This window comes from Pseudomonas sp. zbq_18, from assembly GCF_043102245.1.
Lineage (GTDB): Bacteria > Pseudomonadota > Gammaproteobacteria > Pseudomonadales > Pseudomonadaceae > Aquipseudomonas.
On the sequence record NZ_JBICIT010000010.1, the window covers coordinates 51,777 to 109,447 of the forward strand.

40 protein-coding genes and 2 tRNA genes (2 of these 42 cut by a window edge) are annotated in these 57,671 nt (G+C 61.0%); 38 read left to right on the top strand and 4 right to left on the bottom strand.

All coding sequences use genetic code 11. The annotated features are described in order from the left end of the window. The 13 genes from ACF8C6_RS09025 to ACF8C6_RS09085 form a co-directional block, all read left to right on the top strand. Positions 1-1,003, top strand: partial view of a hypothetical protein gene (locus ACF8C6_RS09025; protein ID WP_392498980.1) — the 3' portion only. The gene continues 32 nt to the left of window position 1, outside the view; the window shows 1,003 of its 1,035 coding nt (coding positions 33-1,035); its start codon lies beyond the left edge, outside the window; it ends in the stop codon at positions 1,001-1,003. A gap of 29 nt (positions 1,004-1,032) precedes the next feature. Beyond that, positions 1,033-2,325 carry a DUF4043 family protein gene (locus ACF8C6_RS09030; protein WP_392498981.1) on the top strand — a complete coding sequence of 431 codons (1,293 nt, stop codon included), beginning with the start codon at positions 1,033-1,035 and terminating at the stop codon, positions 2,323-2,325. Positions 2,326-2,381: 56 nt separating this feature from the next. Further along, positions 2,382-2,858: a hypothetical protein gene (locus tag ACF8C6_RS09035; protein ID WP_392498982.1), complete on the top strand. Its 477-nt coding sequence runs from the start codon at positions 2,382-2,384 to the stop codon at positions 2,856-2,858. Between the two features lie 61 nt (positions 2,859-2,919). Then, positions 2,920-3,768: a RyR domain-containing protein gene (locus ACF8C6_RS09040; RefSeq protein ID WP_392498984.1), complete on the top strand. Its 849-nt coding sequence runs from the start codon at positions 2,920-2,922 to the stop codon at positions 3,766-3,768. Continuing rightward, positions 3,769-4,437 carry a hypothetical protein gene (locus ACF8C6_RS09045; protein ID WP_392498985.1) on the top strand — a complete coding sequence of 223 codons (669 nt, stop codon included), beginning with the start codon at positions 3,769-3,771 and terminating at the stop codon, positions 4,435-4,437. A gap of 77 nt (positions 4,438-4,514) precedes the next feature. Next, positions 4,515-4,769: a holin gene (locus tag ACF8C6_RS09050; protein ID WP_392498986.1), complete on the top strand. Its 255-nt coding sequence runs from the start codon at positions 4,515-4,517 to the stop codon at positions 4,767-4,769. Further along, complete coding sequence (locus ACF8C6_RS09055) at positions 4,766-5,287, top strand: glycoside hydrolase family protein (protein ID WP_392498987.1); 522 nt, start codon at positions 4,766-4,768, stop codon at positions 5,285-5,287. The genes ACF8C6_RS09050 and ACF8C6_RS09055 overlap by 4 nt, the downstream gene beginning before the upstream one ends. Then, positions 5,284-5,769: a lysis system i-spanin subunit Rz gene (locus ACF8C6_RS09060; RefSeq protein ID WP_392498988.1), complete on the top strand. Its 486-nt coding sequence runs from the start codon at positions 5,284-5,286 to the stop codon at positions 5,767-5,769. Before ACF8C6_RS09055 ends, ACF8C6_RS09060 begins: the two co-directional genes overlap by 4 nt. Beyond that, positions 5,766-6,269, top strand: a complete 504-nt coding sequence (locus ACF8C6_RS09065) for a Gp49 family protein (protein ID WP_392498989.1) — start codon at positions 5,766-5,768, stop codon at positions 6,267-6,269. Before ACF8C6_RS09060 ends, ACF8C6_RS09065 begins: the two co-directional genes overlap by 4 nt. A 13-nt stretch (positions 6,270-6,282) precedes the next feature. Continuing rightward, complete coding sequence (locus ACF8C6_RS09070) at positions 6,283-6,915, top strand: hypothetical protein (RefSeq protein WP_392498990.1); 633 nt, start codon at positions 6,283-6,285, stop codon at positions 6,913-6,915. After that, positions 6,912-8,654, top strand: coding sequence for a hypothetical protein (locus tag ACF8C6_RS09075; RefSeq protein ID WP_392498991.1), 1,743 nt, complete (start codon positions 6,912-6,914; stop codon positions 8,652-8,654). Before ACF8C6_RS09070 ends, ACF8C6_RS09075 begins: the two co-directional genes overlap by 4 nt. Continuing rightward, on the top strand, positions 8,654-9,595 hold the full coding sequence (locus ACF8C6_RS09080; protein WP_392498992.1) for a hypothetical protein: 942 nt from the start codon (positions 8,654-8,656) through the stop codon (positions 9,593-9,595). Before ACF8C6_RS09075 ends, ACF8C6_RS09080 begins: the two co-directional genes overlap by 1 nt. After that, positions 9,585-9,995 carry a hypothetical protein gene (locus tag ACF8C6_RS09085; RefSeq protein WP_392498993.1) on the top strand — a complete coding sequence of 137 codons (411 nt, stop codon included), beginning with the start codon at positions 9,585-9,587 and terminating at the stop codon, positions 9,993-9,995. Before ACF8C6_RS09080 ends, ACF8C6_RS09085 begins: the two co-directional genes overlap by 11 nt. Before the next feature lie 6 nt (positions 9,996-10,001). On the opposite strand, the gene ACF8C6_RS09090 is transcribed toward ACF8C6_RS09085, so the two are convergent. Next, positions 10,002-10,247 (bottom strand): hypothetical protein, encoded by a 246-nt coding sequence (locus ACF8C6_RS09090; protein WP_392498994.1) that lies wholly within the window; start codon positions 10,245-10,247, stop codon positions 10,002-10,004. A 164-nt stretch (positions 10,248-10,411) separates the two neighbouring features. Between ACF8C6_RS09090 and ACF8C6_RS09095 the strand changes: the two genes are divergently transcribed. The 22 genes from ACF8C6_RS09095 to ACF8C6_RS09200 all read left to right on the top strand — a co-directional run bounded on the left by ACF8C6_RS09095 (position 10,412) and on the right by ACF8C6_RS09200 (position 47,347). After that, positions 10,412-11,614: a hypothetical protein gene (locus ACF8C6_RS09095; protein ID WP_392498995.1), complete on the top strand. Its 1,203-nt coding sequence runs from the start codon at positions 10,412-10,414 to the stop codon at positions 11,612-11,614. Beyond that, a complete protein-coding gene (locus ACF8C6_RS09100; RefSeq protein WP_392498996.1) occupies positions 11,611-12,108 on the top strand; it encodes a hypothetical protein in 498 nt (165 codons plus the stop codon). The genes ACF8C6_RS09095 and ACF8C6_RS09100 overlap by 4 nt, the downstream gene beginning before the upstream one ends. 11 nt (positions 12,109-12,119) lie before the next feature. Beyond that, positions 12,120-12,563, top strand: coding sequence for a hypothetical protein (locus tag ACF8C6_RS09105; RefSeq protein WP_392498997.1), 444 nt, complete (start codon positions 12,120-12,122; stop codon positions 12,561-12,563). A gap of 12 nt (positions 12,564-12,575) precedes the next feature. After that, complete coding sequence (locus tag ACF8C6_RS09110) at positions 12,576-14,390, top strand: hypothetical protein (protein ID WP_392498998.1); 1,815 nt, start codon at positions 12,576-12,578, stop codon at positions 14,388-14,390. Between the two features lie 2 nt (positions 14,391-14,392). Next, positions 14,393-15,340, top strand: coding sequence for a hypothetical protein (locus tag ACF8C6_RS09115; RefSeq protein ID WP_392498999.1), 948 nt, complete (start codon positions 14,393-14,395; stop codon positions 15,338-15,340). Between the two features lie 2 nt (positions 15,341-15,342). Then, positions 15,343-16,011 carry a hypothetical protein gene (locus tag ACF8C6_RS09120; RefSeq protein WP_392499000.1) on the top strand — a complete coding sequence of 223 codons (669 nt, stop codon included), beginning with the start codon at positions 15,343-15,345 and terminating at the stop codon, positions 16,009-16,011. Next, entirely contained in the window at positions 16,008-17,798 is a 1,791-nt protein-coding gene (locus ACF8C6_RS09125) for a hypothetical protein (protein WP_392499001.1), read from the top strand. Before ACF8C6_RS09120 ends, ACF8C6_RS09125 begins: the two co-directional genes overlap by 4 nt. A 69-nt stretch (positions 17,799-17,867) precedes the next feature. Next, entirely contained in the window at positions 17,868-19,784 is a 1,917-nt protein-coding gene (locus ACF8C6_RS09130; protein ID WP_392499002.1) for a hypothetical protein, read from the top strand. 9 nt (positions 19,785-19,793) lie between these two features. Continuing rightward, complete coding sequence (locus ACF8C6_RS09135; protein ID WP_392499003.1) at positions 19,794-35,198, top strand: PLxRFG domain-containing protein; 15,405 nt, start codon at positions 19,794-19,796, stop codon at positions 35,196-35,198. A gap of 333 nt (positions 35,199-35,531) precedes the next feature. Next, positions 35,532-35,596: transfer RNA gene (locus ACF8C6_RS09140), tRNA-OTHER, on the top strand. Between the two features lie 227 nt (positions 35,597-35,823). Then, positions 35,824-37,746, top strand: a complete 1,923-nt coding sequence (gene thrS / locus ACF8C6_RS09145) for a threonine--tRNA ligase (protein WP_392499004.1) — start codon at positions 35,824-35,826, stop codon at positions 37,744-37,746. Next, a complete protein-coding gene (gene infC / locus ACF8C6_RS09150; RefSeq protein WP_277691801.1) occupies positions 37,746-38,297 on the top strand; it encodes a translation initiation factor IF-3 in 552 nt (183 codons plus the stop codon). Before thrS ends, infC begins: the two co-directional genes overlap by 1 nt. A gap of 60 nt (positions 38,298-38,357) precedes the next feature. Next, positions 38,358-38,552 carry a 50S ribosomal protein L35 gene (rpmI, locus tag ACF8C6_RS09155; protein WP_021701550.1) on the top strand — a complete coding sequence of 65 codons (195 nt, stop codon included), beginning with the start codon at positions 38,358-38,360 and terminating at the stop codon, positions 38,550-38,552. Between the two features lie 31 nt (positions 38,553-38,583). After that, positions 38,584-38,940, top strand: coding sequence for a 50S ribosomal protein L20 (rplT, locus tag ACF8C6_RS09160; RefSeq protein WP_017940196.1), 357 nt, complete (start codon positions 38,584-38,586; stop codon positions 38,938-38,940). 95 nt (positions 38,941-39,035) lie between these two features. After that, positions 39,036-40,052: a phenylalanine--tRNA ligase subunit alpha gene (pheS, locus tag ACF8C6_RS09165; RefSeq protein ID WP_392499005.1), complete on the top strand. Its 1,017-nt coding sequence runs from the start codon at positions 39,036-39,038 to the stop codon at positions 40,050-40,052. Positions 40,053-40,094: 42 nt separating this feature from the next. Further along, positions 40,095-42,473, top strand: a complete 2,379-nt coding sequence (pheT, locus tag ACF8C6_RS09170; RefSeq protein WP_392499006.1) for a phenylalanine--tRNA ligase subunit beta — start codon at positions 40,095-40,097, stop codon at positions 42,471-42,473. A gap of 3 nt (positions 42,474-42,476) precedes the next feature. Further along, on the top strand, positions 42,477-42,779 hold the full coding sequence (gene ihfA, locus ACF8C6_RS09175) for an integration host factor subunit alpha (protein ID WP_002553164.1): 303 nt from the start codon (positions 42,477-42,479) through the stop codon (positions 42,777-42,779). Beyond that, positions 42,760-43,116 carry a MerR family transcriptional regulator gene (locus ACF8C6_RS09180; RefSeq protein WP_277691760.1) on the top strand — a complete coding sequence of 119 codons (357 nt, stop codon included), beginning with the start codon at positions 42,760-42,762 and terminating at the stop codon, positions 43,114-43,116. Before ihfA ends, ACF8C6_RS09180 begins: the two co-directional genes overlap by 20 nt. An 81-nt stretch (positions 43,117-43,197) precedes the next feature. After that, positions 43,198-43,274, top strand: a tRNA-Pro gene (locus ACF8C6_RS09185). Positions 43,275-43,709: 435 nt separating this feature from the next. Continuing rightward, positions 43,710-44,684: an inovirus-type Gp2 protein gene (locus ACF8C6_RS09190; protein ID WP_392499009.1), complete on the top strand. Its 975-nt coding sequence runs from the start codon at positions 43,710-43,712 to the stop codon at positions 44,682-44,684. A 78-nt stretch (positions 44,685-44,762) separates the two neighbouring features. After that, entirely contained in the window at positions 44,763-46,913 is a 2,151-nt protein-coding gene (locus ACF8C6_RS09195) for an NERD domain-containing protein (RefSeq protein ID WP_392499010.1), read from the top strand. A gap of 248 nt (positions 46,914-47,161) precedes the next feature. Next, a complete protein-coding gene (locus ACF8C6_RS09200) occupies positions 47,162-47,347 on the top strand; it encodes an AlpA family transcriptional regulator (RefSeq protein WP_076583476.1) in 186 nt (61 codons plus the stop codon). Between the two features lie 35 nt (positions 47,348-47,382). On the opposite strand, the gene umuC is transcribed toward ACF8C6_RS09200, so the two are convergent. The 3 genes from umuC to ACF8C6_RS09215 form a co-directional block, all read right to left on the bottom strand. Beyond that, positions 47,383-48,657, bottom strand: a complete 1,275-nt coding sequence (gene umuC, locus ACF8C6_RS09205; RefSeq protein WP_392499011.1) for a translesion error-prone DNA polymerase V subunit UmuC — start codon at positions 48,655-48,657, stop codon at positions 47,383-47,385. Next, positions 48,650-49,087 carry a LexA family protein gene (locus tag ACF8C6_RS09210; RefSeq protein ID WP_392499013.1) on the bottom strand — a complete coding sequence of 146 codons (438 nt, stop codon included), beginning with the start codon at positions 49,085-49,087 and terminating at the stop codon, positions 48,650-48,652. The genes umuC and ACF8C6_RS09210 overlap by 8 nt, the downstream gene beginning before the upstream one ends. 332 nt (positions 49,088-49,419) lie before the next feature. Further along, entirely contained in the window at positions 49,420-50,295 is an 876-nt protein-coding gene (locus tag ACF8C6_RS09215) for a WYL domain-containing protein (protein WP_392499014.1), read from the bottom strand. 622 nt (positions 50,296-50,917) lie between these two features. Here ACF8C6_RS09215 and ACF8C6_RS09220 point away from each other — a divergent pair. The 3 genes in view from ACF8C6_RS09220 to ACF8C6_RS09230 are tightly spaced (at most 38 nt apart) and all read left to right on the top strand, a layout consistent with a single transcriptional unit that may run on beyond the window. Beyond that, on the top strand, positions 50,918-53,542 hold the full coding sequence (locus tag ACF8C6_RS09220; RefSeq protein WP_392499015.1) for a sigma-70 family RNA polymerase sigma factor: 2,625 nt from the start codon (positions 50,918-50,920) through the stop codon (positions 53,540-53,542). A gap of 38 nt (positions 53,543-53,580) precedes the next feature. Beyond that, positions 53,581-55,074, top strand: coding sequence for an ATP-binding protein (locus ACF8C6_RS09225; protein WP_392499016.1), 1,494 nt, complete (start codon positions 53,581-53,583; stop codon positions 55,072-55,074). Continuing rightward, positions 55,071-57,671, top strand: the 5' portion of a protein-coding gene (locus ACF8C6_RS09230; protein WP_392499017.1) for a Z1 domain-containing protein. It continues 297 nt past the right edge of the window; the window shows 2,601 of its 2,898 coding nt (coding positions 1-2,601); its start codon is at positions 55,071-55,073; its stop codon lies off the right edge, out of view. The genes ACF8C6_RS09225 and ACF8C6_RS09230 overlap by 4 nt, the downstream gene beginning before the upstream one ends.

Sequence of the window (57,671 nt, forward strand, 5' to 3'; positions counted from 1 at the left end):
AGGTATAGACGGCAGGCTTACCCCGGAGCAGGCCGCTCAGCTTATGGCGCTGAGCGCACAGGGCGATACCGACGTTTCGTCGTCGGAAAACGGTGGCGCGCCCGAAGCCACCCCCGAACCGGAAGCTAAGCAGGCCGAGGCACAGGACGCCACGAGCACCACCGACCCCGAATCGGCTGACGAGCCCGACGACGCCGTTGTCGTGGCCAAGGATGGGAAAACCATCATCCCCTACGCAACGCTGAAAGCCGAGCGCACGGAGAAGCAGCAGTGGAAGGGGCAGGCCACCGAGTACCAGGCCCAGCTAGAAGCTGCCCAACAGGAGATTGCCGAACTCAAGGCGCAGGCCCAGGCCCGCGCAGATGCCGGCATCGCCCCGACTGCGACTGACCAGCAACTTGCGACCGCCCAGGCCGCACTGGATGCAGGCGTAGACCCGGCCATCTTCGGTGACTTCTCCGAAGAAGGGTTGGCCAACGGTATCAACCAACTGGCCGAGCAGCGGGTCAAGCCCGTTCTGGCCAAGGTTGACCAGCTGGAGCAGCAGGTCGCCACGCTCCTGAAAGAGCGCGAGCAATCTGCTCAGGCAGCCAATACCAAGACCTTCGCGGAGGCGGTAGCGGCAAAGCATGCCGACTGGCAGGAGGTTGTCGAGAGCGATGCCTTCGACAACTGGGTCAACTCGCAGCCGTCATTCGTGCAGGAGCGGATCAATGCCGTTCTCGACGACGCGACGGTCGAGCAGGCCGTGGAATTGCTCGACGCCTTCAAGGCCACTCAGAAAGCGCCAGCGCCGCAGGCGGGCACCCGCACTGCCGCGCAACAAGTCATCGCCTCAACCAAGGCGCAAGCGCCGGTCAGTCTCTCGGACATTCCAGGGGCTGCCGGAGGTGCTGCGTCCGAGTTCGAGGTGCTGGCCTCCCTAAGTCCCAACGATCTTTCCGCGCGGCTCAATTCGATGCCGCAGGAAAAGGTCGAGGCATTTCTGAATTGGCGCATGTAAGCGCCGACCCGTCACATTAGGAGATAGCCATGAGCGCTAAAACCAATACCCCAGCAGGTGACGCTAACGCGATGCTGGTTCAGGCCGCTGGCCTGTTCGCCCTGTGTCAGGGCCGCAAGTCGGTGATCAACCGCCTGACCGCCCCGATGCCCGACGGCACCAAGGACGCCGAGCAGAAGATCAAGGCCGAGTCGGAAAACACCTACATGCCCATTGTGCAGGCCAAAGACCTGACCCGCGGCAAGGGCGACGAGGTGAAATTCCACTTCCTGCAGCCGGACAACGCTTTCCCGATCATGGGCAGCGAGTACGCCGAGGGTAAGGGCACCGGTTTCAAGATCGGCTCCGACACCCTGCGTGTGAACCAGGCTCGCTTCCCCATCGACATGGGCGCGCAGATGGATCAGATCCGCAGCCCGTATGACCTGCGCCGCCTTGGTCGCCCGAAAGCCAAGTTCTACATGGATCACTACATCGACCAGAGCCAGCTGATCCAGATGGCCGGTGCGCGTGGCTTCCATTACAACAAGGAGTGGATGGTGCCGCTGGCTGCTGATGACCGCTTTGCGGAAATCATGGTCAACCGCGTCAAGGCGCCGACCAAGAACCGCCACTATGTCGCCGACGGCGGCGCCCTGACTGGCGTGATCCCCAACGCGGGCGACCTGACCATCACCACCACCGACCTGCTCGACGTGGACGTGGTGGACTCCATCGCCACGCTGGTGGATCAGATGGAACTGCCGCCGCCGCCGGTCAAGTTCATGGGTGACGAGGCCGCCGAGGACAGCCCGCTGCGCGTGCTGCTGTGCTCGCCGGCTCAGTACAACGCCTTCGCCAAGCAGGAGAAATTCCGTAGCTGGCAGGCCGCTGCCCTGAACCGCGCTGCCAACGCCAAGAACCACCCGATCTTCCGTGTCGATGCTGGTATCTGGTCGAACATGCTGATCATCAAAATGCCGAAGCCGATCCGCTTCTACGCGGGTGACGCGATCCAGTATTGCGCCGCCTACGACAGCGAGGCCGAGTCTCAGGTGTTGGTGCCGGCTTCCTTCGGCACCACCCATGCCGTTGACCGCGCCCTGCTGCTCGGCGGCCAGGCGCTGGCGCAAGCCTGGGGCAGTGCTGGCCAGTCCGGCATGCCGTTCTTCTGGTCGGAGAAGGACATGGATCACGGCGACAAGCTGGAGCTGCTGATCGGCGCGATCCTCGGTGCCAGCAAGATCCGCTGGGGCGTGGAGGCTACCAACGGCCTGCAGTACACCGACCACGGCGTCATCGCCATCGACTCGGCAGTGCCGATCATCGGCGCTCGCATGTAACTCACACGGGGGCAGCTTCGGCCGCCCCCAACGCCTAATGCGATAGGAGAGACACTATGTCTACTGCAAAGATCCAACCGCGCGGCGGTCAGTTCGGCGGCGCTGCACGCTACGGCAACCTGACCACCCTGCGCTACACCCTGGAAACCAACGCCTCGGGCGTACCGGCCAACAGCCAGCAGGCAACTGCCCTGCAGATCAACGACGTGGTGCAGTTCGAGTACCCGCTGCCAGCCGGCTTCCTGATCGAGGACGTGCAAGTCATCGTCTCCGATCACTTCGGCGCCTCCGTGACCGGCGACCTGGGCTTTGCCTATGCCGACGGCGTGGACGACGCCAGCTTGCCGCAGAGCGCCACTGCGTTCGGTTCCGCCCTGGCCCTGTCGGCTGCTGCGCGCCTGCGCACCACGGCTGCCAGCAAGCTCAAGGCACTGCCGAAAGACGCCTACCTGATCCTGACCATCAAGGGCGCTGCTGTGGCCCAGGTTGGTGTGGCCCAGGTAGTCGTGCATGGCGAGCGCCAAGGCAAGTAAGCCCTCGGGATAGCCGGCCAAGCGCCGGCTTTCCTACCTCATTCCTACAAGGGATCGCCCGATGAAACCCATCTACATCGCGCAGCTTGCGCACGCTATCAACGCCGCGTATTGCCTGAGCCTGGGCGATACCAGTCAGCCGACTTGGGACGATGCGCCCGAGTGGCAGCAGCAGTCCGCCTTGGCCGGCGTGGAAATGCACCTGGCCAACCCCGACGCCACCCCTGAGCAGAGCCACGAAAGCTGGCTGGCGCAGAAAGTTGCCGACGGCTGGACGTATGGCGAGGTCAAGGACGAGGCCGCCAAGACGCACCCGTGCTGCCTGCCCTATGCTGAGCTGCCGGCTGAGCAGAAGGCCAAGGACTACTTGTTCCGCGCAGTGGTACATGCGACCAAGCACCTACCTGACCCGCAGGACGTTCAGGCGTTGCGTGAGCAGATCGCAGCCCTGCAGGTCGCCGCGGCGAACCAGGGCGAGCGTGGCGAGGTAGTGCTTGCCGGCGTGGCCGTCCAGTACATCGGCCACAAGCCGAGCTATACCGACCGCCTGTACAAGAGCGGCCTAGAGTTCGCGCAGGGCGAGGTCAAGGTGTTGCCGGCCGTGCTGGCGCGCCAGTTCCTGCGCCACGCCGACCTGTTCCAGAAAGCCAGCGCTGAGCAGGCTGCCGCCGCTGATCCGGCGCAGACCGCCACCATCGCCCAGGCACTGACCACCCAGGCCCGCGAGGACGTGGAGGCAGAGAAGCGCGAGCAAGACCTGGCTGACCTGCATCAACAGATCAGCACCATGGGCCTTGAAGCGCTCAACGAGCTGGGTAGTCGCTACGGCCTCAAGTTTGCCAAGAACAAGGGGCTGGACAAAGCGCGCGCCGAACTGAGCAACAAGGTCAATCTGCTCGGGGTGCTGTAAATGACCCTCGATGAGTTGGAAAAGGACTTCCGCACCCAGGCCCAGGATGAAGTCGCGCCGTATCTCTTCGACAAGGTGCGAGTGGCTGCCTGGCTCATCGAGGCTGAGCAGGAGGCGTGCATTCGTGGGCGCCTGCTGCATGAGTCTGATGATGCTACGGTCTGCGAGGTGCCAGTCTCGGCAGGGCAGAGCAGCTACAAGCTGCACCCGGCTTTGTACGAAATCGACCATCTGAGGCTGCTCCTGCCCGGTTGTACCGAGCGCCGCGCGGTAAAGCTGGTTTCGCAGGAGTGGCTTAACGAGCACCTGAATGGCTGGCGTGATCGTTCAGGCGCACCCGAGTATGCGATCCAGAACGACACTAGCCTGCGTCTGGTGCCCAAGCCTGACGCGGACGGGAGCTTGCTGCTTGAGGGCTATCGCCTGCCTCTGCGCGGGCTGAGCACTTCTGGCACTTCGAAGCCCGAAATCCATACCGCCCACCATCGGCACTTGGTTCACTGGGCTCTCTTTCGTGCGTTCAGCACCCCAGACCCGGAAATGTTTGACCAGAACCGCGCTGCACTGTCCGAACGCATCTTCACTGCCTACTTTGGCGAGCGCCCTGATGCCGACCTTCGCCGGCTCACTCAGGAAGACGGCCCGCATCACAACAAGGCTTGGGTGTAACCCCCTGTAGGGTTCGCTGGCTCTTCTGCTGGCTCATAGCATCCCGTTCAAGCATTTGGCCGGCACGGGAGAACGGCATGGCACAGCAGGTCAATGAGGGCGTCGTAGACGCTGTTGTCGTTTCGGTCACCAATAAGGGAATGATCGGCGGGGCGATTGCCGGCCTGTATGGCTGGTTCGTCCAGATCAACTGGCTCGGCCTGAGCGGTGTCCTGATTGCCCTTATCGGCCTTGCCGCCAATATCTATTTCCAGCATCGCCGCGATAAGCGTGAGGCTGACGAAAGCGCAGCACGAATCGCAGCCCTGCGCGATCAGTGCGAAATGCCATGAACCGCACGCGCACTCTGGTCGCAGCCATGGCGATGAGCCTTGCAGGCTTCACTGCCTGGCAGGCATCCGAAGGTTTTACCCCCGGCCCTGTGATTCCGACCAAGGGCGACGTACCCACCATTGGCTACGGCTCGACCCGCTACGAGGACGGCACACCCGTCACCCTGGCAGACCCACCGATCACCCGCGACCGCGCCGAGTACCTGGCGCGCGCACTGCACGACGAGGAAGAGCAGCGATTCCGCGCCTCTCTGCCTGGTGTGAAGCTGTTTCAAGAGGAATACGACCTCTACCTCGACTTCTCCGGCCAGTACGGCGGCGCCAACTGGCGCAAGTCATCCATGCGCCGGCACCTGCTGGCCGGCGAGTACACCAAGGCTTGTGACGCGCTGCTGCAGTGGCGCAAGGCCGCCGGCTACGACTGCTCAACGCTGGTGAATGGCCAGCCCAACAAGCGCTGCTGGGGTGTGTGGACGCGCCAGCTTGAGCGCCACGCCAAGTGCTGGAGCGTGCAATGACCCGCCTTCTACTGATTGCCGGCACCGCCCTGGGCCTGCTGCTGCTCGCCGCGCTCTGGCGCCTCGATCACGTCACCAGTGAGCGTGACGCAGCTGTGACGCAGCGTGACGAAGCGACCAGTAAGGCGGCGTCACTGCGCGTCACCTTGCGTCTCCAGCGCGAGCTGGCCGCCGACCAGGCCGCCATCGAAACCACCTACCTGCAGGAGAAACAACGTGCCGAAGACTATGCCGAGAGCCTGCGCCGCTGCCTTGCTGATGGCACTTGCGGGCTGCGAGTCGCTGCCACCTGCGCGCGAGTGGACGGAGCCGGGGCCGCTGCCGGCGAGCCTGATGCAGGAACCCCAGAACTTACTCCCGCTGCTCGACGAGCTTATCCAGCCCTCGTTGCCGGAATCAAAACCCAGCGAGCCCAAATCCTGAGCCTGCAGGAGCAGCTCATCACCCTGCACAGCAAGTGCATGATCGGAGCAACACCATGAACGACCAGGCTATTGAGCAAGAGATCCAGTCCAAGGGGCTGACCGCACCGCGCATCACTCCTGACGACTTGAAGGCGAACATCGCCAGCGAGCATTACTTCACCGGCGCCCAGGGGAGCGACGGCGCAAGCGATCCAATGCACCAGCCGAAGGTGCCAAGCAACAGCCCGCTGCACCTGCTGACCTTCTGCGTTTTGGTGCTGCGCAATGGCTTCACCGTCACTGGTGAGAGCGCCTGTGCTAGCCCGGAGAACTTCGACGCAGAGCTTGGCCGCAAGATCGCGCGGCAGAACGCCGAGGCCAAGGTCTGGCCGCTTATGGGCTACGAGCTGCGCAGCCGTCTGCATGAGCGCGAGCAATTTCTGGACGGGCCTCAGTGCTCGCCAGCGCCTGCCGATTGCCCGCATGCAGCCCCATTCCGCTACTGCCCGCAGTGCGTGGTAAGTCCTTGCCCGGTTGGCCTGGGCCAGGCTGGCGGTGACGGCGTAGTCGGGGACTGAGGGAGTAGGGCGTATGTCCGAGCAGATCGATATGGTCATCACCCGCGGCAAGACCTTCGAGTTTTGCTTCCTGTATGTGGATGAAGAGCCGCGCCAGGTGCTGATCACCGGTATGCCGAGCAAGGTGCCATTGCGCCTGACTGTTCCAGGGCATGGCCTGCCGGATGGCTGGCCATTCTGGGTGTCGTGCGTGAAGGCGCCTGCCGAGCTGAATACGGCCATTCAGTCGGACGATGCTTTCGAGGTGATGTCGGCCGACCCGCACTACGCGAAGTTGGTCGATACCGACACCATCGAAGTACCTGGGGTGGTGGCGCACTGCTGGAAGTCGCTCGCCGGTACCGGCCTGCTGCTGACCATGCCGCCCGTTGACCTGACCGGCTGGCAGTGCCGCGCCCAGGTGCGGGACAAGGTAGGCGGTAACGTGCTGTTCACCTGGCACAGCGACCCAGCCGAGAGCCCTGACGGGGAAATCGAAGTAGACGTGGCCGGGGGCGCCTTTGTGCTCAAGATGGACGCCGCTGTCGCTGCAGCCCTTGAGTGGAAGCGTGGCCTCTATGACGTTGAGGCAATCTCCCCAACCGGCGAGGTATATCCGGTAACGGCTATCAGCCAGGTGACTGTCGAGGATGAGGTGACTGCATGAGGCTGCTTGCCGCTGGTGCGCGTGGTGGCATGGTCACGCTTGGTGCCGTGAGGCGTCCAAGACCTGCAGTGATCGTTGCAGGGCTTCGCGGCCCGGCTGGTGCTGGCGGCGTCGCCAGCTTCAACGGTCGCCTTGGTAACGTCACGCTGACCGGTGCTGACGTGACCACCGCGCTCGGCTACACCCCGCAAGATGGCGGAAGCCTCTCGGCAGTCGCGTTCTCCGGCGCCTACGCGGATCTGCTCGGCGCCCCCCTGATTCCTTCGACGCCGGCTGACATTGGCGCCGCGACGGCTGCCCAGGGCGCTCTGGCAGCCAGTGCTGTGCAGCCCGATACCCTGGACACTGCGCTGGCGCTCAAAGTCGATAAGGTTGCCGGCTATGGGCTAAGCCAGGAGAACTACACCGCAGCCGAAAAGATCAAGCTGGCAGGCTTGGAGGGCAGCCATTTCAAGGGGCTTTTTGCCAGCCTGGCAGCACTTGAGCTGGCATTCCCCAGTGCGGTGGCCGGTGACTATGCCGACGTGGATGCGGGCATCGGAAGCGATACCGTGCGCCATCTGTGGGACGTGGACGATGCCCAGTGGATTGCTGGCGGCAGCGGTAGTCCGCTTACTGCGGCCGACATTAAGACCCTGTACGAGTCCAACCCAGATACCAACGCCTATACCGATGCTGAGCAGACCAAGCTGGGTGGTATCGAGGCTGGCGCCCAGGTCAATGCTGCAGCGGTAAGCCAGGCAGAGGCCGAGGCCGGCACAGGCACGGCGCTACGCAGTTGGACGGTGCAGCGCGTCTGGCAGGCGATTGCCGCCTGGTGGGCTGCCTCGGCGATGAAGACCAAGCTGGACGGTATTGCCACAAACGCCACGGCGAACAGTACCGACGTAGAGCTACGCGACCGCTCGACCCACACTGGCACACAGACGGCCAGCACTATCAGCGACTTCAACGCGGCAGCCTCGGCCGCAGCGCCTGTGCAGTCGGTCAACAGCCAGACTGGCACCGTAGTTCTCGACGCCGGTGACGTAGGCGCCGACGCCGCTGGCACCGCAGCGTCCGCAGTGGTAGCGCACGAAGCACTGGCTGATCCGCACCCGCAGTACCTGACCCAGACCGAAGGTGATGCTCGCTACGAACGCGGACTCACTGCCGGCACCAACATAACCATCGACCGCACTGATCCGGATAACCCGGTGATCAACGCCTCGGGTGGCGGTGGCGGTGCAGTCGACTCGGTGAATAGCCAGACAGGGGTAGTGGTTCTGGACGCCGGTGACGTAGGCGCGGAGTACCCGCTCACCGCAGGCGCCAACATCACCATCAACCGCACTGATCCCGGCAACCCAGTTATCAGCGCTACCGGCGGCACTGGCATCGAGCCGGAAAGCATCGAAGCCAGCGAAGCCCTGAGCGCTGGTCACTATGTCAACCTGTTCAACGATGGCGGCACCCTCAAAGCGCGCAAGGCTGGCGGCAGTGGCAAGTACCCTGCGCATGGATTCGTCAAAGCCGCAGTCTCGGCAGCAGCTACCGCAGAGGTCTACCCGCTCGCCGCCAACAATGACGCGCTCAGCGGCTTGTCGATCGGCGTTACCTGCTACCTGTCGACCAGCACTGCCGGCGCCGTGCAACTGACCGCCCCGAACAGCAGTGGCGTGCTGCGTCAGGAGCTAGGCGTGGCGATCAGCGCGACTGAAATCCTGCATACCAACAGCATTCCCGTGGAGCTTGTCTGATGGCCACACCAACGATCTACAAGTCTAGCGATGCCGGCGCTCCGTACCTAACTACGGAGCAAGCCTACACGGTGCTCAAAGAATGCTTAGTGACTGGGTACGGCGCAAAAGCAGGTGCTGGATGGACGCTGGCGTTCGATGATCCAGTAAACAAAAAAGCGGTGTTCAAGAACGTCCATGGTGATTGTGCGCTGCGGGTGGACGCTAGCACGAACGCCACTTACTCGACCATCCAAGTTGCTGACGACTTCAGCGATATAGACACGCCCATTGGAGCTTTGTGGCATGGGGCTGCGTTATTGTCGGTCGGCAACTATACAACGTCCACAGACCGCCCTTGGATATTGTTTGCTACGGACGAGTTTTTCATCTTCTACGCCAACAACACGGCCAGCCTTACAGCCACTACAGCCGCCGCAGCTTCCAGCACGATCTTTATTATGTTCGGTCGCGCTTCACCGCTAGGCGACAACACAGTTGAGAACGTAATTTTTGCGACGGCAGGTAACAACGCATTCGGTGGTGCCATTGGGTTCTTTGCGCTCGCAGCTACGGTGTTCACGCAAACCTTTACGCAAAAAGACTACCTTGGCGGTACGACCGGAGCACGCAGCGCTACGTTCTATACTGGCATGGTTCAGCGCTACGAGTCTTCGCCTGGGGTTTACTCGACTGGGTCATATCCAGGGACAGCAGGGCCGGCGGCCCCAAGCGTATCTAAAGTACCTGGAGAGAAATGGACAGCGTTTCGTGAGGACGGTTCTTGCGTCGGGTATACCCCCGTGTTCGTTCCCTACTTCCGCCTAGACCCTACTACGCAAGGCTTAACCATCGACGATACGATGGTTATCGACGGCGTGACGTATTCGATCCTGAATATGTACAATGCCAACACAACCTCCAGCTTCGCCCGATTCTTGGTGCCCCACGATGGCTGGTAGCATTTCAGCATACCGTCGCTACCAAGCGACGGTCGATAACATCGTTACCCCCACCTACATCGGCGGGGTGGTGACGCTCGGCGGGGTGCCGGCATCGTGTCGCCTCATGGCCGTGGCCTTCCCGCGCATGGCGGTGGATGCCGTCACCACCAGCGACCCCTCAACCGGGCGCTACCAATTCGACCGGTTGCGACTCGGCCAACAGTATTGGATTGTCCCTGTCTCCAACGAGCACAACAGCGTTCGCGTCGACACCATGTCGGCCTACGGGGTGGACGAGTTTGACATTGAACTCACGCCGTCTGGTTCGGGCGGCGTGCCTGGGTACACCTTGCGCGAGGGCGACGCGCTGCTGGTGGTCGATGGTTCAGGAAAGGTAGTCGGCCTGTTACCTGACTGAGTGCAGTTACTCGTAGCAGAGGCTGTAGTCGTGCCCTGGTGCTGCGCCTGGATCTTCCAGCCGGCCATGCGGGCGGAATATCGCCAGGCTCTGCGGAGCGTCGATGCGGATACGGGCGCCACCATTGCGGTGCTCGATAAGGGTGAGGGTGATTCCCTGCTGCAGCGCGTCGAATAGTTCGGCCGGTGTGATGCCTGGCCTGACCTCGATGCGGATCTGCTCTCCGGGTAGCCGCTTGACTGTAAGCCCCATGTTGTACGCCTCCATGCGTGAGTGGTGGCCTGAGCATAGGCGCTGCCGCGCTGCAACAACAGCCCGTCATGTGCGGGCTTTCTCATTTCCGGTGTAACCCCCTGTAGGGTTCGCCTGCATTGCGGCCATTCCAGAAACTCGCCTCATTACGCAGAGGCTTGTGCATGGAACCTATCCGACGAGACAACTGGGGAGCAGGGGCGAACAACATCGCGCCGCGCGACCGGCTGCCTGATGCCAGCCTGCGCGCCGCGGTGAATGTTGACCCCTTGCCTGGTGGCCGACTGGCTGCGCGGGCGCGCTACCAGCGTCGCTACGTTGGTTCTGCCGTGCGTGCAGTGCTGGCCTTGGGCGACAAGCTGCTGATTGCCGACGGCACTAGCCTGGTTGAGTACAACACGCTGACCGATAGCAGTCGTGTGCTGCGAGCCATTACCGGTGCCGGCCCAGTGGTCGGCGCAGAGCTGAATGGCCGCCTGTACTTCTGCGCCGCCGACGAGGCGCTGGAGTATGACGGCGTGGCCGTGCGGCCCTGGGGCGTGCCTGATGTGCTGCTGCAGCCGACTACAGTGGTCGCCGCTGGCGGAACCCTGCAGCCTGGGCCGTATCAGGTGGCGATGACCTACACCGACCAATGGGGCAGGGAAGGCGGCACGGATCGCGGCTTAGTGATCACCGCCGATGCGGGATCGTGCTTGCGCGTGATCGTGCCAGTGCCGCCGAGCGGCTGCACCGCCAATCTTTATGTGAGCACCCCATCTGGCGCGACCCTGTACCTGCAGCGCTCTGGGCTGACTGGCGGTGAGGTTGAGATAGGTTCTGTTGTCGATGACACGGCACGCTGCGAAACGGTGCTGTGCCGTGCGCCGCAGCCTGGGCACCTGATGTGCGCCCATAACGGCACCCTGGCGGTGGCCATCGGCAAGCATGTGCAGCTCACCAAGCCCATGCGGCCGCACCTGATTGACCGCGCCCGCGACTTCTACCAGTTCCCTTCCCGCATTGGCCTGCTGCTGAGCGCACAGAAAACCCTGTTCGTGAGCGCTGACCGCGTGCATGCCCTGAGCGCCATCGAGACGGCTGAGGTGATGCAGAGCAGGGCGCTTGAGCATCCCGCCATTCCTGGCACTGGCCTGCTGCTGCGCGATGGTCGCGCGGCCTGGATGACTCGTTATGGCCTGGCGGTTGCCGGCCCTGACGGCGTTTCGCTTCTGACCCTTCGCACGTTCGCCCCCGGCACTGCCCTGCGCGGTGCCGCTGGCGCTCTCGACTTCAACGGCAATCAGTTGGTTGTCACCACCCTGACCGGGCGTAGTGGCGCAAGCCTGGCGTCCACGGATCGCTTTCTTGGCGAGGTAAACCCATGAGCCTGCTCAACGGCTTCACATACCGCTTTCGCATCACGCTGCCGAATGGCCAGGTGATCGAAGACCGCTTCGACAACCTGATGCCGCAGGAGGGTGTGGACTACTACGCCGACCTGTTCCTGGCCAACGTCGCGCCGATCAACGCCTTCTACGTCGGCATCTACGAGGGCAACTACACGCCAACCCTGGCGACCAAGGCCACGGATATTCCTGGGGCTATTGGCGAATGCACGGCCTATTCAGCGGCAGGGCGCCCGCAGTGGCAGGGCACCTATGACGGCGTGTCGCTGCTGAGCAACGAAAACAACCTCGCCGAGTTCGTGCTGACCGCTGACAAGACGCTGTATGGCGCCTTCATCACCTCCAGCTCGACCAAGGCGGACGGCGGCGGCGTGCTCGTTTCCATTGGCCGCTTCCCCTCGCCCCGCACCTTGCCGGCGGGCACCACCTTTACCTGCTGGGCGGAAATTCCGCTCGTTCCCACTGACTTCTGAGGATCTGACCCATGAGCATGAGTATTAGCACCGCCCTGGCCAAGGGACTTCTCGACACTGGCAGCCTCAAGGACATGCTGACTGGCATGAAGCTGAAGCTCTACGGCGGTGCCGTTCCGGCATCGGCCGATGCAAGCCTCGGCGCCGCCACGTTGCTGAGCACCATCACGGTGGATGACGCCGGTACCGCTCTGAGCTTTGAGGCCAATGCGGTGGCCAACGTGATCCAGAAAAACAGCAGCGAAACCTGGCAGGGCACCAACGTGGCCACCGGTACCGCCACCTTCTGCCGTCTTGAGTTGGATTCGGATACTGGCGGCTCCACTACCACCGAGGTGCGTCTGCAGGGTGATGTCGGGGTTGCGGGCAGGTTCCTCAATATCTCGTCCACGCTGCTGACCTCTGGTGCGGTGCAGGGGATCGACAACTTCTCTATCGCCATGCCCCTGAGCTAAGGCAGATCACGCATGGCCAACCGGCTGCAGAAGCTCGCACTTACCAGCTATACGCGGAACATTCCGGCGAAGCCGGCTGTGCCGGGCTACTGTTTCTCGCAGAAGTTCAGCTACCCGGCAATGACCGTGGTGCTGCGCTACGAGGCGGTGACGGATAGCGCCGGAAAAACACGGTATATCCCGATCTACGAGCAGCGGCCCGCTCGCACTGAGTATGTGACGACCTGCTATCCCTCGACCCCCGCGGTAAAGGGCGTGCCGGCGACCACGCAGTACCTGGCAGTCAACGGCTGGGACTCTGGGGCCAATAGCATTGTGGCGCTGGAAGGCGATGGGCACTTCGAGTTCAAGGTCAGCGGCGCGCCGCGCGGGGTGGTGGTCGGTTTTGCGATTGGCAATTCCAACAATCTGCCTTCCGAGCCAAGCCACGCCTTCTACTTCCACGGCACCGCTGTAGACCTCATGCAGTACGGCGAGGTGGTGGCCAGCAATGTGCTGGTTCACTCGTCCAGCACGGTCTACCGCATTGCTCGACGTGGCTCGCAGGTTACATTCGAGACTGACGGCTGGAGTTATGAGAGCGACCTGCCAAGCGGCGGCGCGGTGCTGCTCGATGTGGCGCTCTATACCAGCGGTGACTATGTAGACGACCCGGCCCTGGTTGAGTATGCCAATGGCGGGTCTGCCAGTGGCGTGCTGCCGGCGCTGACTGGTGTTGCATCGGACAGCGCGGGTTACAGCTTTGCAGAGGGAAGCCTGCCGGCACTGACCGGGGAAGCGGCTGGTCACACGCTGGTTGTTGCCTTCGGTACGCTGCCGGCGCTGACTGGCTACGCCGCAGACCGTCCTTACGCGGCAGCCGAGGGCATCTTGCCGGCGCTGACCGGCGAGGCTATCGGCGGATACCCGACATTCATCATCGCCAGCGCCCAAGGCTCACTGCCTCCGCTGACAGGTTCGGCGCATGGCCTGACCGGTGAGATTGCCATCGGCGAGGGTACGTTGCCGGCGCTGTCTGGCTATGGTGCTGACCGGCCATACGCCTCGGCCGATGGAGCTCTCCCGGCATTGACCGGACTGGCCTACGAGGGGCTGCCGAACAACATCGGCAAGATCACCAGCCCGCTGGCCATCGGAACTGTGTTCCACCCGTCCAACCTGGCGGTGGATGGCATCAGCAGCGGCCTGGCCCTGGGTGGCACCTTTGGCATTGTGGTGTGGGTCAGGGATGGTATCTCGTCGCCGCTGCTGCTGGGTGGGCGAGTAGGTGGCCAGTTCGATGCTGTTGATGGCTACAGTGCTGGCCTGGCGCTGGGCGGCCGCTTCTTCGACAGTGAGCAGGTCGATAGCGTGCTGGGGCAGCTGCAGGCCCAGCCGATGCAGTTGGCGGTAAACATTGATACCGGCGCCCCGACCCTTTACCTCGACTTCACGTTTACCGGCTTCGCCAGCTGCAGGCAGAACCTGTACGCCTGCCGCGAGGACGGCGTGTACCTGATCGGTGCTGGCGATGACGAAGGCCAGCCCTTGAAGGGGCTGATCGACTTCGGCGCCTCTGACTTCGGCACCAACCAGATCAAGCGAATGGACTTCGCCTACTTCGGCCTGGACACGGACGGCAGCGCCGCCCTGCAGGTCGAGACGGACGGCGGCGAGTATGAGTACCCGATTGTCCAGCATGGCCCTATGTCCAGGGCGAAGCTGGGCAAAGGGCTGAGTGGGCGTAAGTGGAACCTGTCGCTGGAGTTCAGCGATGCCACCTACCTCGAAATGGATTCCCTGGAACTGATGGTTGGCGCCGCTCAGCGCCGGCTGCGCGGGAGATAAGCATGAGCAGCTATGACGCTACCACGTCGTTTCTACAGGGTATCGCTCAGCAAGCGCTGACTGCGGCCAGCAATAACGCATCGCGGATCTACTCGCTGCCGCCACACGCCTCGCTGCGTAATCCGAACTTCTCGGTTGCTCTGGAGAAGCCGGACATTGGCAAGCCGCCACAGTTCTCCGACCTGTTCGTCACCGGGGATAGCACCAGCCCGACCTTGCTCTATATGAACGAGCAGGCCGATGCCTGGATTGCCAAGTATTTCCCGCAGATCGCCAACGGTTTCCAGAGCATGCCGGAGGATGCCCTGTTGGGGATTCTGACCGGAACCAAGCCATTCGGCATCGACAAAACGGTGTTTGAGCTGGTCTGGCATCAGGCGCGCGACCGGGCGTACCGCGCGGCCAGCAGCGAGCAGCGGACGCTGGAGGCCAGCTACTCGGCGCGCGGCTTCACCCTGCCGCCTGGGCAGCTGATCGACGCCATCGGCCAGGTGCAGCAGAGGGCCACCGACTCGATCCACGACGTAAACCGTGACCAGGCGATGAAGGACGCCGAGATAAAGCAGGGCATGCTGCAAGCCGCCTTGCAGCTCTCCACCCAGCTCAAACTGGGCGTGATGAGCGCCCTCGGCGACTTCTATCGGCAGTGGATCACCCTGCCGGACAAGGACATCGAGCGGGCACGGATCAAGTCGCAGGCCATGGCATCGCTGTATGGCGCGCTGTCGTCTTACTACAACGTCGAGATTGCCTTTGAAGACCTGCGGCTCAAGGCCGCCCAGCTCAAGGCTGGGGTGGATCTGGACGTGGACAAGTCGAAGATTGCTCAGCAGCAGCTGTCTACCTCTATTGCCGGGGCACTGGGCAGCGCAGTGAACGCCTTTGCTGATGCCGCTGGTAGCGCTTCTCAAGCGGGCGGCACGCTCAGCGCTCAGCTGGAGAACGTGTAAGCATGGCCACGATCTTCGATGACACGTTCGCAGGGCCGGGGGAGCTGAACGGCCACGTCAGCGACTTCGGCGAGCCGTGGTTTGCTTTCTATCGAGACGACTCCCCCAGCCCCGGCCCTGTCGGTGATGTGAACGTCGGATTGACACACCCGCTGTACCCGTCCGGGTTTGGGTACCCGATTATGGCGGTCACGGATGGGGCGTTTCTCGTCGGCGAAGGTACGTGGTACGTGAAGTGCGAGTTCGAGATAGTCGAGATCCCGAGCAGCCCTCAAGGCGTAATGGAGTTCGGCCTCTACGAGACTAGCGACGGCCAACTGTGTGCCACGCGGTTCAACGTGTGGGACGCGTCTGTGAAGTTCCTATACCAGCCCTTCGGCGCCCCCGAGCCGCCAGACCCTACCAGCGTGTGGGATCAGATCGCGCTGGGTTTCAACTCTATGGTCATGATACTCACCGCAGCCGAGTCAGGTACGTCCACAATGCGGCTGCTGTTCAATGACGTTGAGGTTATGGAGTTCACGTCTGACAACGTGTGGCCGAGCAGCAAGCCCTACCTGCTGATTCGAGCGGACGCCCCGATAAAAATCACCCGGTTCTCTGTTTCTGACGGCTCTGTGGCCTCGCCGGAGTTCTGGACGAGAATTGTCCGCGCAGCTGAGACACCATGAAGTTTTTGTTTCGGCCTCTCTCGAAGGCAGCTGTCTACCTGAAAAAGCGCTGCTTCGACCTGGGGCAGACATTGCGTGGTAATGGCGTGATTCGGCGCATCGAGGACGGATTCATTGTGCAGGTCACGCGCCGGGGCGATGGCGTGATCGCTGACGTAATTGACCCGCCTGCATTCTTCTTGTGCTCTCGGCCGCTGTACCAGAAGGCGCTGGCTCGGCCGCCCTATGGCTTTGTGGACAAGGCGCGAGAGCAGTACATGCCGCTTGCTCCAACCGCTGCCAGGGGGTTGTTGGCGCTCACCATAGACACGCTCAAGCTGTACCAGGCGCCTTACCCTACGGTGGTCGGTGCGCCGCTCTCGATTGGTAATGCGCCGCCCAACACCTTCCCAGCTCAACTACGTGCCAGCGTGTTCCTCGACCGCGTATGCGTGGGGCATGAAGCCCTGGTGGCTGATGCGGGCGCCAACAGCGGCTATGAGGCCGCTATGGACGTGACCTTGGCGGGGTTCCGTACTCCGGTGACTTCCTACGCCGACTTCCCGACTGACGTGGGCGATACCGTGCGCGCGGCATGGGCGCGTCTGTTTGTTGCCGAGAGCGGTATCAGGGCCATCCTGGGCGCAGAGCACTTCATCAATCCGGTCACGGCGCATCTGGGCACGGGAGTTGGCAGCCATGCTTTTATTGGCTTTGCTGCTGCCGGCTTGCTGCTTCCCGCCCCGGACGAGGAGTCGCCGCAGCCTCGCGCCTGTGTGCTGGCCAGCCCCATGTACAAGCCTAAGTCTCGTCCGTCGCCTACTTCGCGCGCACCAGACTGCGATTACAGCCTCTTTGTGGGCATGGTGCAGGCCAGTGAGCCTGTCGAGGGCGCAGATTCCGCCGTGGGCGATTTTGCCTGGAGTATGGAGCTGTTCGATTCGGGGGAGAACCTGATCGCCGACATCAGCATGGCCAGCGATGGGCAGACCGTTACCGCCGTGGTGGTCAGCCTGGGGCGCACGGTCGATGTGAGCGGCCAGACCTACACCTACAACGTCACGCGGCTTTGGTTTGACGCATCCGGCCTGCTGGGCAGCGAGCTGCTGCATTCAGAGGTCTACCCGCCGGCTGGAGCAGTGGGCTCGGCCCGGCAGCTGTGGCTGGATATCGGCGAGGCGTCAGGGGTAGCTTACAGCGTGCTGCTGGATATGACCCAGACCTCAACCGTCAGCGGCACGCTACTGGGAACCGCGGGCATAGCAGCCTCGAAAGCTGGCTCGACCATTTCGGCGGCTCTGCCTGGCTGGCGCCCATTCACTACCGTGAGCCGCGGCACTCAGTCGATATTCGGCGCTGCCACAGGCATCAACGACGCAGTGCGTACTTCCGTGGTGGTTGACCTGGGCGAGGGAGAGATTGCCCTGGTTGCGGCGCCGTCTAGCCAGCTTGCCAGCGGCACGGGTACCGCCGACTGGACGCTGATCGTGCTGGATGCGGAGTCGCTGGCCTTAATCGAGTCGCGCGGGGTGATCGCCTCGCTTTACTGGCAGGCAGGTACGCTCGCCTATGCCACCCAGGCGGTGAGCCTGACAATCATCAGCAAGCAGATCAAGGATGACCAGGGCAACGTCACGGCGCCGGCTGTGCTGCTGGCGTCCTACACCTCGACCAACGAAACCACCACGATCCGCTTGAGCACCGATGGCGGCGCCACCTGGCAGGACATGGTTGGCCTGCAAACCACGGCGGACACCTACTACATCGGCAACAAGTTGCATCAGGTGATGATCGGAGACGGGCTTTGATCCCCCTGTAGGGTTTGGTCACCTGCGCGGGCGCGCGGAAGATCCTCGACATATTCCGAGGACGCCCCTATGCCTGACATGCGCAAGCCACGACCAACTTCGCAGCCTTTCAGTCAGATCAGCCCTGACGAGCCTGGTCACTTGCGGCAGCCCATGCGCAGGGTGATCCCGCGGCCCGATCCTCTCTACGTTGACTCGCAAGGCACAACCACCAGAGCGCTTCCGTCGCAGTCGCGGGCGCTGGTGCCTGCCGGGCCGGTCACTGGAACCAGCGTTGTTCCTGCCGCGCAACCACAGCCTGCGCCGCAATCGACCCCGCAGCCCGGAAAGGCTGACTTCTACGGCAATAGCCGAGGTGAAATGGGGCGCGGCTCTGCGCCATCGAGCGGCCGAGCCGTCGTCCCGTCCGGGCCGGTTACGGGTACATCGCTGGTGCCGGTCAATGAGCCCGCCCGCGTTCAGCCGGAGGCGGGCAGCGCACAGCCCAAGGCTGCGCATGAGCCGGATTACCGCGCGCGCGCCGAGACGATGGGGCGCGCCAAGGCCGACAGCGCCGCTTATGAGGCGCACCGCGCTACCCAGGATGCTCGCTTTGAGGCGGCCAAAAGTCAGCCCGCGGCGCCTGCAAAGACAACTGGGCGCATGAGGACGGCGATCAATGGCACCACTGGCAAAGGTCTTGGTGCGCTGGCTGTTATCCCGGCGATTGCCGAATCTGCCGCCGATGACTCCACAGCTCGATACGCCAAGCGTTTCGGCATGGACGAGCCGACCGGCGATGGCTCAGTGGGTGACGTTGCCAAGTTTGCCGCGCTGCGCGGCCTGGGCTTTGCCAGCGACCTTGGCAACAGCCTGACGATGGGTGTGGCTGGCAATCTGCTGTATCGAGACATGCAAGGCGAGCAGGCACCGAACGCTGCGGTCGCGGCACCGGCTCAGCAATCCGCGCAGCAACTCAGTCCGCAGCAGTCCGTTGATGCAGTGCAAACCAATGACGATCAAGAGCCAGCCGCGCCATTAGTCAGTGATGCGCCGGGCAACGGCTATGTGAAAACCGGTTTCGGCCAGGGACAGCAGGGCGGCGAAATCGTCGCGCGCCTGGACGCCAATGGTGTGCCGGAGTTCAGCAACGACCAGGCAGCCCAGCAGAGCGCAGTCGCCGGGAACCTGCCGATTACCCAGCCGCTGCGCCGCGGCGCCGCCGGTAACACGATGACGCTGCCGGCGGGCGCAACAGAACTGGCGCGCGGCACCAATGTACCAACCGCTGAGCAGCAATTCGCCGCGCAAGGCTCAGCCAGCAACCTGGGCAACGGCGTTGGTACATTCAGCCAGAACGCCCCTGGCACCGCCGCCGAGGCCATTGCTCGCTTCGAGCGCGCCAATGAGATTCGCGGCTCGATCAAGCGTCCGCGCGAACTGGGCGACAACGGTGGAAAACTGACCATTGTGCGTGACAGCGGGCGCACTCCGTCGCGTTCCGAGCGTCTGCGAGCCCGATATGAGCAGCGTTTGGCTGAAACCGAAGCGCTGAAACGTCGAGGCGACACCGAGGCGATGAACGCTCAGACCTTGGCCGAACGTAATGACCTGGCCCGCCAGGAACTGATGGGTCAGCAGGCGCTCAACGAGCAGACCCTGCAGAAAGGCCAGATCGACCTGAATGCCGCTCAGCGCATTGAGCAGCTTTACGCCCTCTACGACCAGGCGTCAGCTGCTGACCGCCCTGCGATTGCTGAACAGCTGCGCGTACTCACCGGCAAGGATCAGCCGGCCCGCTACGCGGTGGCGGCAGGTGGCCAGATGGTTGACCCGGTGACTCAGCAGCTGGTGACGCAGCCCGCCGTTGTGTTCAACCAGCAGACCGGTGAGGTGGTGTCGCGCGGTCAGGGCGCCCCCGAAACGGCCACGCGTCCGGTCGGCACGCGCTCGACCGTGAATGGCAAGACCGCCGTATGGGACGGCAATCAGTGGATTCCTCAATAAGGGTTTGTCATGTCTGAGATTGATTGGGAAAGCGGCGTCATCACCCTTCCAGAAGGAATCAATACTGGCGCGGAGCCGGATTGGGAAAGCGGTGAAATTAAGCCACCTGTCCAGCCGAAGGGCATGCTTGGGGCTATCCGCGACACTGCCGTTTCGGCTGCTTCCGGTGCAGTAACAGGTGTTCAGCTTCTGGCCAATGCTGCCGGCGCAGACAACGCTGTATCGCAGAAGCTCGGCGAAGCGGCCGACTATGTGCGCGGCTTCGAGTCGGAAGAGCGCAGCGAAGAGCGCGCCGCGCGCGCCGCGAAGATCAAGACGGCCGAAGAGTCGGGCAGCACCTGGGAAGAAATCAAGGCGAACGTCGGCGCGTTCGGCGAAGCGCCTATCGACACCACAGTCGAGGCGCTGGGTACGTCGCTGCCGACCATCGCAGCAACCGTACTGACGCGCGGCAAGCTGCGCACTCCCGTTGCCGGCGCAGTCGGTGCGGCACAAGGCGCCGGCTCGGTGAAGGGCGCAATCTATGACGCCGTAGAACAGCAGCACCTTGAGGCTGGCGCCACGCCCGAGGAAGCTCAGGCGCGCGCCGCAGAGGCCCAAGCCTACGCGGGCGACAACGCCGGCCAGATCGCGCTCGGCGCGGGGCTGGGTGCCGTGGCTGGCTCGACCGGTGTGGAAGGCGTCGTCGGCCGGATGCTTGGCCGAGAGGCTGGCGAGCAGGCTGCGAAGGGAGTTGTTCGCTCGACGCTGACCGGCGCCGCGAAGGAAGCGCCGCTGGAAGCCATGCAGGGCGGCCAGGAGCGACTGGCCTCCAACTTGGCACTGCAGAACGAAGGATTTGATACGCCAACCTGGCAGGGCGTTGCCGGCCAGGCTGCGCTTGAGGGTGTTGCAGGCGCCGCTGCAGGTGGTGGCTTCGGTGCGGTTGAGGGCATGCGTACCAGTAGCCCGCAGCCCGCACCCGAGGCCGAGCCAGTTATTGAAGAGCCAGTAGCCGCCCAGACTGACGAGGCTTTGCCGGTGGTTGAGCCAGTTGCCGAGCCGGCGCCGCCCGCTGCCGGGCCGCTTTCCGCCGGCATGGCGCCGCCCCAGGTGCCGCAGCAGTACCGCACCGAGCGGCCGTACCCGGCCAAGCCCTCCGAGCGGATGGGGCTCAACCCGGCTGACGGCGCACTGTCGGCTGCTGCCGCGCTGGCCGTGGACAGCGGAGCCGCTGGGCAGGCTGCTTTGCAGCGGGCCGCCGAGCAGGCGCAGCAGGGCGCTAAGGCTGGCGAGAAGATCGACACGAACACCGGGGAAATTACCCAGGCTACCGGCGCGGTTGAGGCAGATGCGCAGGTCAGCGGTTTTCGTCAGGGGCTGGACTACCAGCAATACCAAGCGCTCATGAGCGAGCGTGGTGCCGGCCAAGCCGCCGATATTTCGCCAAGTGAGCAGGGCGAGGGGAGGCAGTACATATTCGCCGACACTCTGAATGAAGCCGCTCAGGATGATAACGCTGACCAGCTTGACCGCATGCAGGCGCTGGTAGATTACGGCACCCTGGCGCCTGATGCGGCCAACGCCATCGTTGAGCGCGCCATCCGCGCCAGCAAGATCGCCCGCGATAAGGGCATTGTCGCCGACTACCTGCAGGAAGCGGTAGCGCGCGCGACAGGAGCGCCCTACGAGTACGCGAGCACCATTGACCGCTTCGACGGCGAAGGCGTGGGCGACCTCGATGTGAAGGCTGCGCGTGCCGAGTTGGATCGTCGGGATGCTGCCGAGCAAGCGCGACTTAATGCAGCACCGCCCGCCAGCGTGAAAGAAGGCATCGCCCAGGCCCAGGCCAAGCGAGCTATTGCGGATCAGGCAACGGTAAGCCCTGAACCCGTTACGGCACCGGCCCCCGCCGATGCCAGCATACAGGCCATCACCGCCAAGCAGATCCCTGACATGAGCGATGCCGAGATTGAGCAGGCCATCGCCCACTACGGCCCCGATCACAAGCGCACCGCCAAGCTGCAGAAGGAGCAGGCCAAGCGCGCCACTCAAGGAAGCGAGAATGTCCCGCAAGCCGCTCAAGCCGTCGAAGCAAGCCCGCAACCAGCGCAAGTGGCAGGCCAAGCACCCGCCGCTGATGCCGAAGCCGCAGGAACCGCAGCAGCAGGAAGTGCCGCAGGCGTAGACCACGGCGCGCGCTGGGAGGCAATGAGCCGCGACGAGCGCCAAGCGCTAGCCGCGAAGGCGGGCGTCAAGCCGGTATTCGTCAAGAGCCTGCCGGGCGCGCCGTGGGATCGCATCGGGGAGGCGACCCGGCAGAAGCTGATCGGCGCCATGAGCGATGACGCACTGAGCGCCGAGCAGGGTACGGCGCAGGTTGCAGACCCGAATATCGAGCGCATGCGCGAGAACAAGCGTCTATTGGCTCGCCCGAGCCGCGAACTGGTCGCTCAGGCCGAAGCTATGGGCATCCATGACGCCGAACAGCACCGCAATGTCGAATCGCTGGAAGCGCGCATGAAAGCCCGCCAGGAGCATGAGAGCCGCGATATTGGCGACGGCTGGTATGCGTTCCATCCTGATTCCGGCACCGTGGGCATTCCCCGCGCCGACATGCCGCAGATCAAGGCCGAGCATCGCGGCGCCATGGTCAACTTCCTCAACGCGCGCGGCGTGCAGCATCAGGAGAGCACTGTCCCGGCCTCTGCGCTCAGGCCGACACAGGCCGAGTTTTCCCGCGACAAGGTGGCCAAGGCGCGCGACTTCGAGGGCGGCAACCGATCGATCCTGATTTCCCAGGACGGTCATGTGCTGGACGGCCATCACCAGTGGTTGGCTGCGCGCGAGAAAGGCGAAGACGTGAAGGCCATTCGCCTGGATGCGCCTATCCGCGAGCTTGTGAAGCTGGCGCATGAGTTCCCCAGCTCGACCACCGATGCCGCCAGCGAGTCAGCTACTTCTCCTTCGGAGACGGTCGAAAACAAGCAGGCCGACGAGTACGCGGCGCGCCTGCGCAAGCTGGGTGACGAGTTCCAGGGCAGCTACAGTGGCCGCTCACTGGCGCCGCTGGCCCGTGCTATGGCTGACCATGCCATCGAGCAAGGCCGCCGCCTGAGCGATGCGGAAACCGAGGCGCTGGCCCAGCGCTTCAATGTGCCGGTCGATGTGGTTGAGCAGCTGTCCGGCAATATCTTCACCTTCGACGCTTTGCTGGGTGACGCCCAGCGCCGCGAGCCTGGTGCGGTAGCACTGCGCAAGCGCCAGCAGGAGCAGAAGGCTTCCCCTGGCCAGCCAACCAGCCTCAAGGAAGGCATCGAGGCTGTCCGCGAGAGCAAGGCCGAGGTGCCGGCAAAAGGCCCGCTGGAGATTCCCGAAGCGACCTTCACCGACCTGCTGCAAGCGTTCGCCCAGGATGACGAAGGTATCCCGACCTTCACCGAGCCGAGCGTAACCGTGCGCAGCGAAGATCGCGCCAAGTCGGCCGGCGAGCTACTGAGCCTGGAGCAAGCTGGCGAGCGCATTGCCGAGTGGGAAGCGCACGCCAAGGCGCAGGGCAAGACCGGCGTGAACAGCGGCAAGGTGGTGCTGTCGCTATTCGACACCTCCGGCGAGTGGTCGCAGCCGTGGGTGGATGCCGGCTACGAGGTTCACCGCTTCGACATTCAGGACGGCATGGACGTAAACGACTTCTCCGTCGAGTACCTGACCGAGCGGCTGGGCATCGAGCACGCCGACGTGATCCTGGCCGCGCCGCCTTGCACTGACTTTTCCAGCTCAGGCGCACACGCTTGGAAGAAGAAGGATGCCGATGGCCGCACCCAGGCCAGCATTGATCTGGTGCAACAGACCCTGCGCACCGTGGAGCTGTTCAAGCCATCCGCCTGGGCTATGGAGAACCCGGTAGGGCGCATCGCCAAGCTCAACGGTCTGCCCAAGCCAACGCTCAACTTCCAGCCGAACAGCTACGGCGACCCCTACACCAAGCGCACCCTGCTATGGGGCGACTTCAATCCCGAGCTGCCGACGGCCAACGTCGAGGCCAGCGAAGGCTCGAAGATGACCGACAAGCTGTCGGGCAAGGACAAGTATCAGCGCAGCCTGACCCCGAAAGGCTTTGCCTACTCGTTCTTCATGGCCAACAACCTGGCCGACATGAGCGCCGAGCAGCGCCTGGCGGCTGAGTTCAAGGGCATCGCTACCGGTGATTTCAAGGCCGCGCTCGATGCCGGCATGACCGAGGACGCCGCGCGCACTGCTGTGCAGGACGCCTACTACGATCAAGACCTGGAGGGCGCGCGCCAAGCGCTGCAGGACGCTAAGCCGACACCGCCGCCGAGAAAGTCGGTAGCGCCAGAGCAGAAGCCAGCCAGCACCAGTGTGGCCGTGCGGATCATTCGGGCCAAGAAGGCGCTGCTGACAGCGCTAGAGCCACTGGGGTTCGCCGACAAAAACCAAACGGGCACTTCCACGCATACCATTGAAGGCTTTGGCCGGCGCGCCACCGTGTCGGCACGGGTAATCGCCGATGGCGACACTATCCAGTACAAGGTCACGTCCACGGCAGAACAGTTCGATGCGGCTGCTGGCCGGCTCAAGGCGTTTGGCGCCGGCGGATTGGAGGAGGTGCTGAACACCGAGGCCGAGGCGGTTGAGCTGGCGAAGAACTGGCAGACCAGCAACCGCGCATTCGTCAAGAACAGCGACCGGCCCAAGCACGGCGAGCCTGGCTATACCATCGAGCTGGCCCGCGAGGATCTGGCCATCATGCAGGCGCAGCCCGGCGCGAGCGGTTACGTCCGCGACTCCCGCCAGATGGACAAGATTCGTCAGCAGGAAAAGCTGATCGAGGAAATGGAGGCCGAGCAGAAGGCCAAGGAAAACCCGCTCAGTACGGAAAACCTTGAGCTGGCTTCCCGGCACAAGAAGATCGACAAGACCCTCGATCTGATGGACGACGCGCAGATTGAGGCGGTCTATGCCCGTGCAGGGCTGGCTGGCAAGAATCTGGACATTGACCAGAAGCGCCAGGCGCTCAAGCAGGAACACCCGGACGACATTGAGCCGCTGCTCAAGCCCCAAGTTGAGGCCAAGCCGGCAGAGTCTGACCTCGACGCCATGTTTGACGACGTGCTGGCCGAAGTCACCGGCGAGCCCGCTGCCGCCCAGTCAGCCCCTGTCGTAGAGGCAGAGCCCGCCGACGAGGCTGCTGTAGAGAGTCTGGAGGACGAGCTGCGCGCGCAGAAGAAGCGCGTGATGCGACTCAAGGGCGGTGACGCCACCAAGCTCAAGGCTGCAGAAACCCGCCTGCGCAGAATGCGTACCGGCATCTTTGAGGCCGAGGACAAGCTGGTGCCAGCTGCCCGAGCTGGCGATGCAAAAGCCCTTCAGGCGCTGGAGGAAATGGGCTTTGCCGACACGGCCGATGCCATCCGTGCTTTCCTGCCGGCCATCACTGCGCCGCGTAGCCTGGGCGATGCGCTGGGCAGCGCCGGCAAGAACGTGGCCAGCGCCCTGGACGAAGCGATCAATGGCCTCGGCGCGCTGTTCGGCGGTGCGGGCAAGCTGGGTTCTGGTCTAACATTCGATGAAGAAACCTACGCCAAGGCCAAGCCGCTGTTTATCTCGGCCGTGGCGAACTTGAGGGCTGCCAGCGCCGACCTGCGCGATGCAATGCGCGCCGTGGTCAGCATGGTGGTAGATCGTTTCGGCGCCGAGGCGGCGCAAAACATGAAGCCTTACGTCGTGCGTTTCATCGGCGACGTGCGCGACGGCAAGGTGGATCTGGAGAACAACAGTGAACAACCTGCAAATGGCGATCAAGATCAAGGCCGAGCGCAAGAAGTACGAAGCGGACGAAGTGACGCACAACCAGGAGCTGCACAAGCGGATACTGGCGACGTGGCGGCAAAGCAGCCCGCAGATGGTCGAGCGCCTGACCAAGCAGGGGATTCTGGACGACCTGGCATTCGTGGTGCAGGAGCGAATGTGGCAAACGGCCGAGGCGTACCGTCGGGGCGGGATGCCGGTAACGGACGCCAGGGAGCAAGCGGAGCGGGAGCACCTTCTACTGGAGCCGGAACAGCCGGAAGCGTTGACGCCTTAGACCTGCAGGAGCCGGTGACTTCGCCGGCTGCCAGTGGTGTAGCAGCCCAAGACCTGCACATCAGTGACCCGCTGCAGATCGTCGGCGGAACGCCCGTACAGCGCTTCAACCGCAACCGCGAGGCGCTGGAGCTGCTGCAGACCCTGGACGAGGAAGGCCGGCAGGCCACGCCTGACGAGCAGAAGGTGCTGGCTGGTTACATCGGCTGGGGCTCTTTCGGCCAAGAGCTGTTCCAGGGCTCATGGGAGCGTCCGCAATACCGGGACGAGGGTGTTTGGAAGGAGCGCGGGGAGTGGCTGCGCGCGACGTTGGGCGAGTCGGCCTGGAAGTCGGCCCAGCGCTCGATCACCAACGCTCACTACACCGACCCACCCACCGTCATGGCCATGTGGGACATGGTGAGGCGCATGGGCTTTACCGGCGGCAAAGTGCTGGAGCCGTCGATGGGTACCGGCAACTTCTACAGCATGATGCCTGCCGACCTGAAAGCGCGCAGCCAGCTCACCGGCATCGAGCTGGACGAGACAACTGGCGCCATCGCCAAGCAGTTGTTCCCGAAGTCGAACGTCCGCGTGATGGGCTATCAAGACTCCAAGACCCCGGACAACTTCTATGACTTGGTGATCGGTAACTGGCCGTTTGAGAACACCCCTGTCGCAGATCGGCGCTACAACAAGCTGAACCCGATGCTGCACGATTACTTCTTCTTGAAGACGATGGATCAGGTGCGGCCAGGCGGCATCGTCATTGGCATCACGTCTGCCGGATCGATGGATAAACAGAACACCGGCATTCGCCGCGAGCTGGCCAAGCAGGCCGAACTGGTGTCGTCTATCCGCCTGCCGTCTGGCGCGTTTTCTGAGTACGCCGGTACGAAAGTTGTCACCGATATTGTGATCCTGCGCAAGCGCCCCGAGCGCCTGGCGGCAGTGCCGGCCGACGCCACATGGGTGGAAACCGGCGAGTTCAAGGCGCCCGGCGGCCAGTCACTGCGCGTCAACCAGTATTACCTGGACAACCCACAGAACATCATCGGTCAACTCGATTACGGCAACGGCACTACGACTTTCCGTGCGGGCATGATCGTGCATCGCCCCGATAACATGGCCGAGCGTCTTGCCCAGGCTGTAGAGCTGGTGCCGCAGGGCGCCATGCAGCAGCGCGTCGACGATCATCTGACCTACTACGCCAACGAAACCGGCGAGCGTCACGGCGCTGTGGCTGACGTGAATGGCGAGCTGATGATCGCCTTGGGCGACCAGATGGTAAAAGCCGAGGACAAGGCTAAGTACGCCGTCAAGGACGCGAAGAAGACCGCCGACCGTGAACAGCAAATTCGCTCGGCTATTGGTTTGCGCAAGTTGCACACGGCCCTGGTGGACGCTGAACGTGCCGGCCGCGACGCCGAAGGCGCCCGCAAGGCGCTGCGCGATGGCTACCAGGCATTCGTCAAGGCGCATGGTTCGCTGCGTGACTCTTTCGGATTGCAGTACCTTGGGCGTGTTGAAGATCCGTTCTATGCCGAGTTGGCAGCCCTCGAGAACGATGACGGCAAGCCTGCCGCCGTCATGCAGCGCAGCACCACCCGCAGCCGTCGCACCATCGACAAGCCCACTGTTCGTGACGCCTATGTTCTGGCGCGCAACGAGTCGATCAACCCGAGCATCGAGCGCGTGGCTGAACTGGCCGGCAAGCCTGCCGAGGCTGTGCGTGCCGAACTGGTGGCGAGTGGCGCCGTATTTGAAGCCCCTAACGGCGACATGGTGCCATCCGACATCTACCTGTCCGGCAACGTGCGCGTGAAGCTGCGCGAGGCCCAGGCTGCGCTGGCGGATGGCAACGGCGCAATGGCTGAGAACATCGCGGCGCTAGAAAAGGTAATGCCGGCCGACGTTCCGTACTTCAACATTGAAACGAAGTTGGGTGCCACTTGGGTGCCGGCCGACGCCTACCGCGGCTATATCGCGCACATGCTGTCGCGTGATAACCCGGAGGGTATCTCGGTCGAGTTTCGCTCTGGCCGCTGGAAAGTGCGTGTAGACAGCAAGCTCTCCAACCTGGCCGAGGCGAGCACCAACTACGGCACCAGCGACTACAGCTTCCCCCGCCTGGTGCAGGCAGCCATGAGCAACCAGACCCTGCGCCTGACCAGCAAGGACGCGGACGGCAAGGACGTATACGACGCCAAGCGTTCCGAGGAAGTGAATGCCAAGGTGCAGAAGATCCGCGAGGACTTCGGCACCTGGCTGTGGTCTGACCCGGAGCGCCGCGTAGACCTGGAGCGCGAGTACAACGAGGCTCGTAACGCCTGGGCAACGCCCACCTACGATGGCTCATTTATGAGCTTCGAGGGCATGGCGCTGACGCTGGGCAATGGTGTGTTCAACCTGCGCCAGCATCAGGTCAACGCCATCTGGCGCGCCATCGTTAACCGTCGCTCGATCAATGCTCACGAAGTTGGCACCGGCAAGACGTTCACGATGGGCGGCATCGCTGTCGAGTCGCGGCGTTACGGCCTGGCCAAGAAGCCGGTCATTTTGGCGCACAACGCCAACAGCGCCACGGTGGCTGCTGAAATCCGCATGATGTACCCAGCTGCGCGCGTGCTGTACATCGACAATCTGGACAAGAAGAACCGCGCGGTTCGCCTGCGTCAGATCGCCAACGACGACTGGGACGCCATCGTGCTTCCTCACTCGCTGATCGACAAAATGGCGCTGACCGAAGAGACGCTGATGCAAATGGCGCAGGACGATATCAGTGCCCTGGAAGCCGAGTTCTTCGATGCCGCCAAGGAGGATGGCGCCAATGTCGATGCCTTCAACTTCGACTTCGACGACGACGAGGCCATCGCCCGAGTTCGCTCCGTCACCGCGAAAGAGCTGGCTAAGGCCCGCAAGCGCATCATCGAGAACATCAAGAAGCAGGCTCAGCAGTCCAGCCGGGAAGACTCGGTATCCTTTGAAGACCTGGGCATCGACATGATCCTGGTAGACGAGGCGCACGAGTTCAAGAAGCCGCCGATTGTCACCCGGATGCAGATGAAGGGCTTGAACACTCAGGTATCGAACCGTTCGATTGCCCTGCAGTTCCTGACCCGCTATGTCCGCCAGATGAACAATGGCGGCAACGTCCACACGTTCACTGGCACGCCGATCACCAACACCATCACCGAGATTTACCACCAGATGCGGTATGTGATGGAGTCGGAAATGGAAGCGGCCAGCGTGTCCGACTGGGATGGCTGGTTTGGCAGCTTCGCCACCGAAGTGCAGGACGTGGAGCTGACTGCTGCCGGCGAGTACGAAATGGTCACGCGCCTGGCTGGCTTCGTGAACGTGCCGGAACTGCGGCGTATGGTCGGGCAGTATATGGACACCGTATTTGCCGACGACATGCCGGAAATGAAGCCGCGCACCACCGCCAGCGGCAAGACGATGGCCGACAGCCTGACCGAGGCCGAGCGTGCCGACCTGCTGAACGGTCGCACCGAGGGCGCGATGGATCGCCCGTACAAGAAGGTGGTGAACGAATCGGCCGATATGACCGAAGAGCAGCTGCGCACCTTCAATTGGCTACAGCAGCTCGCCCGCGACTGGCGCTCTGCAACCGGCAAGCAGCGCCGCGATTGGATGCGTGCAGGCGATGAGCGCTCACCTATCGTCACCGAAGGGCTGGCCAACAAGGCGAGCTTTGACGTGCGCCTGCTGGGCGAATCGCTTGCCGGCCAGGAGGGCAAGACCCAGGACGACCCGAACAGCAAGGCCAGCCGCGCAGTACGCAACGTGCTGGAGATTTACAAGAGCCATCCGCAGGCCAACCAAGTTATTTTCGCTGAAATGGGCTTCGGCAAGAGCACCCAGCGCAGCACTACTGGCGCAGATGGCGAAAAGACCCGCTACACCGTCAAGGTGTTTTCCCCGATTGCTGACATCGTGGAACGCCTGGTGCAGGGCGGTATCCCGCGCGAGCAGATCGCCATCGTTGACGGCAGTACCAGTAAGGAGCGCCGCAAGGAGATTGCCCAGGCTATGAACAACAGCACCATCCGCGTGGTGCTGGGATCGACCGATACGCTCGGCGTGGGTGTGAACATGCAGCGCAACCTGCGCGCCATGCACCACCTGGATGCCCCTTACATGCCGGGCGAGCTGGAGCAGCGCAACGGGCGCGGCCAGCGCCAGGGCAATCAGTGGAATACGGTGCTGGAATACCGCTACATGACCGACCGCCTGGACGGCCGGCGCTGGCAGATTCTCGCCGTCAAGCAGCGCTTCATCACGGCCTTTATGAAAGCCGGCGACAACACCCGCACCATCGAGGGCGAGGCCGCGGCCGACGAGCAGAGCGATATTCTGGAGTCGTTCTCCGAGGCTGCTGGCGATCCGCGCGTACTGCAGCGCGTGAAGGTGCAGAAGAAGCTGGAAGGCTTGCGCCGCAAAGAGCGCCTGTATTCACAGGGTATTGCCGATATGCGCAGCCAGATCCGCCGCAGCGAGCGCGAAGCTGACGAGTTCGGCGGCATGGTGCGGCAGGCAAAGACCGCGGCTGTTCAGGCGCTGATCGACAAGCAGCGGGCAGGCTTTACTGCCACCATCGACGGCAAGAGCTATACCGAGCGTAAGGATGCTGTGGCCGCACTTGAAGACTACATGGCGGAAAATGCGCGCGTAGGCGACAAGGAAACCAAGATCGGCACTTACGGGGGGCACCCGCTTTCCTATGAGTGGCTTGGCTTTGCCGACGCGCCGTCTACCTATCTCCGCGTGGATGGCGAGCTTGTGTCTGGCAAGGGAATTGCCGGTATCGAGGCGAAGCTGCGCAACTACCCGGCCAAGGTGGCCGAACTGCAGAGCGCCCAGCAGGCCGCGCTGACAACCGTGCAGAACCTGCGCGAGGCTATGAAGCAGCCATTCAGTCAGGCGGGCGACCTGGAGCGCGCTGCCAAGCAGCTCGATGACTTGGAGAAAGACCTTGCGCTTAACCCGGTACCGCCGCCTGCCTGGCTGCGCCAGGGCGCGCCGATTGACTCCGAGGTGTACCGCAAGGGCAAGCCGTATGTCGTTACCGGCCATCGCTATGCGAAAGACGGCTGGTTTGTCGTGGCAGAGGATGGCAAGGGCGCGACGCTGATTCCGTACCTTGAGGCTACTGATTCCGTGGGCATGCCGCTCTACGAAGAGCGCGAATTTGTTGCGCCTGCGGTTGAAGAGAAGAAGGCTGCGGAGCAGGCAGCGCCTGCTGGCGATGCGCCGTTATTCAACAGGCAGTCGCCGGAAGAAGCGGCTGGCCTGTCGCAATCCAGCGTGGTGACGGGGAAGGCGCCGGCCAATCCGCTGACCCTGGCCGAGGCTATCGCGGCTGCCGATAAGTTCCTGGCGGACTACAATGGCCACATTGAACTCAGCTACCGGATCAGGAAGACGCAAGATGAACTCTACGGGCCAGGATCAATCGCCAAAATCGGAGTCGTCAAAGGCGCCTACCACCCCGGACGAGGACTATTTACCCTTACCGCCGATCATTTGTCGTCCGTCGCCGATACCGTCGAGACACTTCGTCACGAACTGCTCGGGCACTACGGTCTGGACACGTTTGCGCCAGCGGATAAGCAAGCTCTTCTCGACAAAATCCTAGCCAGCAAAGATGACCCCAGCCTAAAAGTGGTATGGGGGGAAATCTCACGCCTATACAGCGACAAATCCGACAGCGTGCAGGCCGAGGAAGTCTTTGCGCGCCTGGCCGAGGGTGAGCGCAGCGGCAAAGAAAAGCTCGCCGACCTGCTGTACAGCCTGCTGACCCGCCTGCTGCGCAAAGTGTTCGGCTACAAGAAAGGCATCATCACCCGCCGCGAATTGCTGCGCGAGATTGAGGTTATTTCCAAGGGCATCCGTAACGGCAGCCGCCCGCGGCAGACCTTCGAAAGTGAAACCAATCAGCGACGCGGCACGCAGACCGACACCGAGGCTTTCCGCCGCTGGTTCGGCAACTCCAAGGTAACGGGCAAGGACGGCGCGCCGCTGGTACTGCACCATGGCACCGCCGCCGACTTCACCGTGTTTGATCAGTCCCGCGCTGGTTCCGCCACCGGCCATGCCACGTCGGCGCTGGGCATCTTCATGTCGTCCGACCGCCGCGCCGCGCAGAACTATGCGGAGAAGGCCAGCGACGGCATGCCCGGCTACGGCCGCGTCATGGACTTGTACGCCTCGATCCAGAACCCCTACCTGATGAGCGTTGAGGAATCGCAGGAGGTGGAAAGCCCGCTGGAAGCGCGCCGGCTGCGCACGCGCCTGGAGCAGCAGGGCTATGACGGCATCCGCCTGAAAGGGACACCGGTATGGATCGCCTTCAACAACTATCAGGTCAAGTCGGCCACCGATAACAACGGCGACTTCGACGAGTTTGACCCGGACATCCGCTTTAGCCGCTCGGCCGTGCGCGACTTCACCAGCCGCGCCACGCAGGAGTTCAACCGCACTTTCTCGGCGCCGGGCGGACTGTCTTGGTGGCACAAGACCGTGGGCACCATGTACAACCTGGCGCAGCGCTCGCCACACTTCAAGCCGGTGTTCGAGGCGGCGCAGGGCTTCATTGACGACGTGAGCCACTACGCCAGCGATGCCGCCGAGCTGGCGCCCAAGTTGCTGCCGAAACTGGAAACCTGGCGCGACCTGGCCAAGTCGCCGGTGCAGGCCAAGGACAACAAGGCCATTTCCGCGCCGATCTTCGAGGGCACGCTGATGTGGGCGCGCGATGAAGACGGCAAGCCGGTGCGTGTCGATTCCCTGGCCGAGCGTGCGATGGGGCTGACCGCCGAGCAGAAGGCGGACATTCTGGTCAAGCAGGGCAAGCTGTCTGCAAGCATGCTGGCAGCCTGGCGCGGGCAGGGCGCCGAGCAGTTCGCCAAGATGGTGGATAGCCGCTACGAAACCCAGTCGCTCAAGCCAGGCATTGTCTGGACGGATGCTGAGCTGCGCTCCATGTGGCACCTGACTGACGGTCAGATCGAGCTGTACCGCGAGTTCCGCGATGCCACCAACCGCAGCCTGGACACGATGGCACGAGCCGACATGCTGCGCTTCGGTGGCGAGGACGTGAAAGGTCTGCGTGAGCGGGTGATGGATGCTGCCGATGTGAAAGAAGCCGGCCTGATCCTGCGCGATCACCTGGCGCAGTTGGCCGATGCTCAGCCTGAGCGAGCCATGAGCCTGCTGGACACGGCGCAGGGCATCAACGAGCGCGTCGAGCGGATCACCCAGCTGCAGGCCGAGGGCTACGCGCCGCTGTCGCGCTTCGGTAAGTACACCGTGGACGTGGTGGGGGCGGACGGCGAGCGCCAGTATTTCAGCCTGTTTGAAACCAAGCGCGAAGCCAATCTGATGGCCGAGCAGATGAAGGCAGCCTTCCCAGGCTCGACCATCAGCCAGGGCACGCTGTCCGAAGAAGCCTTCAAGCTGTTTGCCGGGATCACCCCGGAAACCCTGGAGCTGTTCGGTAATGCTATGGGCCTCGACTCGTCGGGCGACAGCGAGCGGGACAAGGTGTTTCAGGACTATCTGAAACTGACCAAGACCAACCGCTCGGCGATGAAGCGCCTGATCCACCGCCAGGGCATCGCCGGTTACAGCGAGGACGTGGGCCGCGTGCTGGCGTCGTTCGTGTACTCCAACGCTCGTCAGACCGCCGCCGGCTTGAACATGGGCGACCTTTCGGAGGCGGTCAACGCGATCCCGCAGGGGCAGGGCGAGCTGAAAGACGCCGCTGTGCGCCTGGCTGACTACATCAAGAACCCGCAGGAAGAAGCGCAAGCGCTGCGCGGCCTGCTGTTTGCCCAGTACCTGGGCGGCTCGGTGGCCTCGGCTTTCGTCAACATGACGCAGCCGGTGGCGGTGACGTTCCCCTGGCTGAGCCAGTACGGCGGCGCCAAACGGGCAGCCGGCGAGCTGAGCAAGGCGGCCAAGCAGATGGCGACCAAGGGCTATCAGTACGAGGCCGACCTGGCCAAGGCACTGCACCTGGCCGAGGAAGACGGCACGGTCAGCCCGCAGGAAGTTCACCAGCTGATGGCGCAGGCCAGCGGTACGGGCGGCCTGCGCGCCGGTGACGGCACCCGCGCAGGCGATGCCCGCGCGCTGGCGTCCAACTCGCTGGCTCGCCTGTCTTTGGCCTGGGGCAAGATGTTCGGCGCGGCCGAGGAAGTGAACCGGCGCATGACCTTCATTGCGGCCTACAGGATCGCCAAGGCGCAGGGCAACGCAGACCCGGCCGCCTTTGCCCGCCTGGCCGTGCGCGAAACCCAGTTCATCTACTCGAAAGCCTCGAAAATGCGCTGGGGCCGCGGTGCCGTGGGCTCTACGCTGATGACCTTCAAGACGTACTCGGTGGCTTACTTGGAGCTGATGGGGCGCCTTTGGAATCAGGGTGAGGCCGGCAGCCAAGAGCGCAAGGACGGGCGCAAGGCTGCATTGCTGATGATTGCCACCCTGATGCTGCTGGGCGGCGCCGGCGGCCTGCCGTTCGCCGAGGACGCCGAAGACCTGATCGACGGGATGGCGCAGCTGGCCGGTTACAATTTCTCCACGCAGAAGGCCAAGGAGCAGTTCCTGATCGACGTGTTCGGCGACGACATCGCGCGATTCATCGACAAGGGTGTCACCGGCTTGCCGGGGGCGCCGCTCGATGTGTCTGGCCGCCTGGGTATGGGCAACCTGATCCCTGGTACCGGCCTGCTGCAGCAGCGCGACGACCACTCCCGTGACGTGCTGGAGATTGCAGGCCCGGCCGGCGACCTGTTCAAGCGCATGATTTCGGGTGCGCACAAGGCGGCGAGCGGCGATCTGGCGAGTGGCCTGCTGGAAGTATCGCCGGTGGCTGTGCGGAATTTTGCCAAGGGCGCAGACATGGCCGTCACCGATATGTACCGCGACGACAAGGGGTACAAGGTGCTTGACACCAACAGCCTGGAGGCGGCGCTGAAAGCGGTGGGTTTCCAGCCACAGAGCGTGGCGGCTATTCAGGAGGCTAACTGGCTGGGGCAGCGCAGCAAGGCGCTTTACAGCATGCGCGCCCAGGAGATTCGCGCGCTATGGGCGCAGGGCGTGTTTGAGAAAGACCCGGCCAAGGTGCAGGAAGCGCGCGCTGCAGTGGCTGACTGGAACGCCAAGAACCCTGATCAGCCGATGCGCATCAGCGTGCCGGACGTGATGCGTCGTGTGCGTGAAATGGGCAAGTCGAAGGATCAGCGCATCGCCGACACCGCGCCGCGCGCCATGCGTCAGCAGCTGCGGGAGGACTTCGCCAGGGTACGCAGCACCCTGGAGGACTAGCCCTGGAGCTATAGAGCTTGGCCGCCATGGGATGGTAGCCAAGGCTTCACGCCATCGACCTATGGATGGTGACCTGCGATCATCGGAAGGGCATGGATAAGTGGGTAAGAGGGCTGGTGTTCGCGCTGGCGGGGTGCGCCGGTCAGGTCGAAGATCCTGAACCGCGCATTGTGCGCGTAGAGGTGCCGGTGGTGGTGCGTTTGGTATTCAGAACACCCGGCGGCGGTGACTACTGTAGGAAAATACAGGTCGTAAGTTATTGATATTTCGTGTACTTTTGCCTGGTTTTTAAGTGCCAGGAAACAGACCTTTTTCCTTGTGCTTCAATAAGTTAGGCGCATTTTGCACCCACCTTGACATGGTGGGGGTCGTTGGTTCGAGTCCAATTGTGCCTACCAAATCCTAAAGGGGTCGTTGATACGACCCCTTTTTTATTGGCTGCTTGCCAGAGAATAGGCTTTCTGGAAGCATCCGCGATTCTGTTTACCTCCAGTGACTCTGGTTCGGTTCTGGTTGGCCCGCAAGGCTCCTGCCATCGTCAGGCAGGTATACCGCCGGATCGCTTCCTGGCTCATCCCAACCCATGTGACCTTTGGTAGGGGTCACCACTAGGAGAGGAGGCGCCATGCCCATCATTACTCTTCCCGACGGCAGTCAGCGTTCGTTCGATCATCCGGTATCCGTGCTCGAGGTGGCTCAGTCCATCGGTGCCGGCCTGGCCAAGGCTACGCTGGCTGGCAAGGTCAACGGAAGGCAGGTGGATGCCTGCGATCTGATCGAGGCCGATGCGACCCTGCAGATCATTACGCCGAAGGACGAGGAAGGGCTGGAGATCATTCGCCACTCCTGTGCGCACCTGGTGGGGCATGCGGTCAAGCAGCTCTATCCGAACGCCAAGATGGTCATCGGTCCGGTGATCGAGGAGGGCTTCTATTACGACATCGCCATCGACCGCCCCTTCACGCCGGAAGATATGGCGGCTATCGAGAAGCGCATGGCCGAGCTGATCGACAAGGACTACGACGTCATCAAGAAGATGACGCCGCGTGCCGAGGTCATAGAGTTGTTCAGGGCGCGTGGCGAGGAATACAAGTTGCGCCTGATCGACGACATGCCGGACGAGAAGGCCATGGGTCTGTACTTCCATGAGGAGTACGTGGACATGTGCCGTGGCCCGCACGTGCCTAACACTCGCTTCCTCAAGTCCTTCAAGCTGACCAAGATCTCCGGTGCCTACTGGCGCGGCGACTCGAAGAACGAGCAGCTGCAGCGTATCTACGGCACTGCCTGGGCGGACAAGAAGCAGCTGGCGGCCTATATCCAGCGCATCGAAGAAGCCGAGAAGCGCGATCACCGTCGCATCGGCAAGCAACTGGACCTGTTCCACCTGCAGGAAGAGGCGCCGGGCATGGTGTTCTGGCATCCGGCGGGCTGGACTGTCTACCAGGTGTTGGAGCAGTACATGCGCCAGGTGCAGCGCGAGAGCGGTTACGTCGAGGTGCGCACGCCGCAGGTGGTTGACCGCATTCTCTGGGAGAAGTCCGGCCATTGGTCGAACTACGCTGAGAACATGTTCACCACCAGCTCGGAAAATCGCGACTATGCGGTGAAGCCGATGAACTGTCCGTGTCACGTGCAGATCTTCAATCAGGGGCTGAAGTCCTACCGTGACCTGCCGCTGCGCATGGCTGAGTTTGGCTCCTGTCATCGCAACGAGGCGTCTGGTGCCTTGCACGGTATCATGCGTGTGCGCGGCTTCACCCAGGATGACGCGCACATCTTTTGTACTGAAGAGCAGGTGAAGAAAGAGGCCTCCGACTTCATCAAGCTGACCCTGCAGGTCTATGCCGACTTCGGTTTCACCGATATCGCCATGAAGCTGTCAACTCGTCCGGCCAAGCGCGTGGGCTCCGATGAGCTGTGGGATCGCGCCGAGACTGCTCTGGCTGATGCTTTGAATGAATCTGGTCTGGCTTGGGAATACCAGCCGGGTGAGGGCGCCTTCTATGGTCCGAAGATCGAGTTCACTCTGAAGGATTGTCTCGGGCGTAACTGGCAGTGCGGTACCCTGCAGTACGATCCGAACTTGCCGGAGCGCCTGGACGCCAACTATATCGCCGAGGATAACAGCCGTACGCGCCCGGTGATGCTGCACCGGGCCATTCTCGGTTCCTTCGAGCGCTTCATCGGCATGCTCATCGAGCACTACGCCGGAGCGTTCCCTGCCTGGCTGGCGCCGACCCAGGCGGTGATTATGAATATCACCGACAAGCAGGCCGATTTTGCCTTGGAAGTGGAGAAAACTCTTAACCAAAGCGGGTTTCGTGCCAAGTCGGACTTGAGAAACGAAAAAATCGGCTTTAAAATCCGTGAGCATACTTTGCTCAAGGTTCCCTATCTGCTGGTCATAGGTGATAGGGAAGTTGAGACACGATCCGTTGCTGTGCGTACCCGCGAAGGTGTAGACCTGGGCTCGATGCCTCTGGAACAGTTCGCTGAACAGCTCAAGCAAACGGTTTCCCGGCGTGGTCGCCAAGATTCGGAGTAATCATTATTAAGCGTGATATGAGACAGGATAAGCGGGCCGCCCCCAAGGCACCGATCAACGAAAACATCACTGCCCGTGAAGTTCGCCTGATTGGCGCAGACGGCCAGCAGATTGGCGTGGTTTCCATTGATGAAGCGCTGAGCGCTGCCGAGGAAGCCAAGCTGGATCTGGTGGAAATTTCCGCAGATGCGGTGCCACCGGTTTGCCGCATCATGGACTACGGCAAGCACCTGTTTGAGAAGAAGAAGCAGGCTGCTGCGGCGAAGAAGAACCAGCACCAGCAACAGATCAAAGAAATCAAGTTTCGTCCAGGGACGGAAGAAGGGGATTACCAGGTAAAGCTACGCAACCTGGTACGTTTCCTTGAAGATGGGGACAAGGCCAAGGTTTCGCTGAGATTCCGCGGTCGTGAGATGGCCCACCAGGAGCTGGGTATGGAACTGTTGAAGCGGGTCGAAGCTGACCTTGCCGAACTCGGTACCGTAGAACAGCATCCCAAGCTGGAAGGACGCCAGCTGATGATGGTCATCGCTCCCAAGAAGCGTAAATAACCTCCCGGGCACTGGCAGGCCTGATGGTTATCAGTTGTTAATGAATGCGGAGTACTAAACATGCCAAAGATGAAAACCAAGAGCGGTGCAGCCAAGCGTTTCCTCAAGACCGCTGCTGGCTACAAGCACAAGCACGCTTTCAAGAGCCACATCCTGACCAAAATGTCCACCAAGCGTAAGCGTCAACTGCGCGGTAGCGAGCTGATGCATCCGTCGGACAAGGCAAAAGTCGAGCGCATGCTGCGCGTTCGTTGATTCGGTCAAGATATTTTAGAGGTTATTACTCATGGCTCGTGTTAAGCGTGGCGTTATCGCTCGTGCCCGTCACAAGAAAATCCTGAAACTCGCCAAAGGCTACTACGGCGCGCGCTCGCGCGTATTCCGTGTTGCCAAGCAGGCTGTGATCAAGGCAGGCCAATACGCCTACCGTGACCGCCGTCAGCGCAAGCGTCAGTTCCGCGCTCTGTGGATCGCTCGTATCAACGCCGGTGCTCGTCAGAACGGTCTGTCCTACAGCCGTCTGATCGCTGGCCTGAAGAAAGCGTCCATTGAGATCGACCGCAAGGTTCTGGCCGATCTGGCAGTGAACGAAAAAGCGGCGTTTGCTGCGATTGTCGAGAAAGCTAAGGCCGTTCTGGCTTAAGTCCCCCGACAATCACTGGGTTCGCCCGGTGGCAACGTCAAAGATAGGGGAAGAGCCTTCAAGCTCTTCCCCTATTTCGTATCTGGAGTCCGTACATGGAAAACCTGGATGCATTGGTCTCGAAAGCGCTCGAGGCTGTGCAAAACACCGCAGACGTCAACGCCCTGGAACAGCTCCGGGTGCAGTATCTCGGCAAGAAAGGCGAACTGACCGCCCTGATGCAGACCCTCGGCAAACTCTCCGCCGAAGAGCGTCCGCAGGCCGGCGCCTTGATCAATGCCGCCAAGAACCAGGTTCAGGACGCCCTGAACGCTCGCAAATCCGTGCTTGAGCAGGCCTTGCTCGCCGAGAAGCTGGCCTCCGAGCGTATTGATGTGACCCTGCCGGGGCGCGGCCAGGCCTCCGGTGGCCTGCACCCGGTCACCCGTACCCTGGAGCGCGTCGAGCAATTCTTCACCCACATCGGCTACAGCGTGGCCGAGGGTCCGGAAGTCGAAGACGACTACCATAACTTCGAAGCCCTCAACATCCCCGGCCACCACCCGGCGCGGGCAATGCACGACACCTTCTATTTCAATGCGAACATGCTGCTGCGCACTCACACCTCACCGGTTCAAGTGCGCATCATGGAATCGCAGCAGCCGCCGATCCGCATTGTTTGCCCCGGCCGCGTCTATCGTTGCGACTCTGATATCACCCACTCGCCGATGTTCCACCAGGTCGAAGGCCTGCTGGTCGACGAGGGCATCAGCTTCGCCGACCTCAAGGGCACCATCGAGGAATTCCTTCGGGTGTTCTTCGAGAAGCCGCTGGGCGTGCGTTTTCGTCCGTCCTTCTTCCCCTTCACCGAGCCATCGGCTGAAGTCGACATGCAGTGCGTGATGTGCTCCGGCAAGGGCTGCCGCGTGTGCAAGCAGACCGGCTGGCTGGAAGTGATGGGCTGCGGCATGGTTCATCCGAACGTGTTGCGTATGTCTGGTATTGATCCGGAAAAATACTCTGGCTTCGCCTTCGGCATGGGCGTCGAGCGCTTGGCCATGCTGCGTTACGGCGTCAACGACTTGCGCCTGTTCTTCGATAACGACCTGCGGTTCCTGGCGCAATTTCGCTAGTACCGCCCTCGTCATCGAATTCGTTTAAGGAGAACAGACAACATGAAATTCAGTGAACAGTGGCTGCGCAGCTGGGTAAACCCGACGGTATCGCGCGACGAACTGGTGGCCCGCCTGTCCATGGTTGGCCTGGAAGTGGACGCCGTGATCCCGGTCGCCGGCCAGTTCAGCGGCGTGGTGGTGGGTGAGATCCTCAGCGCCGAGCAACACCCGGACGCCGACAAGCTGCGCGTGTGCCAAGTCAGCAATGGCAGCGCCAGCTTCCAGGTGGTCTGCGGCGCGCCCAACGCCCGCGCCGGCATCAAGATTCCCTTCGCCATGATCGGCGCTGAACTGCCGGGCGACTTCAAGATCAAGCAGGCCAAGCTGCGCGGCGTGGAGTCCCAGGGCATGCTCTGCTCGGCCTCCGAGCTGCAGATCAGCGACGACAGCAGCGGCCTGATGGAGCTGGCGGCAGACGCCCCGGTCGGCCAGGACATCCGCGCCTATCTGGGCCTGGACGATGCCAGCATCGAGATCGGTCTGACTCCCAACCGTGGCGACTGCCTGTCGCTGGCCGGCCTGGCCCGCGAAGTCGGTGCCATCTACGGCGCGCAGGTCACGACGGTCTCCGCTGCCCCGGTCGCCGCTGCCCATGACGAAGTGCGCCCGGTCGAAGTGCTGGCGCCCAAAGCCTGCCCGCGCTACCTGGGTCGTGTCATCCGTAACGTCGACCTGTCCAAGCCGACCCCGCTGTGGATGGTCGAGCGCCTGCGTCGTTCCGACATTCGCAGCATCGACGCCGCCGTCGATATCACCAACTACGTGATGCTCGAACTCGGCCAGCCGATGCACGCCTTCGACCTCGCCGAGATCAACGGCGGCATCCGCGTGCGCATGGCGGAAGAGGGCGAGAAGCTGGTCCTGCTGGACGGCCAGGAAGTCAGCCTGCGCGCCGACACCCTGGTGATCGCCGACCACAACCGCGCCCTGGCCATCGCCGGCGTGATGGGTGGCGAGCACAGCGGCGTGAGCGGCAAGACCCGCGACCTGTTCCTCGAAAGCGCCTTCTTCGACACCATCGCGGTGGCTGGCAAGGCTCGTTCCTACGGCCTGCACACCGATTCCTCGCACCGCTTCGAGCGTGGTGTTGATTCGCAGCTGGCGCGCAGCGCCATGGAGCGCGCCACCGCGCTGTTGTTGGAGATCGTCGGCGGCGAAGCCGGCCCGATCATCGAAGTGGCCAGCGCCGCCGACCTGCCGAACGTCGCGCCGATTACCCTGCGTGCCGAGCGCGTCAGCCAGATGCTGAGCATGGACATGGACGGCGCCGAGGTCGAGCGCCTGCTCACCGCGCTGGGCCTGGGCGTGACCGCCCAGGGCGCCGGCCAGTGGCAGGTGAGCGTGCCGAGCCATCGCTTCGACATCAGCCTGGAAGTGGACCTGATCGAAGAGCTGGGCCGCCTGTACGGCTACAACCGCCTGCCGGTACGTTACCCGCAAGCCCGTCTGGCCCCGCAGGCCAAGGCCGAGGCTCGTGCTGAGTTGCCGACCTTGCGTCGCTTGCTGGTAGCGCGTGGCTATCAGGAAGCCATTACCTACAGCTTCATCGATCCCAAGCTGTTCGAGCTGTTCAATCCCGGTGTGGTGCCGCTGCAACTGGCCAATCCGATCTCCGCCGACATGGCCGCCATGCGTTCCTCGCTGTGGCCAGGCCTGGTCAAGGCGCTGGAGCACAACCTCAATCGCCAGCAGTCGCGCGTGCGCCTGTTCGAGAGCGGTCTGCGCTTTGTGGGTCAGCTCGAAGGTCTGCAGCAGGAAGCCATGCTGGCGGGCGTGATCAGCGGCAGTCGCCTGCCGGAAGGTTGGGCTAATGGCCGCGAGAGCGTGGACTTCTACGACCTTAAGGCCGATGTCGAGGCGTTACTGGGGTATGCCGGCGCTACCGATGCCTTTAGCTTCGTGCCGGGTGAGCATCCGGCTCTGCATCCTGGACAGACCGCGCGCATCGAGCGGGAAGGGCGCCTGGTCGGTTTCATGGGGGCGCTGCACCCAGAGCTGTCAAAAACCTTGGGGCTGGATCAGCCGGTGTTCCTCTTCGAGTTGTTGTTGGCTGAGGTCGCTAGTGGTCGTATGCCTGTGTTCAGTGAGTTGTCGCGTTTCCCTGAGGTGCGCCGTGACCTGGCGCTGCTAGTGGATCGCGAACAGCCCGCCGAAGCCGTGCTTGCCAGTATCCGCGAGGCTGCGGGCGAATGGTTGACGGACCTCAAGCTATTTGACGTCTATCACGGTAAAGGCATTGATCCGCATAGAAAAAGCCTGGCAGTTGGCTTGACCTGGCAACATCCATCGCGCACTCTTAATGACGATGAGGTGAGTACAACTACGCAAAACATCATCACCTCGCTTGAAGAAAGGTTCAACGCCACGTTAAGGAAGTAGCGTATGGGGGCTCTGACGAAAGCTGAAATGGCGGAACGTCTGTATGAAGAGCTTGGCCTGAATAAGCGGGAAGCCAAGGAGTTGGTGGAGCTGTTTTTCGAGGAAATCCGCCACGCGCTGGAAGACAACGAGCAGGTCAAATTATCCGGTTTCGGCAATTTTGACCTGCGCGACAAACGTCAGCGTCCAGGTCGAAATCCCAAGACAGGCGAAGAAATCCCGATCACGGCTCGCCGTGTCGTCACCTTTCGTCCGGGCCAGAAACTGAAGGCCAGAGTAGAGGCATATGCTGGAACCAAGTCATAACGACGAGCTGCCGCCTATCCCTGGCAAGCGCTACTTCACGATCGGCGAAGTTAGCGACCTCTGTGCCGTCAAGCCACACGTTTTGCGTTACTGGGAGCAGGAGTTTCCCCAGCTCAATCCGGTGAAGCGGCGCGGTAATCGCCGTTATTATCAGCGCCAGGATGTGCTGATGATTCGCCAGATTCGAGCCCTGCTGTACGATCAGGGCTTCACTATCGGCGGCGCGCGTCAGCGTCTCTCCGGCGATGAGGCCAAGGACGACACCACCCAGTACAAACAGCTGATTCGTCAGATGATCGCCGAGTTGGAAGAAGTCCTGCTAGTGCTGCGCAAATAGCGCTGCTTAGCAAAAAAAACTTCCACAATTCAGCAGCTTATAGTAAAGTCCAATCCGCTTCAGATAACCCTGAAGCATCCTCGGGGCGTAGCGCAGCCCGGTAGCGCACTTGCATGGGGTGCAAGGGGTCGAGTGTTCGAATCACTCCGTCCCGACCAAAAATCCCTAGAAAATCCAACCACTTAGCGGTGGTTGGATTTTTTTATGCCTGATGGTTTTCTCACCCCGCCTAGAAATCTGCGTTTTGGTCACCGTTGGGTCACCGTTAGCCTTAATCTGATTTCTCCAGATTGGCCTCGTCACCGTTTCGGCCATCTTGAGGCTCTGCTAAGCCGGAGCGCCACTCAGCTAACTCTCCCAAAGCTCAATGCGGCAAATCTCTCGACAGGCAGGGCAATGTTGCTCCCCATTGCCCTGCCTGATCGGGAGGGTCGGCTCTGGTCAGGGCTGCATCTATTGATATAGCTATTAACTACCAACTCTTACTACCCATCACTACCCTCACCACTGACTACCACCAGAGGGAAAGAAGACCAGTAAAAAGAAACACATCACGTACCTGGTATGCGACATAACCAACCAGGTACTCAGCCATGAACAACCTCAAGCACAACACCCACCTCTCACAGTCCGACATAGCCCTGCAGATCGAGTCACTCGTTCAGGCTATCGAGCGCAGCGATACACCCGCATTTCGGATCACGCACAAACGGTCAGGCTATGAGCGGGTCGAAGAGACCAGACTCTCCCGGTACTTCACCAACGTCCAGCAGATGTACAACCTGTTCGATGACCGAGTGCCATACGACTACAGCGAGCACCTGTTAGCGTTCCGGGAAGCCTGTGATGACATCGGCCTTCAGCGTTCACCCAATGGCCCTGTCTGCATGAGCGAGACGGGTACGTACTGGCTCAGTCATCAACAGAGCATGAACGTCCTTACCGAACGGATCCGTGAACTGACACGAGAGCAGTGGTATCGGCGTAGGAAGTGGGACCGACAGGAGTTGGCCAAGCAGCAGGATCGGGACATCACCGAGTACACGGATGCGATGATGAGCCGATACTCGCGTACGACGATCATCAGGTTGAACCTGTACTACTGGTCTGAGGCCCAAGCCAGGCTGCGTATCGAGCAAGTGTTCGATCACTTGGATGCCCTGATTAGCAAGCACCACCGCCATCCGATCTTCAAGCACCTTATCGGGTACATCTACGCCGTGGAGCAGGGGGGTCGAAATGACGGTAGGGGTTACCACATCCATGCAGCCTACTTCTTCAATGGCAATCAGGTATGCCGGGATGTCTGTAAGGCAACTGGGATCGGCAAGCTGTGGGAGGAGATCACTCGTCGTCAGGGCTATGCCCACAGCTGTAACCATGACAAGGATCAGTACGGCGACAAGCTAGGCATCGGCCAGATCCAGAGGGATGATCAGTCGAAACGGCTTCATACGCACAAGGCGATGACGTACCTGGTCAAGGACGATCAGCACCTGCGCTTGAAGCCTGCGGGAGCACGCTGCCTGCGTAAGGGCTCTCTGGGTCGGTTCCGTCGGTCTGCATAGATTTTTCCGAGTTTCCTGAACTTCTGTTGATGGTTTAGGCTCCGGCCAGGAATCAAATGCTGACGAGAGCGCTGCGGGATGACGGAAAATGGAGAGCGCTGCCGACGGCATTACCAGTCGGTATACGAACGGAATAAGTCAGAGATCAGCAAGGGCCGTGCTCTTGATGAAAGCCTGCATCATTTCCTCGACCGGCGCCCGGCTGGTAAGAACCAGTCAGCACTTGAGCGTGCGCAAGGCCTGGCAGCGGCATTGTTTTGGTTTGATGCGGATGCGGTTGCTCAATCCGAGCTCGCTAGCCTGGCACTCAGCCGGGTGCTGCATTTCGATAATGCAGTCAGCATCGAGCTGCTGTTGCACCTTGCCAGCCATAACCCGGAAACCCTCAGATGGGCGATTCGCTACTCGAAGCTGTTTGAGCGTATCGAGTCGCCCCTCTGGCTTACGCTGCGTGTGGCGCTCACAGGGGATGACTGGCAAGTATTCTTCGGTGTCTGTGATCGGTTGCTGGATCAGCTCAAGCCCTTTGATGAGCTTATTGCTCACGCCGAAAAACAGCTAAAGCACTTGTCGCTGCTGGAGCTGTTTTCCTACCTAAGTGTGCTGGCCTACCAGGCATTTACCGAAGACGGTTCCGGTGATCCTTCCGGTCAGCAGTGGAAGGTCTACAACCGCATTATTTTGAACAAGCTTCGCGCTTGCTCGGAAGAGGATTTCCGCCTTAGCGAGTCACGGCTTGGGCAATCGCTGAAACGGCACCTGTCACCGATTATCTTTCCCGGATCCAGCAATTCTGACGGGGTGAGATGTCGTCAAAATCTCGAATCTCTTGCCCTTCTAATTGGGGCCACTCAAGAGCGGATTGACTACGAAGGCTCGATCGACTGGTTCTGCTTTGATCCTGAATGCCGTTACCAGCTAAAACCCGGTGAGCCGGTTATCTACAACCAGTCGGAGGCGGGAACAGAGCGGTGGCGGCGTACCGGGCGTAAAAGTGATTTGCTTTGGCACTACTGGATGAATCGCGCCGTGCATGCCTTCGCTCTCTCCGGCATGGCTGAACAAATCATCGGTTCACCTGAGAATCATGAGCTGAACCAGTTGGCCTTTATCAAGGCGGTTCGCAGCAAGCTGCAGCTGCAGCAAATCTACGGCTTGGATGACCGGCTCTCGCTCAGTGATGGCTCCCAGGTTCAGCTTCACCACTTGCTGCTGGCGAGCGAGCTGAGCTCGGTTTTCTTTCAGAAAGAGTTTATCCAGCCATTCCAGCGTCACTTGCGCGAATCGGGTGTGCTTGCTCAGGCTCTGGGGCGCTTAGCCATGAATGGCATACTTTCCGGTGAAAACCGGTTCCCGATGACCTGGTCCGAAGAGCCAGAAAAGATCCGCAGGATCACTGGTTGGACTGTCTGTGACGAACACCCTAAAGGCTGCGCCAGCTCGGCCAAGGCAATCCTCACGTTCTGGACCAGCGACTTCAAGGCGCTATCTCAGCAATTGAAACTGCAGGCGGGGATGCCAGCGCCGAGGCTGTATGAGCAGCCCTTCTACAAAATCGGACGCTATAGCTTTCAGTTCCCTTGGGTTGGCGCGCAGCAGAACAACCTGACGGCGGCCATCAATAACCTTCGGCGGGTAAACGCCCGTCGGGCCGACATGCAGACTGAAACCCAGCGCGTAGAGCTCGCACTTGCCGAGAGTCTTCGGCAACGAGGCTTTGCCGTTGAGGTGGGGTATCGGCCTGCTGTGACAGACGAGGATGATGCCGGCGAGGTGGATCTGATCTGCCACCTGGATGGTGTGCTACTGCTCCTTGAGGTCAAGTCAGGCTATATCCGTTCGACCAAACATGAGGTCTGGTTGCATCGCACCAACACGTTGCGCAAGGCTGCCTGGCAGTTGCGGCGCAAGCAGGAAGCGGTGCTTAGTGCGCTGATGGCCGATCAAGAGCTGCGCGCCAGGCTGGGCTATAACGGTCATGAACCGGGAGCAGCTTTGCGCGCCTGGATCGTCGATACCTCTATTGAGCTCGATGGGCAGTCAGTTGATGGTTTCAGGGTTGTGTCTCGTGAAGCTCTTGAAGTCATTCTGCGTGATGAGAGGCAGCTCCTTAGGCCAATAGACCAGCTTGACGAGGAAAGTCGTGATTCATTGTTTCCTGGGGGGTTCAAAGTCGGCCGATTCATCGCCGTTGTTGAGTCGGATGAGCTGTGGCGAGACCTTTGCTAGAGCCTGAATATCGGCGACTTTGGTTCATCCGAATGAAGAGTTCAGTTGAGCCGGCTACGTAGGCGCAAGGTAAATGAGGTACCCGGCCCCGGATGGTCGGCGTGCGCCTGCACTCGAAGCTTGAAGGGCGGACGATCGGGTTTTTCGCCCGTTGAGATAGAACCTTCACATGAGCATGGTTTGTGCCTCATTTGCCGACGCTCAGTCAAAGCCAACTCTGAAGCGAATCAAACGGAGTGTGGCTTGTCATGAAAGTATTACGCTTGAATTCTGTCGTCTTGGCCACGGGACTTGCCAGGTCAACGATCTACAAACTAATTGGCTCAGGTGAATTTCCGCGGCCTGTACCCCTGACCGCGCGAAGTGTTGGTTGGATTGAGGGCGAGGTGATTGCTTGGATCCAGTCGAAAATTGAAGAGCGCGAAAGGGAGTGAGTGTTTAAGCAAATCTGAGGTGGTGGCGGGGTGCATTATTGCGCCTTGGCCACCATTAATTCAGACCAGCGGGTGGTGTATGCAGGGGAGAGCATTTCTCTTCGCATAGCCCACTCGACTGGCTTGGCGATGCGTCCAGGCTGCAGGGTACCTCGCCCCCAACGATTGTTGATCGCGTCCAGGGTGCTCATCAGTCGCTCTGTTTTTACGGGTTGTTCGGGTGCAAACAGATCCGGCGTGTATTCATTCTTGCGACACAGATCCAGGAGTAGCACCTGGGCCTTGGCATAGCTGAAGCCTTCGCGGTACAGATGCTTCAGTCCAGCCTGTACAGCCTTGATGATCATTCGGCTGTCGTCGGTTGGGTAAGGCAGTTGGCACAGGATGCCATTGGCGTATTTGGCTTCAGTAGGATTGAACATCCCAGTGCGCAGACTCACACGCACCTGCCGGCAGAGCGACTCCTGCTTGCGCAGCTTTTCAGCAGCGCGGGTGGCGTAGCTGGTCATGGCTTCCTGGATGGGAGCTAACTCACGCAGGCGCTTGCCGAACGAGCGGCTAGAGCAGATCTCCTGCTTTGGCTCGGTCTCGTTCTCGATCTCCAGGCACGCCACTCCGCGCAGTTCGCGCACAGTCTTCTCCACCACGACGTTGAATCGCTTGCGCAGTGTCCAGGCATCCATCTGTGCCAAGTCCCAAGCGGTTTTGATTTGCATGCCTTCCAGGTGCGCACGCATGCGGGGGCCAACGCCCCAGACTTCCTCTACGGGCATGGCCTTAAGCAGCTTGTCGCGACGAATCGGATCGCGGATGTCTACGACGCCACCAGTTTGCTTCTGCCAGCGTTTGGCGGCGTTATTGGCGAGCTTGGCCAGTGTCTTGGTCGTAGCGATGCCAATGCCGACAGGGATGCCAGTCTTTTGTCTGATTTCTGCCTGTACCTGGCGACCTATCGACTCCAGAGGTTCAGGGAGTCCAGTCATATTGGCAAAGGCTTCGTCGATGCTGTAGACCTCGATACTCGGGAAGCAGCTTTCCAAGATCGTCATCACACGCTCGCTCATATCGCCGTAGAGGGCGTAGTTGCTGCTGAAGGCAACGATGCCGTGGCGCTTGAGGTCGCCTCTAATCTCGTGGAAGAGGGCGCCCATCTTCACGAAAGGCTTGGCATCGGCAGAGCGGGCAATCACACAGCCGTCGTTGTTGCTGAGCACGACGATGGGGGTGCGCAACAGGTCAGGACGAAACACGCGCTCGCAACTGGCGTAGAAGCTGTTGCAGTCGACCAGTGCGTATGCCGGCTCAGCCATGAGTTAGGTGATTCCGCAGGCTGTGAGTGACGACGCCCCAGATCGTCAGCTCATCGTTCTCTAGGATGTAGCGCGGAGAGTAGGCCAGGTTATCCGACTGCAGGATGAACTGGCCCTGTTCCTGTGCCAGGCGCTTTACCAGGACATCGCCGTTTAGGCAGGCAACGACCACATGGCCCGGTTTTGCCGGGATGGCGCGGCTGACGATCAAATGGTCACCGTCAAAGATGCCTGCCCCAGTCATGCTGTCACCGCTCACGGCGACCACATAGGTGTGCGTAGCTTGCAGATCGAGCAGAGCATCAAGCGATAACTTGTGCTCCATGTGATCAAGCGCAGGGCTGGGAAAGCCAGCCGGAACGCGTGCATCAAAGACGGGAAGGAGTGCGCTGCTGCACTGCAGCGTGCCGAGGATAAGTGCGGTGCTCATAACGGGTTGTCCGGTATCTGTATTTATATACAGTATCCAGCACTCCGCCATCCAGACAAGGCGCGTTCGTCGCCGGTGTCTGGGATATGCACGGATTGTTTACAGGCGAAAAGTAGACAGATCGCGCTGTCGGGCCGATCTAGCTAGGTTGGTGAAAACCGACTAGGAGGATCTCCTATGAACTTGCTGCCCGCCCTTAACGATCTTTTGCCACTGGCGCTGTTGCTGCCTGCACTGCTCGGGCTGGCCAAGCTGGCCTACGGTGGCACTACGGATTAAGAGATAGCCTCGCCTAGCGGCATCGACTCAAAGCCAGGCGTGCCTGTCGTTAGTCAGTGATATAGCCAGGGCTGTAGCTCATCCAGGTTGACGACCACGATCTGCTGAGCCGTGGCTTTGGCATGCACTTTGGTCGGATCGATCTGATAGCGTTGCAGTACGTACTGCACCAACGCACCTCGGGTCTCGATCACCAGCTGCCCATCACGCATGCCGTAGTCTGCCTCGATGATGGAGCGCTGCTCGGGCTTGAGGCGTGAGTCCGGCTCAATCACTACCGTTAGCAGGGTGTTCCAGCCATCGTCGAGTTCGCGAGTGTGCTCCGAGGGTGCATCCATCAGGTCAGGCTCACCGCGAAAGCGGCTCAGTACGAAGTCGCGGTAGTCGCGGTTTTTCTCGCAGTAAGCCCGCACATGCCAGCGCATACCGGTGTAGATCAGGGTATGCGGTGCGATCAGTCGGGTTTCGCCGTCCGGCGTAGTGAAGGAAACATACTCGCACTCCAGTCGAAGGCCCTCGCGGCAGGCCTTGAGCAGCGGGCGCAGTACCTCCGGGCGCACTGAGCGATCCGGCACATCCAGTACCTCAGTGTGCGCATAGGCCAGAGCCAGTCCCTCGATGTGTGGGGCACGGTCGTGATTCTGGTTGAGCAGGTGCAGGTAGGCGCTGGCACTGTCATCGATAAACAGAGGTTTGAAGTGGCGGCTCGGCACATACCCCTTCAAATGCTTGTCGTATTCCAGGTTCTTTGGCGCGTAGTCGGTGATGTAGGAGTTGATGTCCTTCGACGCTTGCTGCCGGCTGATGCCAAAGCTCTGCATCAGATGGCCTGTGGTCAGACGGCCCTCCCACCAGACGATGGTCTCGATCAGGCGATAGCGCAGCGCCAGGTCCCAGCGCACGGACTCGATTTCCTGTTTGCGTTTCATCCCTGCCTCACTTCCCCGAGAACTCTAAGTCCGTTAAGTCATTCAAGGGCTGATTGTACTGTCTGGTAGAGGCACAATCCGTCTGAAAAATTGACGTGTATAAATGCTCACTATTGGTGTGTCTAGGCGCGCGACATATCTTTTAGGTAGTCCTTTGGGTGTAGTGATCAAGATTGGGTAGCCCAACATAAATGCCCATTGTCGATAGATTTTTCGCGAGCAATTTTTTCTGTCTGCACCACCTCAGCTGAAGGCATCGCGAAGTGCAAGCTATCTGAGTCGATGGCTGAAATATGAACAGAGGTTCAAAAAAAAGTGCTCAGACGCCTCTCAGGCTTTACCCAGATAAGACCGGTGGATATTGTGACAGTCGTATCATCATGGAAAGTTCAGTGGCGTCACGGATATCAGCTGGTCCGACTCATCTCTTGACTGGGCGCGTTGATTTTGCATCACCCTCGTTCGGTCTTAGTATGCCTACCCGTACGAAGGGGATGTCTTTTCGTGCCGTTTGGGACGGAGCCATCGACAAGGAGTCACCCCTGAAAATCGTTATGCAGCAAATCCATTTCCCAAGCTATTGCTGTGGGTGCGCGCTTATGAGGGTGCCACGGTCTTGGCTATGAACCCTCTACTACGTATGGCGTCGATTGCTGGCGTTGAGGTTGCCGTAAAGCTCCATATCGCCAGGGGCGATGACCTAAACGCCCGGGACAACGCAGGCGCCACTCCTCTGATGCTTGCCGCCGCAAGAAGAAAAAAGGGTGTTGTGCGTCTTCTTTTGACTGCTGGAGCCAATCCGGAGCTGCTCGACTCTCAAGGGGTGAGCACCCTGGCCTACGCGGAGAAGGGGGGGTGTTCTGAATGTATCGATCTGCTGCGAAATGCTCTGGATATTCTGAACCCGATAAAAGCGGGCGAGGTGCCCGGAGAGGCTTCATACCTGTCGAGTGGGTCGACCCAAGCCAATGCCCCAAAGGCAGATACTTCCCAGGCTTTCCTCTCTAGAGAGCTTGATTCCTGTAAGGCGGAGGATGAGCCGGTCTGTATGGAAACTCAGCTCACAAAAGTAGCTGAAGTTGATGGCCGTTTCGTTCCTAGACCTTCTGCCTCTGATGAAGTGTCTTTTCTGAGGGTGGCGGAGTCGCTCACTGTCAAACAAGTGTTACCCGTCGATATGGGAAGGTTGTCAAGCCTAATCGATATTGACGACGAGCCTCTTGATTCTGGATTCGAAAGTGATTGGTTGGCGGAGTCGGAGGCGGTTGCCCCGAAGGGTGACGATACCGTTTCCAAGGGAACCAGAGAGCTTCAGGACGCGATCGGTCGGCACAAAGCTATCGATACTGATATGGAGTGGGACGACGTTGATCTGTTCCTCCCGGCAAGGGCGCTTCCGGTGGTGCGTGACGAGGGCGAAGGCGTCCGTGGTTTGTTACTCCGGGCGATTCGTGAGGGGGCTGTATCCGAAGCCGATCTTATCGAGGTCTGTCGAGGGGCTGACGACTGTCGCGATGAAGAGTCTGAGCGATTGCTGGCCTTTGTTTTGGGCGATCTGGGTGGAGTGATCGACGAATCCGCGGTGTGGGCTTGTCAGTCGGGTCTGACTGAGCCGACGGCCGAAGAGGAGTCTTTGTTAGTTGAGGCACTGGAGTTTGCGGAGGATCTGGCGTCCGGTCGCAACGACCCTTTGCGATACTACGTGAAAGGACTAAAAACCGACCTGCTTCGGGCCGAAGAAGAAATTTCTTTGGGACGCGAGATGGAGGAGGCCGGGGCTCAGGCGCTGGACGCGCTTTCTGGCTGGCCCGCGGGCCTTTCTATGGTTTTTGAGGCTGCCGATAGGGTTGCGCGCGGAGAAACTGATTATGGAGCATTCAGTTCCGAGATTGTGCCCGGAGAGGGAGAGGAGGAGAGCATTGGGGCAACGGCAATTGAGGACGATGCTGAAAAAGATGAAGAAGTAGCCTCTGATCCACGGGGGGCAGCTTTCCTCTCTGCAATATCAGCGGCAAGATCTGCGGGCGGGGATCAAGTCCGAGTGCGTTCAGCACTTGCAGCTGCGTGCCTTTCAAGAGGCTTCCTGTTAGAGCTTGCACGTAAAGCAGCCGATCCGGCGGGCGAGACTTTCGTATCTGCAGTTCGGCGCCAAGTCGTTGCAAGGGAGCGGATGATCCTCGCTAACCTGCGCTTGGTGTACTCCACTGCCAGGAAATATATGTGGTCTGAGCTTCCCTTCGATGATCTGGTGCAGGAGGGGAATATCGGTCTTATCAAGGCCGTTGAGCGCTATGACTGGCGAAAGGGATTTAGATTTTCCACTTATGCAATGTGGTGGATCCGTCAGCAGATATCTCGCGCAATAGACAACAAGGCTAGAACCATTCGCGTTCCAGTGCACGTTCACAGAGAAGCATTGCCTATCCTGCGCCAGAGGGCACTATATGAAAGCAAGACAGGGCGCCCTGAAACCGAAATCGAGACGTCGCGTCGCATGGGCATACCCATCGATAAAGTCAGATTCTTCCTGGCAACTTTTAGTGATGTCGTCTCCTTGGATGAGGTCAGCAGAGATACTGGACTTCCTCGTATAGACACCTTAGAGGAGTTTGAGACTTCGGATCCTGCTTCTGCAGTTGAGGAGAACTCTCTTCGGGAACTCCTTCTCAAGACTATTGGTAGCCTTGATGAGCGTGCCGCTGAGGTAATCAAGCTTCGCTTTGGTCTGGGGGGCGAAGAGCCCATGACTTTGGAGGAGGTGGGGCTTCGATTCAATGTTACTCGCGAACGAATTCGACAAATAGAATCAAAAGCCTTGGGGAAATTATCCACCCCTGCAAGGAAAGAAAAACTTGCTTTGTACATGGGCGATCAATTTGAGTGGAAGCGCCCCCCCGCCCTCCCTCCCTCCTCAGCGGAAATGCCACAATCTTCCGAAGATAAGCATGCTCGAGAGGTGATGTGTGCTCAACAGCTCGCTGAATCGTTGGAGGATGTTTTCCAATCGGGCGAGCAATCTGCGTCTAAGAGAAGCCCTGAGGCAGTATCCGAACGTCAATATGAGTTGCTTTCCAAGCTTCTCGAAGAGGCTCGAATGTTAGGGCTTACGGTAGAGGACGCTCGTCCCCATGGCGGACAGATCCGCGTGTCGTTTGCTGCACGATCAGATGCCGCTATTCGCAATATTGCCCGGAAACTCATGAATGCCGGATTTACCCTTCATTTAGGAAATACCTACGTCAAATGAACGTGAGAACCCGATTTGCTCCGCCACGAGCGGGGGCGATGCTGGAGGCCCTGCGTGGGCTCGGTTATTCGACAGCAGCTGCTTTGGCAGATGTGATTGATAACAGCGTGTCAGCTGGGGCAACAGAGGTTCGTGTGAAATTTGAATGGGATGGGCAGGAAAGCCGTATATCCATTCTGGACAACGGCCAAGGAATGGACGATGCCGAACTGGAGACCGCTATGACTCTTGGTGCCAAGAGTCCTCTTGATGAGCGCGCACCCACTGATCTCGGTCGTTTCGGGATGGGATTGAAAACTGCCTCCTTCTCTCAATGCCGGTGTCTTACTGTCGCATCTAGAAGAATGGATGGCCCCGTTTCCTGTTTGCGTTGGGATCTTGATGCCATTGCGGTATCGCCGGACGGTGGTTGGAAGATGTTTGAGGGGCCGGCCTTTGGTTCCGATGCGTTCGTTGAGCCAATCGAGACTCTCTGTCATGGAACGATCGTCCTCTGGGAACGATTGGATCGCATTGTGACACCCGGTTATGACCTCGATCACTTTGCGGGCTTGGTCGACGACGTAGAGCAACGTTTGGCAATGGTCTTCCATCGTTTGCTGGAAGGGCCAAGTCCGATTCTTCGGCTATTCATTAACGACAGATTGGTGAGTCCTTGGGATCCCTTCATGACGGGCCACCCTGCGAAACCGTGGCAATCACCTGTCGCTCAGATTATCACTCCGTCCGGTCTCATTGAGGCTCAATGCCATGTTCTGCCACACAAAGATCGGATCACCGAGGACGAATACCGTAAAGCAGGCGGGCCAGAAGGGTGGACATCCCAGCAGGGCTTTTACGTGTACCGGAACCGCCGTTTGCTTCTGGCTGGAGGGTGGCTTGGGCTAGGGCAGGGACGCGCGTGGAATCGGGAGGAGCCTCAGCGGCTCGCCAGAATCAGGTTGGATATCCCCAACACTGCTGATTCCACTTGGAAGATTGATGTCAAGAAGTCAACCGCACGGCCACCTGTAACAGTGCGCCCATGGCTTACCAAGTTGGCTGAGGATACTCGAGAAAGAGCTAGAAGGGTTTTTGCCTTTCGTGGCGCGCCAATGCCAGGACCGGGTGGCCTCAAGGTCGAACAACAAGCATGGCGTGTCGACAGGCTCAAAGGCGGTGTGCGTTACCGCATTGATGAGGGGCATCCGGCGGTAGCTGCAGTTATAGAGGCGGTTGGTGACAAAGCTGACCTTGTCCGGGCGATGCTCCGGGTTGTAGAAGAGACCGTCCCTGTTCAGCGGATATGGCTCGACACTGCCGAGAACAAGGACACACCGAGAACCGGCTTCTCGGGAGAGGCCGAGACGGCCCCCGATGGCGTCAAGACCGTGCTTCTGACCCTGTTCAGGGACATGATCGGGCGACGCGGCATGAGTCCGGAGGCGGCCGTCAGAGCCCTGTCCTCTACGGAGCCTTTCCAAATCTATCCAAATCTCGTCGCGAGCCTCCCGGATATCGCGGCAACGCCTGACGAAGGGAACGCAGGATGACGGAAGAGCAGAGTAAGGTATTTCAGCGGGTCGTAAGCGTCGCTCAGACGTTCTTGGCCGAGGCCATGGAGAAGGGCGCGGTCACGCCGACCCTGATCGCCGAGAAGGTCGACTTCGTGGCGACTCACATGGCCCCGGGCGAGAACGTCGACAGGAAGGAGGTGGTCGCGGAGCTCATTCGTCGATTCAGCCTGTGGATCGGCGGGGCCTCCACTCTCTCCGACAAGACCGGCCACAAGGACTGGCTCACTGCCGCCCGCAGGAAGGATTGGCGCTACTGGCAGCGCTATCGCGACTTTCTAGAAGGCAAGATGTCCGTCAAGGCCGTGGACGCCTTGGATGACGCGACCAACAAAATATTGGAGCTGCTCGAAGATCCTCTGCGTGAGGGATGCTGGGATCGGCGCGGGCTCGTCGTCGGGCACGTCCAGTCAGGAAAGACAGGGAACTACACTGGGCTGATATGTAAGGCAGCCGACGCAGGCTACAAGATTGTCATCGTCCTAGCCGGTCTGCACAACAACCTGCGCTCGCAGACACAGATTCGTTTGGAGGAAGGCTTTCTCGGCTACGAGACTTCGGCGAAGAATGACGTAGTCCGCTACATCGGCGTCGGCGAGAACGGTCGCGACGCTGAGATTCGCCCCAACTGCGCGACGAATCGCTCCGATAACGGGGATTTCAACACCAAGGTCGCGAAGCACCTGGCCATCTCCCCGGAGCAGCGTCCCTGGCTCTTCGTGGTGAAGAAGAACAAGACGGTGCTAGACCGCCTCCTCAAATGGATTCGCAACCACGTCGCGGATTCCAAGGATGCCGACGGCCGTCCGCTCGTTTCAGGTTTCCCTCTGCTGCTGATCGACGACGAGGCAGACCATGCGTCGGTCGATACGGGGGATCAAGTCGTGAACAAGGACGGCACGGTAGACGACGAGTATCAGCCGAAGGCCATTAACAGCCGAATCCGGAAAATTCTTCACTCCTTCTCCCGAAAGGCCTACGTCGGATACACCGCCACTCCGTTCGCAAACATCTTCATTGATCGACGCAAGGCGACCAAGGAAGAGGGCCCCGACCTGTTTCCGCAATCCTTCATCATCAACATCTCTGCACCCTCCAACTACATTGGCCCCGCCCGTGTCTTCGGGCTGCGCTCGACTGAGGGCAGAAACGGTGGCCTGCCGCTGACCCGGGAGGTGAATGATCAGTCTGATGCTCGGGGCGAGGACGGCTGGATGCCACCCCGACACGACAAGAGCCACGTGCCCATGTTCGAGGGACGTGATGAGGTCCCACCGTCCCTCAAGGAGGCGGTATCCGCCTTTGTCTTGGCCTGCGCAGTCCGCGTTTTACGTGGTGAGGGCCGCAGGCACTGTTCAATGCTGATTCACGTGACCCGCTACACCGCTGTCCAGGAAGAGGTGCGACGCCAAGTCGACGAGCTCGTGAAACGCTTCCGCAACCGGGTGAGAGGGTTCGCTCAGGCGGAGAAGGATAAGTTGATGGCCGAGTGGCGCGAGCTCTGGGAAACCGACTTCATCCCAACGTCGGCCGCCGTGGCGACGGCTATGGGAGAGGTGGGAGGCGAATTCGACCTTCCACAGTGGGAGGACGTCGAGGCAGTGCTCCCTGAAGTACTCGAAGATCTTGCGAACAGCGTCAGGGCTATTAACGGCTCGGCTGGAGACGTCCTTGACTACGCTGAGCGCGAGGAGACCGGCTTGAAGGTCATCGCCGTCGGTGGCGACAAGCTCGCCCGGGGGCTGACTCTTGAAGGCCTCTGCGTCAGCTACTTCGTGCGCTCCACGAAGATGTACGACACCCTGATGCAGATGGGGCGTTGGTTCGGCTACCGTCCTGGGTACCTCGATTTATGCCGCCTTTACACGACTTCAGATCTTGTCGAGTGGTTCGGCCACATAGCCGACGCGGCTGAGGAGCTTCGCCAAGAGTTCGACACCATGGCAAAGGTCCATGCCACGCCGGAGAACTATGGCATGAAGGTTCAGTCGCATCCCGTCCTGATGGTGACCTCACCGATCAAGATGCGCAGTGCCAAGACCTTGCAAGTCTCCTTCTGCGGGTCGGTCCTCGAAACTGTCGCCTTCCATCGCGATGTCTCCATTATCGAGAAGAATCTCGTAGTTATGGAGAGGCTGCTCGACGCTGCCGGTTTACCGACCGAGGGCAGCGGTGTCATTTCGCGTAAACGAGGTACGGGTAGTCAGGAGTGGAAAGGGTTCCTCTGGGAGGGCGTTCCTTCAGAGCATGTGATTGAGTTTTTCTCCGGGTACTTGACTCATCCGGCGGCAAGGAAGGTGAACAGCGCGGTCTTGGCCGAATTCGTCAAGGCTATGGCGACCAAGGGCGAACTTACGTCTTGGACCATTGCGCTTGTTGGTGCAAAAGATGGAAGTGAAGGCGGCGGGCCCAGTGTCTTCTGCGGAAAGTATGCACTGGAACATATGGTCACTCGAAACCAGAACCCAGGTTCCAAGGGGGACCACTATTCCATTGGCCGACTTTTGTCGTCCAGAGACGAGGCAATTGACCTCGACGAAGATGCATGGATGGCTGCTCTGAAACTCACCCTTGAG

Coding starts and splice junctions, on each gene's coding strand:
- ACF8C6_RS09030 (WP_392498981.1), top strand. CDS start 1,033: ATGAGCGCTAAAACCAATACCCCAGCAGGTGACGCTAACGCGATGCTG.
- ACF8C6_RS09035 (WP_392498982.1), top strand. CDS start 2,382: ATGTCTACTGCAAAGATCCAACCGCGCGGCGGTCAGTTCGGCGGCGCT.
- ACF8C6_RS09040 (WP_392498984.1), top strand. CDS start 2,920: ATGAAACCCATCTACATCGCGCAGCTTGCGCACGCTATCAACGCCGCG.
- ACF8C6_RS09045 (WP_392498985.1), top strand. CDS start 3,769: ATGACCCTCGATGAGTTGGAAAAGGACTTCCGCACCCAGGCCCAGGAT.
- ACF8C6_RS09050 (WP_392498986.1), top strand. CDS start 4,515: ATGGCACAGCAGGTCAATGAGGGCGTCGTAGACGCTGTTGTCGTTTCG.
- ACF8C6_RS09055 (WP_392498987.1), top strand. CDS start 4,766: ATGAACCGCACGCGCACTCTGGTCGCAGCCATGGCGATGAGCCTTGCA.
- ACF8C6_RS09060 (WP_392498988.1), top strand. CDS start 5,284: ATGACCCGCCTTCTACTGATTGCCGGCACCGCCCTGGGCCTGCTGCTG.
- ACF8C6_RS09065 (WP_392498989.1), top strand. CDS start 5,766: ATGAACGACCAGGCTATTGAGCAAGAGATCCAGTCCAAGGGGCTGACC.
- ACF8C6_RS09070 (WP_392498990.1), top strand. CDS start 6,283: ATGTCCGAGCAGATCGATATGGTCATCACCCGCGGCAAGACCTTCGAG.
- ACF8C6_RS09075 (WP_392498991.1), top strand. CDS start 6,912: ATGAGGCTGCTTGCCGCTGGTGCGCGTGGTGGCATGGTCACGCTTGGT.
- ACF8C6_RS09080 (WP_392498992.1), top strand. CDS start 8,654: ATGGCCACACCAACGATCTACAAGTCTAGCGATGCCGGCGCTCCGTAC.
- ACF8C6_RS09085 (WP_392498993.1), top strand. CDS start 9,585: ATGGCTGGTAGCATTTCAGCATACCGTCGCTACCAAGCGACGGTCGAT.
- ACF8C6_RS09090 (WP_392498994.1), bottom strand. CDS start 10,247: ATGGGGCTTACAGTCAAGCGGCTACCCGGAGAGCAGATCCGCATCGAG.
- ACF8C6_RS09095 (WP_392498995.1), top strand. CDS start 10,412: ATGGAACCTATCCGACGAGACAACTGGGGAGCAGGGGCGAACAACATC.
- ACF8C6_RS09100 (WP_392498996.1), top strand. CDS start 11,611: ATGAGCCTGCTCAACGGCTTCACATACCGCTTTCGCATCACGCTGCCG.
- ACF8C6_RS09105 (WP_392498997.1), top strand. CDS start 12,120: ATGAGCATGAGTATTAGCACCGCCCTGGCCAAGGGACTTCTCGACACT.
- ACF8C6_RS09110 (WP_392498998.1), top strand. CDS start 12,576: ATGGCCAACCGGCTGCAGAAGCTCGCACTTACCAGCTATACGCGGAAC.
- ACF8C6_RS09115 (WP_392498999.1), top strand. CDS start 14,393: ATGAGCAGCTATGACGCTACCACGTCGTTTCTACAGGGTATCGCTCAG.
- ACF8C6_RS09120 (WP_392499000.1), top strand. CDS start 15,343: ATGGCCACGATCTTCGATGACACGTTCGCAGGGCCGGGGGAGCTGAAC.
- ACF8C6_RS09125 (WP_392499001.1), top strand. CDS start 16,008: ATGAAGTTTTTGTTTCGGCCTCTCTCGAAGGCAGCTGTCTACCTGAAA.
- ACF8C6_RS09130 (WP_392499002.1), top strand. CDS start 17,868: ATGCCTGACATGCGCAAGCCACGACCAACTTCGCAGCCTTTCAGTCAG.
- ACF8C6_RS09135 (WP_392499003.1), top strand. CDS start 19,794: ATGTCTGAGATTGATTGGGAAAGCGGCGTCATCACCCTTCCAGAAGGA.
- thrS (WP_392499004.1), top strand. CDS start 35,824: ATGCCCATCATTACTCTTCCCGACGGCAGTCAGCGTTCGTTCGATCAT.
- rpmI (WP_021701550.1), top strand. CDS start 38,358: ATGCCAAAGATGAAAACCAAGAGCGGTGCAGCCAAGCGTTTCCTCAAG.
- rplT (WP_017940196.1), top strand. CDS start 38,584: ATGGCTCGTGTTAAGCGTGGCGTTATCGCTCGTGCCCGTCACAAGAAA.
- pheS (WP_392499005.1), top strand. CDS start 39,036: ATGGAAAACCTGGATGCATTGGTCTCGAAAGCGCTCGAGGCTGTGCAA.
- pheT (WP_392499006.1), top strand. CDS start 40,095: ATGAAATTCAGTGAACAGTGGCTGCGCAGCTGGGTAAACCCGACGGTA.
- ihfA (WP_002553164.1), top strand. CDS start 42,477: ATGGGGGCTCTGACGAAAGCTGAAATGGCGGAACGTCTGTATGAAGAG.
- ACF8C6_RS09180 (WP_277691760.1), top strand. CDS start 42,760: ATGCTGGAACCAAGTCATAACGACGAGCTGCCGCCTATCCCTGGCAAG.
- ACF8C6_RS09190 (WP_392499009.1), top strand. CDS start 43,710: ATGAACAACCTCAAGCACAACACCCACCTCTCACAGTCCGACATAGCC.
- ACF8C6_RS09195 (WP_392499010.1), top strand. CDS start 44,763: ATGACGGAAAATGGAGAGCGCTGCCGACGGCATTACCAGTCGGTATAC.
- ACF8C6_RS09200 (WP_076583476.1), top strand. CDS start 47,162: ATGAAAGTATTACGCTTGAATTCTGTCGTCTTGGCCACGGGACTTGCC.
- umuC (WP_392499011.1), bottom strand. CDS start 48,657: ATGGCTGAGCCGGCATACGCACTGGTCGACTGCAACAGCTTCTACGCC.
- ACF8C6_RS09210 (WP_392499013.1), bottom strand. CDS start 49,087: ATGAGCACCGCACTTATCCTCGGCACGCTGCAGTGCAGCAGCGCACTC.
- ACF8C6_RS09215 (WP_392499014.1), bottom strand. CDS start 50,295: ATGAAACGCAAACAGGAAATCGAGTCCGTGCGCTGGGACCTGGCGCTG.
- ACF8C6_RS09220 (WP_392499015.1), top strand. CDS start 50,918: ATGAACCCTCTACTACGTATGGCGTCGATTGCTGGCGTTGAGGTTGCC.
- ACF8C6_RS09225 (WP_392499016.1), top strand. CDS start 53,581: ATGCTGGAGGCCCTGCGTGGGCTCGGTTATTCGACAGCAGCTGCTTTG.